The 57,671-nt window shown below is 73.3% G+C and carries 45 protein-coding genes and 1 pseudogene (1 of these 46 cut by a window edge); 28 read left to right on the top strand and 18 right to left on the bottom strand.

Annotated elements, in window-relative coordinates; genetic code table 11:
• A protein-coding gene (locus AC07AB_RS15370) for a magnesium transporter MgtE N-terminal domain-containing protein (RefSeq protein ID WP_478565917.1) crosses the window boundary here: on the bottom strand, positions 1–432 show its 5' portion. It extends 864 nt beyond the left edge of the window; 432 of the gene's 1,296 nt are visible here — the first part of the coding sequence; its start codon is at positions 430–432; the stop codon falls past the left edge of the window.
• A gap of 158 nt (positions 433–590) precedes the next feature.
• Between AC07AB_RS15370 and AC07AB_RS15365 the strand changes: the two genes are divergently transcribed.
• Entirely contained in the window at positions 591–1,325 is a 735-nt protein-coding gene (locus tag AC07AB_RS15365; RefSeq protein WP_478565914.1) for a hypothetical protein, read from the top strand.
• A gap of 201 nt (positions 1,326–1,526) precedes the next feature.
• Here AC07AB_RS15365 and AC07AB_RS15360 read toward each other — a convergent pair whose 3' ends face one another.
• Both AC07AB_RS15360 and corA read right to left on the bottom strand, forming a co-directional pair.
• Positions 1,527–2,054, bottom strand: coding sequence for a hypothetical protein (locus AC07AB_RS15360; protein ID WP_478565911.1), 528 nt, complete (start codon positions 2,052–2,054; stop codon positions 1,527–1,529).
• Between the two features lie 36 nt (positions 2,055–2,090).
• Positions 2,091–3,203, bottom strand: a complete 1,113-nt coding sequence (gene corA, locus AC07AB_RS15355; RefSeq protein ID WP_478565908.1) for a magnesium/cobalt transporter CorA — start codon at positions 3,201–3,203, stop codon at positions 2,091–2,093.
• 453 nt (positions 3,204–3,656) lie between these two features.
• On the opposite strand from corA, the gene AC07AB_RS15350 reads away from it, so the two are divergent.
• Positions 3,657–4,265 (top strand): suppressor of fused domain protein, encoded by a 609-nt coding sequence (locus AC07AB_RS15350; RefSeq protein ID WP_478565905.1) that lies wholly within the window; start codon positions 3,657–3,659, stop codon positions 4,263–4,265.
• A gap of 159 nt (positions 4,266–4,424) precedes the next feature.
• Here AC07AB_RS15350 and AC07AB_RS15345 read toward each other — a convergent pair whose 3' ends face one another.
• Entirely contained in the window at positions 4,425–5,669 is a 1,245-nt protein-coding gene (locus tag AC07AB_RS15345; RefSeq protein ID WP_478565902.1) for an MFS transporter, read from the bottom strand.
• 219 nt (positions 5,670–5,888) lie between these two features.
• On the opposite strand from AC07AB_RS15345, the gene AC07AB_RS15340 reads away from it, so the two are divergent.
• The 3 genes from AC07AB_RS15340 (at position 5,889) to AC07AB_RS15330 (ending at position 8,384) form a co-directional block, all read left to right on the top strand.
• Positions 5,889–6,542 (top strand): DUF6758 family protein, encoded by a 654-nt coding sequence (locus AC07AB_RS15340; protein WP_478565899.1) that lies wholly within the window; start codon positions 5,889–5,891, stop codon positions 6,540–6,542.
• 241 nt (positions 6,543–6,783) lie between these two features.
• Complete coding sequence (locus tag AC07AB_RS15335; protein WP_478565896.1) at positions 6,784–7,659, top strand: PHP domain-containing protein; 876 nt, start codon at positions 6,784–6,786, stop codon at positions 7,657–7,659.
• A 119-nt stretch (positions 7,660–7,778) separates the two neighbouring features.
• A complete protein-coding gene (locus AC07AB_RS15330; RefSeq protein WP_478565894.1) occupies positions 7,779–8,384 on the top strand; it encodes a MarC family protein in 606 nt (201 codons plus the stop codon).
• A 120-nt stretch (positions 8,385–8,504) separates the two neighbouring features.
• On the opposite strand, the gene AC07AB_RS15325 is transcribed toward AC07AB_RS15330, so the two are convergent.
• Entirely contained in the window at positions 8,505–8,657 is a 153-nt protein-coding gene (locus AC07AB_RS15325) for a hypothetical protein (protein WP_169795174.1), read from the bottom strand.
• A gap of 204 nt (positions 8,658–8,861) precedes the next feature.
• Between AC07AB_RS15325 and AC07AB_RS15320 the strand changes: the two genes are divergently transcribed.
• Positions 8,862–9,815, top strand: coding sequence for an NYN domain-containing protein (locus tag AC07AB_RS15320; protein WP_478565891.1), 954 nt, complete (start codon positions 8,862–8,864; stop codon positions 9,813–9,815).
• A 120-nt stretch (positions 9,816–9,935) separates the two neighbouring features.
• Here the strand turns inward: AC07AB_RS15320 and AC07AB_RS15315 are convergent, their stop codons facing one another.
• The gene (locus tag AC07AB_RS15315) at positions 9,936–10,793 is read right to left on the bottom strand and encodes an alpha/beta fold hydrolase (protein WP_478565889.1); all 858 of its coding nucleotides are present in this window, start codon (positions 10,791–10,793) and stop codon (positions 9,936–9,938) included.
• Positions 10,794–10,937: 144 nt separating this feature from the next.
• Positions 10,938–13,604 (bottom strand): DEAD/DEAH box helicase, encoded by a 2,667-nt coding sequence (locus tag AC07AB_RS15310; protein ID WP_478565886.1) that lies wholly within the window; start codon positions 13,602–13,604, stop codon positions 10,938–10,940.
• A 328-nt stretch (positions 13,605–13,932) separates the two neighbouring features.
• Here AC07AB_RS15310 and AC07AB_RS15305 point away from each other — a divergent pair, with 328 nt between their 5' ends.
• On the top strand, positions 13,933–14,670 hold the full coding sequence (locus tag AC07AB_RS15305; RefSeq protein ID WP_478565883.1) for a ferritin-like fold-containing protein: 738 nt from the start codon (positions 13,933–13,935) through the stop codon (positions 14,668–14,670).
• Positions 14,671–14,935: 265 nt separating this feature from the next.
• On the opposite strand, the gene AC07AB_RS15300 is transcribed toward AC07AB_RS15305, so the two are convergent.
• The 4 genes from AC07AB_RS15300 to AC07AB_RS15285 all read right to left on the bottom strand — a co-directional run bounded on the left by AC07AB_RS15300 (position 14,936) and on the right by AC07AB_RS15285 (position 16,903).
• The gene (locus AC07AB_RS15300; RefSeq protein ID WP_478565881.1) at positions 14,936–15,205 is read right to left on the bottom strand and encodes a hypothetical protein; all 270 of its coding nucleotides are present in this window, start codon (positions 15,203–15,205) and stop codon (positions 14,936–14,938) included.
• Positions 15,206–15,412: 207 nt separating this feature from the next.
• Positions 15,413–15,640 carry a DUF3107 domain-containing protein gene (locus tag AC07AB_RS15295; protein ID WP_478565878.1) on the bottom strand — a complete coding sequence of 76 codons (228 nt, stop codon included), beginning with the start codon at positions 15,638–15,640 and terminating at the stop codon, positions 15,413–15,415.
• 223 nt (positions 15,641–15,863) lie between these two features.
• Positions 15,864–16,502 (bottom strand): TetR/AcrR family transcriptional regulator, encoded by a 639-nt coding sequence (locus AC07AB_RS15290; RefSeq protein WP_478565875.1) that lies wholly within the window; start codon positions 16,500–16,502, stop codon positions 15,864–15,866.
• 170 nt (positions 16,503–16,672) lie between these two features.
• The gene (locus tag AC07AB_RS15285; RefSeq protein ID WP_478565872.1) at positions 16,673–16,903 is read right to left on the bottom strand and encodes a hypothetical protein; all 231 of its coding nucleotides are present in this window, start codon (positions 16,901–16,903) and stop codon (positions 16,673–16,675) included.
• 151 nt (positions 16,904–17,054) lie between these two features.
• Here AC07AB_RS15285 and AC07AB_RS15280 point away from each other — a divergent pair, with 151 nt between their 5' ends.
• The 12 genes from AC07AB_RS15280 (at position 17,055) to moeZ (ending at position 32,035) form a co-directional block, all read left to right on the top strand.
• The gene (locus AC07AB_RS15280; RefSeq protein ID WP_478565869.1) at positions 17,055–18,053 is read left to right on the top strand and encodes an alpha/beta fold hydrolase; all 999 of its coding nucleotides are present in this window, start codon (positions 17,055–17,057) and stop codon (positions 18,051–18,053) included.
• Positions 18,046–19,440, top strand: coding sequence for a DUF3152 domain-containing protein (locus AC07AB_RS15275; RefSeq protein WP_478565866.1), 1,395 nt, complete (start codon positions 18,046–18,048; stop codon positions 19,438–19,440). The genes AC07AB_RS15280 and AC07AB_RS15275 overlap by 8 nt, the downstream gene beginning before the upstream one ends.
• Positions 19,441–19,661: 221 nt before the next feature.
• Entirely contained in the window at positions 19,662–19,754 is a 93-nt protein-coding gene (locus AC07AB_RS15270) for an Ms4533A family Cys-rich leader peptide (protein WP_478565863.1), read from the top strand.
• Between the two features lie 161 nt (positions 19,755–19,915).
• Entirely contained in the window at positions 19,916–21,658 is a 1,743-nt protein-coding gene (locus tag AC07AB_RS15265; RefSeq protein WP_478565860.1) for an ABC transporter substrate-binding protein, read from the top strand.
• Positions 21,655–22,692, top strand: a complete 1,038-nt coding sequence (locus AC07AB_RS15260; protein ID WP_478565857.1) for an ABC transporter permease — start codon at positions 21,655–21,657, stop codon at positions 22,690–22,692. The genes AC07AB_RS15265 and AC07AB_RS15260 overlap by 4 nt, the downstream gene beginning before the upstream one ends.
• A complete protein-coding gene (locus AC07AB_RS15255; protein WP_478565855.1) occupies positions 22,689–23,678 on the top strand; it encodes an ABC transporter permease in 990 nt (329 codons plus the stop codon). Before AC07AB_RS15260 ends, AC07AB_RS15255 begins: the two co-directional genes overlap by 4 nt.
• A complete protein-coding gene (locus AC07AB_RS15250; RefSeq protein WP_478565852.1) occupies positions 23,675–25,306 on the top strand; it encodes a dipeptide ABC transporter ATP-binding protein in 1,632 nt (543 codons plus the stop codon). The genes AC07AB_RS15255 and AC07AB_RS15250 overlap by 4 nt, the downstream gene beginning before the upstream one ends.
• 211 nt (positions 25,307–25,517) lie before the next feature.
• Positions 25,518–27,458: a glycosyltransferase gene (locus AC07AB_RS15245; RefSeq protein ID WP_478565849.1), complete on the top strand. Its 1,941-nt coding sequence runs from the start codon at positions 25,518–25,520 to the stop codon at positions 27,456–27,458.
• Positions 27,455–28,750, top strand: a complete 1,296-nt coding sequence (locus AC07AB_RS15240) for a hypothetical protein (protein ID WP_478565846.1) — start codon at positions 27,455–27,457, stop codon at positions 28,748–28,750. Before AC07AB_RS15245 ends, AC07AB_RS15240 begins: the two co-directional genes overlap by 4 nt.
• A gap of 246 nt (positions 28,751–28,996) precedes the next feature.
• A complete protein-coding gene (locus AC07AB_RS15235; RefSeq protein ID WP_478565843.1) occupies positions 28,997–29,935 on the top strand; it encodes an NAD-dependent epimerase/dehydratase family protein in 939 nt (312 codons plus the stop codon).
• Positions 29,923–30,777, top strand: a complete 855-nt coding sequence (locus AC07AB_RS15230) for a spherulation-specific family 4 protein (RefSeq protein ID WP_478565840.1) — start codon at positions 29,923–29,925, stop codon at positions 30,775–30,777. Before AC07AB_RS15235 ends, AC07AB_RS15230 begins: the two co-directional genes overlap by 13 nt.
• A 79-nt stretch (positions 30,778–30,856) precedes the next feature.
• Entirely contained in the window at positions 30,857–32,035 is a 1,179-nt protein-coding gene (moeZ, locus tag AC07AB_RS15225; protein ID WP_478565837.1) for an adenylyltransferase/sulfurtransferase MoeZ, read from the top strand.
• A gap of 163 nt (positions 32,036–32,198) precedes the next feature.
• Here moeZ and AC07AB_RS15220 read toward each other — a convergent pair whose 3' ends face one another.
• The 6 genes from AC07AB_RS15220 to AC07AB_RS15195 form a co-directional block, all read right to left on the bottom strand.
• Positions 32,199–33,833, bottom strand: coding sequence for an alpha/beta hydrolase (locus tag AC07AB_RS15220; RefSeq protein ID WP_478565834.1), 1,635 nt, complete (start codon positions 33,831–33,833; stop codon positions 32,199–32,201).
• A 396-nt stretch (positions 33,834–34,229) separates the two neighbouring features.
• Positions 34,230–35,747: an alpha/beta hydrolase gene (locus AC07AB_RS15215; RefSeq protein WP_478565831.1), complete on the bottom strand. Its 1,518-nt coding sequence runs from the start codon at positions 35,745–35,747 to the stop codon at positions 34,230–34,232.
• Between the two features lie 261 nt (positions 35,748–36,008).
• A complete protein-coding gene (locus tag AC07AB_RS15210) occupies positions 36,009–37,997 on the bottom strand; it encodes an ABC transporter permease (RefSeq protein WP_478565828.1) in 1,989 nt (662 codons plus the stop codon).
• A complete protein-coding gene (modA, locus tag AC07AB_RS15205; RefSeq protein WP_478566306.1) occupies positions 37,994–38,794 on the bottom strand; it encodes a molybdate ABC transporter substrate-binding protein in 801 nt (266 codons plus the stop codon). The genes AC07AB_RS15210 and modA overlap by 4 nt, the downstream gene beginning before the upstream one ends.
• Before the next feature lie 49 nt (positions 38,795–38,843).
• Positions 38,844–39,245 (bottom strand): TOBE domain-containing protein, encoded by a 402-nt coding sequence (locus tag AC07AB_RS15200; RefSeq protein WP_478565825.1) that lies wholly within the window; start codon positions 39,243–39,245, stop codon positions 38,844–38,846.
• A 318-nt stretch (positions 39,246–39,563) separates the two neighbouring features.
• Positions 39,564–42,539 carry a lysylphosphatidylglycerol synthase transmembrane domain-containing protein gene (locus AC07AB_RS15195; RefSeq protein ID WP_478565822.1) on the bottom strand — a complete coding sequence of 992 codons (2,976 nt, stop codon included), beginning with the start codon at positions 42,537–42,539 and terminating at the stop codon, positions 39,564–39,566.
• A 191-nt stretch (positions 42,540–42,730) separates the two neighbouring features.
• Here AC07AB_RS15195 and AC07AB_RS15190 point away from each other — a divergent pair.
• From AC07AB_RS15190 to nudC, 5 genes and pseudogenes are all read left to right on the top strand, one after another.
• A pseudogene (locus tag AC07AB_RS15190) lies at positions 42,731–43,129 on the top strand (MGMT family protein); the annotation flags it as partial.
• A gap of 407 nt (positions 43,130–43,536) precedes the next feature.
• On the top strand, positions 43,537–47,070 hold the full coding sequence (locus tag AC07AB_RS15185) for an ATP-dependent helicase (protein WP_478565819.1): 3,534 nt from the start codon (positions 43,537–43,539) through the stop codon (positions 47,068–47,070).
• Between the two features lie 128 nt (positions 47,071–47,198).
• Positions 47,199–51,062: a UvrD-helicase domain-containing protein gene (locus tag AC07AB_RS15180; protein WP_478565816.1), complete on the top strand. Its 3,864-nt coding sequence runs from the start codon at positions 47,199–47,201 to the stop codon at positions 51,060–51,062.
• Positions 51,063–51,096: 34 nt separating this feature from the next.
• Entirely contained in the window at positions 51,097–52,497 is a 1,401-nt protein-coding gene (locus AC07AB_RS15175) for a dipeptidase (protein ID WP_478565813.1), read from the top strand.
• A 74-nt stretch (positions 52,498–52,571) separates the two neighbouring features.
• Entirely contained in the window at positions 52,572–53,504 is a 933-nt protein-coding gene (gene nudC / locus AC07AB_RS15170) for an NAD(+) diphosphatase (protein WP_478565810.1), read from the top strand.
• A gap of 69 nt (positions 53,505–53,573) precedes the next feature.
• Here nudC and AC07AB_RS15165 read toward each other — a convergent pair whose 3' ends face one another.
• Complete coding sequence (locus AC07AB_RS15165; RefSeq protein WP_478565807.1) at positions 53,574–53,828, bottom strand: glutaredoxin domain-containing protein; 255 nt, start codon at positions 53,826–53,828, stop codon at positions 53,574–53,576.
• A 187-nt stretch (positions 53,829–54,015) separates the two neighbouring features.
• Here AC07AB_RS15165 and AC07AB_RS15160 point away from each other — a divergent pair, with 187 nt between their 5' ends.
• The 4 genes from AC07AB_RS15160 (at position 54,016) to AC07AB_RS15145 (ending at position 57,500) form a co-directional block, all read left to right on the top strand.
• Complete coding sequence (locus tag AC07AB_RS15160; RefSeq protein WP_478565804.1) at positions 54,016–56,262, top strand: ATP-dependent DNA helicase UvrD2; 2,247 nt, start codon at positions 54,016–54,018, stop codon at positions 56,260–56,262.
• Between the two features lie 143 nt (positions 56,263–56,405).
• Positions 56,406–56,702: a hypothetical protein gene (locus tag AC07AB_RS15155; RefSeq protein WP_478565800.1), complete on the top strand. Its 297-nt coding sequence runs from the start codon at positions 56,406–56,408 to the stop codon at positions 56,700–56,702.
• Positions 56,703–56,820: 118 nt separating this feature from the next.
• Entirely contained in the window at positions 56,821–57,192 is a 372-nt protein-coding gene (locus tag AC07AB_RS15150) for a WhiB family transcriptional regulator (protein ID WP_478565797.1), read from the top strand.
• On the top strand, positions 57,189–57,500 hold the full coding sequence (locus AC07AB_RS15145) for a hypothetical protein (protein WP_478565794.1): 312 nt from the start codon (positions 57,189–57,191) through the stop codon (positions 57,498–57,500). The genes AC07AB_RS15150 and AC07AB_RS15145 overlap by 4 nt, the downstream gene beginning before the upstream one ends.
• Positions 57,501–57,671 lie beyond the last annotated feature (171 nt).

Genomic DNA, 57,671 nt, shown 5'->3' with positions numbered 1-57,671 from the left:
GCGGCGCAGCGCCCCGCCCTTGCCCTTGCGCACGAAGACCTTGTCGATCTCCCAGTCGCGGCGGGCCGGCAGCTGGGACATGGCCACGTCCAGGACGGTGGCCTCCTCGCCGCTCTCCACCAGCCGCACCCTGCGGTCGAGCAGCTCGCCGAGTACCAGGGTCTCGGAGGCGCGCTGCTCGAACCGGCGCATGTTGACCACGCCGGTGGTGATGACCTGTCCGGACTCGACGCCCGTCACCCGGCTCATCGGGAGGAAGATCCGGCGGCGGCTGACCACCTCGACCACCAGCCCCAGCACGCGCGGCGGCCGGCCGGCGACCCGCAGCACCACGACGAGGTCGCGGACCCGCCCCACCTGGTCGCCGTTGGGGTCGAAGACGGCCACTCCCGAGAGGTGCGAGATGAACACCCTGGGGGTGCCAGACGCCATGTCGCGTTCCTCCTTGTATCTGGCTCAATGTCAGTTTCAGGCTAGCGTGACCCGGTGCGTACCGCTGTGGGGACAGCGGCCGTACGGTTCCTGACGAGTGCCCCTGGACGGCACGGGTACGCTCCGTACTGCATCGGTATCAGGAGGCAAGAGCAGACGTGCGAACCCGGAACGCGGCTCTCGTGGGGGCGATGTGCGCGAGCCTGGCGGCAGCGCTCGCGGGGTGCGCCGAGGACCCCGACGCCGGTACGAACGGCGTGGGCAAGCTGGAGGCGCCGGCCATCGCGACCAAGGCGCGTACGGCCGCCGAGGGCGCGAGCGCGGTCCACCTCACCGGCAATCTGGTCAGCCGGGGCCATACGTACAAACTCGACATGCGGCTCAAGAAGAACGGCGGCACCGGCAAGGTCGCCAGCGAGGCGAGCACCTTCCAACTGCTGCGCATCGGCGCGGACCTGTATCTGAAGGCGGACGCCTCCTTCTGGTCGCACGAGAAGGACCAGAAGGGCGGGCAGGGCACCGGTGGCTCAGCCGCCGACAAGCTGGACGCCAAGTATGTGAAGGTCCCCTCCGACGACCCCTCGTACAAGGAGCTCAGCGGCTTCACCGACAAGGCCGTGCTGCTGGAGGGAATCCTGGGCCTGCACGGCAAGCTCTCCCGGGGCGAGCACGGCTCCGTCGCGGGCGCCCGCACGATCCGCGTCAGCGGGGGCGGTGGCGACGGCAGCACGCTCGATGTCTCGCTCAAGGGCACGCCGTACCCGCTGCGCCTGCGGCGCGCGGGCGGCGCGGGCGTGGTCCAGCTGGCCGACTGGGACAAGGACTTCGCACTGGCCGCCCCCACCAAGGACCAGCTGGTCGACTACGGCCAGAAGATCCCGCACAGCACCTGAGCGCACCGGGGGAGGCCGTCCGGCGACGGGCACGCCCTGGAGCCCGTCCGGCGCTTCGGGGGCGATGGCGACGGAATCCAGTCCGTCCGGCGCTTCAGAGGTGACGGCGACGGAGCCCAGCCCGTCCGGCATTCGGGGGCGGGAGGCACGGCACGCGGCCCGTCCGGGGCTTGGGGGCCGGGGCCCGTGGCGGCGCCCCGGTTACGGCTTGCGCGCCTTGCGCCCCTTCCGCGCGCCCCGCGCCAACAGCTTCGGCAGCCCCGCGGGGACCGGCCCGCGGGTCGTAGCGGCCGTGGGCACCGGCTTCGCCGCGAGCGACCCGTCCGGCAGCTCCGCGGTCCCACCGCTCGGCTCCAGCCGCAGGACGCGGCACTCACGGGCCCAGCGCTGTTCGATCCGGTCGGAGTCCGGCGCGTTCAGGCGCTTGCCCTTGAGCTCCGCCACGGCCGCGGCCCACGTCTCGCTGTCCGGCGCCAGCTCGCTGACGCGGGCCGACCACTCGACGAGCCGCCCGCCCTTGTCCTTGCTGCGGACCGTCACGCTCGCCGTGGACCCGTCGGCGAGGCCGAGGCCCGTGAGCGGCTGCTCGCCCGGTCCGTCGCCGACGAGGTGCAGCGCGCCGTCGTGCCATACGTGCCACAGCGCCCGGCCGGTGGCCCCGGTGCCCCGCACCCAGACCAGGCCGGACTTCTTGGTGGCCTCTTCGATCAGCGCCCGCGTCTGCGTCATACGCGCCAGCTTATGCGGGGCGGGGGCGGGGGCCGGTCAGAGCCAGCCGTTGCGCTTGAAGCCGCGGTGGATCGTGAAGCAGATCACCACGGTCACGATCATGACGGCCGGGTAGCCGTACTTCCACTTCAACTCCGGCATGTGCTCGAAGTTCATGCCGTAGACCCCGGCGATCATCGTCGGGACCGCGAAGATCGCCGCCCAGGAGGTGATCTTGCGCATGTCCTCGTTCTGCGCCACGGACGCCTGCGCCAGATTGGCCTGGAGGATCGAGTTGAGCAGGTCGTCGAAGGAGATCACCTGCTCGTGCACGCGCGCGAGGTGGTCGGCGACGTCGCGGAAGTACTTCTGGATGTCCGGGTCGACCAGCCGCATCGGCCGCTCGCTGAGCACCTGCATCGGCCGCAGCAGCGGGGTGACCGCCCGCTTGAACTCCAGCACCTCCCGCTTGAGCTGGTAGATCCGGCTCGCGTCGCCGCCTCGCGAACTGCCCTTGGCCGGGGCCGAGAACACATCGATCTCGACCTCGTCGATGTCGTCCTGCACGGCGTCGGCGACCGCGATATAGCCGTCGACGACCTGGTCGGAGATGGCGTGCAGCACGGCCGACGGGCCCTTGGCGAGCAGCTCCGGGTCGTCCTGCATCCGGTGCCGCAGCGCACGCAGCGACCCCTGCCCGCCGTGCCGCACGGTGATGATGAAGTCCCGGCCGGTGAAGCACATCACCTCGCCGGTCTCCACGACCTCGCTGGTGGCGGTGAGTTCGGTGTGCTCGACGTAGTGGATGGTCTTGAAGACGGTGAACAGCGTGTCGTCGTACCGCTCCAGCTTGGGGCGCTGGTGGGCGTGGACGGCGTCCTCGACGGCGAGCGGGTGCAGCCCGAATTCCTGGGCGATGCCGGAGAACTCCCGCTCGGTGGGCTCGTGCAGCCCGATCCAGGCGAAGCCGCCGCCGCTCTCGGTGCGCACCCGCCGCATGGCCTCGGCGGGGCTGACGTGCTCGCTGACGCGGCGGCCGTCGCGGTACACGGCGCAGTCGACGACGGCGCTGTTGGCGGACGGGTCGCGGGTGGTGTCGTAGTCGTACGGGGCGTGGCCGCGCCGCAGGGCGGGACGGACGGCGGCGCGCAGGTCGCGAATCATCGACAAGGCTGACTCCTTCACGGGCCGGCCGGCAGCGAGGGCGCGGAGCGCAACGCTGCCCGGAACGTGGACGTGCGGCCTGGGATCAAAGCCACGTCCGCGAAGCGGGCGGCGTTCCGTGCGATGAGGCTGTCGGCAGTTCGCGGGGAACACGGAACAAGCGAGACGAAGGCGCTCTTCCGTCAAGTGCTGCGGACGCGAAAGGACTTCCGGTGTTTGAGGGATGAGAAGCCGGGTACGGAAGGCTTCAGACCACCGGGGGACGCATACCGAGCGGGAGAACGGGAGAACTGTCGGTACTGCACGGTCGACTTGGATCACCCATCGCAGCCCCACCTCCTCCGGCCGGTCCCCGTTGGGGGACTGACGTAACTCCCTGACACAAGCGGCCAGGCTAGCAGCCGCGGTAAGGGCCCCGGTCCGCCTTTGCCCGTTCGATACGCGTTCTATGCTCGCTCCATGGCAGACGTTCTTCAGCAGGTCGAGGCCCGGCTGCGCACAGCGCTGGGCGAACCGGACGCACGGGCCGCGGTGACCTTCCTGGGGACGGACCGCGTCGAGGTGCTGCGCTTCGTGGCCGGATCCGGGGCGGCGGAGGGCGGCGGTACGGTCCGCTACGCCACCCTCGGCATGTCCGCCCAGCCGATGGCCGACCCGGCCGACATCCTCGCCGACCCGGTCCGCGGGCCCCGCGCGGAACTGGTGCTCTCCGTACGCACGGGCCGCGCCGACACCGACCGGGTGCTCCGCCCGCTGGCGGTCCTCGCGGCCTCGCCGCAGGTCGAGGGCGTCGTCGTGGCCCCCGGCGGCTCACTGGACGTCGGCGAGCCGCTCTGGCCCGGCGCGCCCTTCACGTCCGTACTCGTCGGAGCGGGCGGCGGGCTCGTGGCGGATCTGGAGCTGGACGACCCGATGGCCCCGGTGACCTTCCTGCCGCTCCTGCCGATGACGGCGAACGAGGCGGCCTGGAAGCGCGTGCACGGCGCGGCGGCGCTGGAGGAGCGGTGGCTGCGGCACGGCACGGATCTGCGGGACCCGCTGCGCGGCAGCGTCCCGCTCGGGGGATGACGCAGGCTCTGACGCCGGCTCGCCGGGGCGTGGGCGCGTGGAAGCCCCGCCACGCGGTGGGGGAAACGCGCGTGGCGGGGCGGTAGGGGGGAGCGGGGCCTGGGGCTCGACCCGGGGGAGCGGGCCCGAGGCTCAGCTCGGGGGAGCGGGGCCCGGGGCTCAGCTCGCGAAGACCGAGACGCTGTCCTCCGTGGCGTGGGCCGGCTCCAGCTCCTCGGCCTCCATGGTCAGCGGACGGCGGCGGACCCAGACGATCACGGCGCCGATGACCGCGGTGGCGGCGGCGACCACGAACGGGATGTGGATGTTGGACCAGCCCTCGATCTTCGGCGCGAGGAAGGGGGCCGCGGCCGCCGCGAACCAGCGCACGAAGTTGTAGCCCGCGCTGGCCACCGGCCGCGGCGCGTCCGAGACGCCGAGCGCCAGCTCCGTGTAGACGGTGTTGTTCAGGCCGATGAAGGCGCCCGAGACGATCGTGCAGGCGATGGCCGCGGTGTGGTCGCCGAAGCCGAGGAACAGCAGGTCCACGGCGAGCAGGACCAGCGAGGCGCCCAGCACCTTCAGCGAGCCGAAGCGGGCCTGCGCCCGCGGGGCGACGAGCACGGAGAAGACGGCGAGCAGCACGCCCCAGGCGAAGAAGACGCCGCCGGACTTGTACGGCGACATGTTCAGCACGAACGGCGTGAAGGCCAGCACCGTGAAGAACGAGTAGTTGTAGAAGAAGGCCGAGGCCGCGGCGGAGGCGAGGCCGGGGTGGCCCAGCGCCTTGACCGGGTCCAGCAGCGATGTCTTGTGGGCCGGCTTCGGCTGCTCCTTGAGGAGCGCGGTGATGGCGATGAACCCGATGGCCATCAGCACGGCGGTGCCGAAGAACGGGTAGCGCCACTTCATGTCGCCGAGGATCGCGCCGACCAGCGGGCCGCAGGCCATGCCGAGCCCGAGGGCGGATTCGTACAGCAGGATCGCCGCGGCGCTGCCGCCGGCCGCGGCGCCGACGATGACGGCGAGGGCGGTCGAGACGAAGAGCGCGTTGCCCAGGCCCCAGCCGGCCCGGAAGCCGACCAGTTCGCCGACGGAGCCGGAGGTGCCGGAGAGGGCGGCGAAGACGACGACCAGCGCCAGGCCCGCGAGCAGTGTCTTCTTGCCGCCGATGCGGCTGGAGACGAAACCGGTGACCAGCATCGCGACGGCGGTGATCAGGAAGTACGACGTGAAGAGGAGGGACACCTGGCTGGGGGAGGCGTCCAGGCCCTTGGCGATGGAAGGGAGGATCGGGTCCACGAGCCCGATGCCCATGAAGGCGACGACCGATGCCCCCGCCGTGGCCCAGACGGCCTTCGGCTGGCGCAGCAGGCTGGTCGCACCCTCGTCGAACGGATCCTCTCCGGCACTGTTCTGCTTCATGCGTGCCCCACCCTTCTCCGGGCGCGTCGATGCGTGTCCGGCGTGTGACCGATGTGTGTGACGGTCTCCGCGGAGATCGTTGCTGTTTACACACAATAATTTAGAGACCCTAATAAGTGCAAGTGCCATCTAGTTTTGGCAGGTGGGCGACGCCCGGCCGGGTGATCAGGGGGTGATCGTCCTTGACGCGACGACCACCGGAGAGGACCGTTGGTCCTTATGAGGGGCGAACCCAGTTGCCCGAAGTGCGGTGGCCGGGTGCGAGCGCCCGGTCTCTTTGCCGACACCTGGCAGTGCGGAGTGCACGGCACCGTGCACCCTCTCCAGCCTGTCGTGCCGCCGAGCGTCGAGGCGCTGGCCGTCGTGGTGAACCGCGCCCGGGTCCCCGTATGGATGCCGTGGCCGCTGCCCGTCGGCTGGCTGTTCACCGGGGTGGCCTGCGCGGGCGACGACCGCGACGGCGGCCGCGCCACGGCGGTGGCCTGCTCGGGCCCCGGACCGCTCGGCGGCCCCGGGGAGCTGGTGCTCGTGGCGGAGGAGCTGGGCGTCGGCCTCGGCGCGCGCTACGCCGGCATCGCGGGCCCCGACCCCGGCCCGTACATGTGCGTCAACCGCCCGCCCGACGCCAAGGTGCTGGCGGCAGGCCGGCCCACCCCGCTCTGGCACGTCGAGGGCGCCCCCGAGGACCGCGCGGTCTTCGCGGGCGAGGCGCGCGGGCTGTGGCTGTGGGCCGTGGTCTGGCCGGAGCGGTCCGGGCTGATGATGTACGACGAACTGGTCCTGACCGACCTGCGCGAAGCGGGCGCCGAAGTGGACCTGCTGCCGTGCGGCGCGCTGTCGCCGCGTGTCATCGCACGGCCCGACGCCCGCTGACGGGCGGCCGTACGGGCGGCACGTACGGGCGGATCGGCCGTCGACGCGGCCCGGGCGGAGTGGCCGTCATCGCGGGCCCGGGCGGATCAGCCGTCGGCGCGGGCCTGAGCGGAGTGGTCGTCGACGTGGTCTGAAGGCCGTCGGCGGGGGTCCGCTTCCGGCCGCGGCACGGCCGTGTTCGAACGGCGGTTATCCTGATCCAGTCCCCTTCCGTGTCCCGAGCCGAGTCTGGAGCCGTGCCGTGCGCATCGACCTGCACACCCACTCCACGGCTTCGGATGGCGTCGACACCCCCGCCGAGCTGGTACGCAACGCCGCTGCGGCCGGGCTGGACGTCGTGGCGCTGACCGATCACGACAGCGTCGGCGGCTACGCGGAGGCCGTCGGGGCCCTGCCCGCCGGGCTGACCCTGGTCACCGGGGCCGAGCTCTCCTGCCGCTGGGTCCCTGAGTCGCCGGACGGCGACGGCATCGGCATGCACATGCTCGCCTACCTCTTCGACCCTCGGGAGCCCGAGCTGTGGCGCGAGCGCGAGCTCGTGCGCGACGGCCGGGTGCCCCGCGCCCAGGGCATGGTCGCCAAACTCCAGGACCTCGGCGTCCCCGTCACCTGGGAGCGGGTGGCGGCGATCGCCGGCGACGGAGCCGTCGGGCGGCCCCACGTGGCCGCGGCCCTCGTCGAGCTGGGCGTCGTAGACAGCGTCTCCGACGCCTTCACGCCGCAGTGGCTCGCCAATGACGGGCGTGCCTACGTCGACAAGTACGAGTTCGACCCCTTCGACGCCATCCGCCTGGTCAAGGCCGCCGGTGGCGTCACCGTCTTCGCGCACCCGATGGCGCTCAAGCGCGGCCGGTGCGTACCGGAGAGCGCGATCGCCGAACTGGCCGCGGCCGGTCTCGACGGCATCGAGGTCGACCACATGGACCACGACGAGCCGACCCGCGCCCGGCTGCGCGGGCTCGCCGCCGACCTCGGGCTGCTGGCCACCGGCTCCAGCGATTACCACGGCAGCCGCAAGGCGTGTGAGCTCGGAGAGTTCACGACCGACCCGGAGATCTACGGCGAGATCACCCGCCGCGCGACCGGCGCCTTCCCCGTGCCCGGCGCGGGCGGCTGAGTCCGTACGCACCGCCGGTAGGGCCTGTGCAGCGCTCGTACGGCTCGTAGCGCTGCCTCCTCCCTCTCCTGTCACCCCTCACCCGTACCGCTAGTACCACCTCGTGCAAGGCCATCACTGTGTTCGACTTTGCTGTCTTCGGGTCCCTTTTTGTCACGCTATTTGTGATCATGGACCCGCCCGGTATCACGCCCATCTTCCTCGCCCTCACCTCCGGCCGACCCGCCAAGATCCAGCGCAAGATGGCCTGGCAGGCGGCCACGGTCGCGTTCGGGGTCATAGCCGTCTTCGGCCTCTTCGGCCATCAGATCCTGGGCCGGCTGCACATCACGCCGCCCGCGTTGATGATCGCGGGCGGGCTGCTGCTCCTGCTCGTCGCGCTCAGCCTGCTGACCGGGAAGTCCGAGCAGCCGACGCAGACGAAGGACGTCAACGTCGCGCTCGTACCGCTGGGCATGCCGCTGCTGGCCGGGCCGGGCGCGATCGTCTCGGTGATCCTCGCGGTGCAGCACGCGAACGGCGCCGCCGAGCAGGTCTCGGTGTGGGCCGCCATCGCGGCGATGCACGTGGTGCTGTGGCTGGTGATGCGCTATTCGCTGCTGATCATCCGGGTGATCAAGGACGGTGGCGTGGTGCTGGTGACACGGCTCGCCGGCATGATGCTCTCCGCGCTCGCGGTGCAGCAGATCATCAACGGCGTCACCCAGGTCGTGCACGGCGCGTAGCCGTAGCGCTGCCGGTCGACGCCGGTGCGGCGCCTCATCGTGAGCGCGCCCCCGAACGCCACGAAGCGCCCCGTACCTTCTTGTACGGGGCGCTCGGCGTCAGAGGTGCTGCGTAAGGCGTTACCGGGCCGCTGTGTCGGCCGGACGGATATATATGCGCTGGCCGATCGCTGCGGCCTGCTGCACGATCCGATTGACGGAGGCGGCGTCCACGACGGTGCTGTCCACGGCGTTGCCGTCCACATCGTCCAGTCGCATGATCTCGAAGCGCAAGGCTTCTCCCTTCGTCTGATCCTCCTGAGGAGAACTTCTGAGTAATGGTGCGCGGCGCTACAGTGCGCCCCGTTCCTGATGGGTACAACGAGGTGCACTATGAAAAGATTCCCTACGCTAAAGAAAATTTTCGCGAGCCTAAGTACCTGCTGGTGAAGCGGCCAGTTGTGCCCGCCGCGCGGCCCCCCGGACAATGAGACGCGTATGAACGACGTCCGGCCCTCAGGGCCCATCGACCTCACCACGATCGCCACCGGCATCGAGCGCACCAACGAGCTGCTCACGCGCGTACTGGCCGAAGTGGCGACCACCCCCTCCACGCACGCGATCTTCGTGGACGCCGGCTATGTCTACGCCGCCGCGGGCCGCCTCGTCACCGGGACGGAGGACCGGCGCACCTTCGAGCTCGACGCGGAAGGGCTGATCGAAGCCTTCATCGACAAGGCGCGCATGATCTTCCCCGACAGCAGACTGCTCCGCGTCTACTGGTACGACGGGGCCCGCCGCCGCATCCACACCAATGAACAGCAGCGCATCGCCGAGCTCCCGGACGTCAAGGTGCGGCTCGGCAACCTCAACGCCAACAATCAGCAGAAGGGCGTCGACTCGCTCATCCGCACCGACCTGGAGTCGCTCGCGCGGCACCGCGCCATCAGCGACGCCGCCCTCATCGGCGGCGACGAGGACCTCGTCTCGGCCGTCGAGGCCGCGCAGGGTTACGGCGCGCGCGTGCACCTGTGGGGCATCGAGGCCGTCGGCGGGCGCAACCAGGCCGAGCCCCTGCTGTGGGAGGTCGACAGCCAGCGCACGTTCGACGTCGACTTCTGCAAGCCGTACGTGGCACGGCGTACGGGCCTGTGCGGGCAGGAGTCGTACGCGGCCGATCCGGGCGCGGCGGCCGGGGGCGGCGAGGGGCCGGCGCACAGCCGCGAAGAGGTGCGGTTCGTGGGCGCACAGGTCGCGGCGCGGTGGCTCGGTGAGCGCGGCCGCGAATCGCTCGCCGAGCTGCTGCCCGGCCACCCCTATCTGCCGGGCCCCGCCGACCAGGAGCTTCTGGTGGAGGCGGAGCGGCTCCTCGGGCTCTCGCTACGGGCCCACGCCGATCTGCGGCGGGCGCTGCGGGACGGCTTCTGGGAGCACCTTCAGACTCAGTACTGACCGGGGGTTGCCGCCGCGGGGCGTGCCCCTGTGTTGAGCGGGGTCGGTCCTGTGCGGGCCCCGCCTCCGTATCTCCGTATCGAGGGGGCCGTGGGATCTCCGTATTGAGGGGCCGCGGGCTCAGGGCTGCGACCAGAACGCCGCCAGCGCCGCCGCCGTTTCCTTCGGCCGCTCCGCGTTGGGGGAGTGCTCCGCCCCCTCGATCACCGTGCGGCGGGCCGACAGCCGCTCGGCCATCGCGTCCATCAGCGGCACCGGCCAGGCGTAGTCGACCGCGCCGGAGACCACGTGCTTCGGCAGCGCCACCGCCGCCAGTTCCGCCACCCGGTCCGGTTCGCTCATCAACTGACGCCCCGTACCGATGAGTTGAGACGCCTCGGTGCCGATCCAGCGGCGGTGGAGAAAGTCGTCCAGGGCCAAAGGCGTCTTCTCGTCCGCCGCGTTCTCCGCGTCCATGGCGCGCATCGCCAGCCAGACCGTCTCCTTGTCCCGCGTGGACAGGGCGTCGATGAGCAGCTTCGTACGGGCCTGCTGCTCCGCCGAGATGGCGGCCGGGCCGCTGCTCATGATGGTCAGCGACCGGAAGGGCGACGCGTCGCGCAGCACCGCCGCGCGCGTGATCAGCCCGCCGAGGGAGTGGCCGAGCAGGTGGACCGGTCCGTCACCGAGCGCCGCGGCCTGCGCGTGGACGTCCGCCGCCAGCTCGTCCTGCCCGTACGCGGCCTCGTCGGCCGGGCCCTCGCTCTCGTACTGGCCCCTGCCGTCGACGGCCACGACCCGGAACCCGGCCCGCGCCAGGGGTTCCAGCAGGGCGTTGAAGTCCTCTTTGCTGCCGGTGAACCCCGGGACGAGCAGGGCGGTGGCCCGCGGTTCGGCCGCCGGGGGGCGCGCGTCGCACACGGCGAAGGCGCCGCGCTCGGTCTTCAGTCGGTACGCACGGGCGCACGCGGGCAAGGTGAGTATCGGCGGCCTGCTCATGCCCTGAGGCTATCCGCCGCCCCGCGGCCGCTGTCGGCCAGCCGCCGTCCGGAGGCCGAACAGGGGGCGGCGCGGTCGCGCATACGACGAAGGCCCGCGTCCCCGGCGAACGGGGATACGGGCCTTCGACGTCGTCGTACCGGGTCAGCCTTCGGTCGTCGCCTTGGGCTTGGTGGTGCGGGTGCGCTTGGGCTTGGCGGGGGCTTCGGCGGTCGCGTCCGCGTCCCCGTCCGTCACCGGCTTCGCGGCCCGCGTGGCGCGGCGCTTGGGCTTGGCCTCGGCGCTCTCCACGGCGGCCTCGGCCGCATCGGCCTTGGGCTTGGCGGTCCGCGTGCGCTTGGCCTTGGCGGGGGCCTCGACGCTCGCGTCCATGCCCTCGGCCGCGGTCACCTCGGCCTTGGCCTTGGCGGTGCGGGTGCGCTTCGCCTTGGCCGGGGCCTCGGCGTTCGCGTCCGTGCCCTCGGCCGTGGCGACGGCGGCCTCGGCTGCTTCGGCGGCCTTGGGCTTGGTGGTGCGGGTGCGCTTGGGCTTGGCCGGCGCTTCGGCCGTCGCGTCCGCGTCCACTGCCGCCTCGACGGCCTTGGCCTTGGTGGTGCGGGTGCGCTTCGCCTTGGCCGGGGCCTCGGCGTTCGCGTCCGTGCCCTCGGCCGTGGCGACGGCGGCCTCGGCGGCCTTCGGCTTGCTCGTCCGGGTGCGCTTGGGCTTGGCCGGGGCCTCGGCCGTCGCGTCCGCGTCCACTGCCGCCTCGACGGCCTTGGGCTTCGTGCTGCGGGTGCGCTTCGCCTTGGCCGGGGCCTCGGCGCTCGCGTCCGTACCCTCCGCCGTGGCGACGGCGGCCTCGGCCTCAGCGGCCTTCGGCTTCGCGGCCCGCGCGCGCTTCGGCTTGGCGGAGCCCCCGTCCGCCTGGGCGGCCATGCTCGCGATCGTGCTCTCGACCGTGATGAAGGACGGCTCGTCCACCGCCGGCCTGGCGATGCGCGCACGGCGGCGGCGCGGCTTGACCGCGGCCTCCTCCACGACGGCGGAACCGGCAGCGGAACCGACGGCGGCGGCGGGGCGTGTGGCGGCGGGCCGTGCGGCAGCGGGCTTCGCGGCGGTGGTGTCCGCGGCCTTCACCGCCTTCACGGGCTCCGGGGCCGCCACGGTCGCGGCACCGGCCGCCGCGGTCACCGGGGCCGTGGCCGTGGCCTGCGGCGCTACCGCCGCGGGTGCCGAACCGTTGCGGGTGCGGCGACGGCGGCGCGGCGTCCGGGGGGTCTTGGGCGCGCCCTCCGCGACGGTCTCTCCAGCGGTCTCGGCGGCCACCGGGGTCACGGGCGACGCCGTGGACTCGGAGCCCGCCGTCGAGCCGCCGCGCGTGCGGCGGCGTTGACGCGGGGTGTGGTCCCGTGCCGGGCGCTCCTCCGTCACGACGGGCGCCGCCGTGACGGGCTTGCGGCCGCGGCCCCGGCCGCCCGTCTCGCCGAGGTCCTCGATCTCCTCGGCCGCCAGCCCGGCCCGCGTGCGCTCGCCGCGCGGCAGTATCCCCTTGGTGCCCTTGGGGATGGACAGCAGCTCGTAGAGGTGCTCGGAGGTGGAGTACGTCTCCTCCGGCTCGTCGAACGGCAGGTCCAGCGCCTTGTTGATCAGCTTCCAGCGCGGGATGTCGTCCCAGTCGACCAGCGTGATCGCCGTGCCGGACTTGCCCGCGCGGCCCGTACGGCCGATGCGGTGCAGGTAGGTCTTCTCGTCCTCGGGGGACTGGTAGTTGATGACATGCGTCACGTTGTCGACGTCGATGCCGCGGGCGGCGACGTCGGTGCAGACCAGCACGTCGACCTTGCCGTTGCGGAAGGCGCGCAGCGCCTGCTCACGGGCGCCCTGGCCGAGGTCGCCGTGGACCGCGCCGGACGCGAAGCCGCGCCGCGCGAGCTGGTCGGCGATGTCGGCGGCCGTGCGCTTCGTGCGGCAGAAGACCATCGCGAGCCCCCGGCCGTCGGCCTGGAGGATGCGCGAGACCAGCTCCGGCTTGTCCATGGAGTGGGCGCGGAAGATGTGCTGCGTGGTGTTGCGGACGGTCTGGCCCTCGTCGTCCGGCGACGTGGCGCGGATGTGCGTGGGCTGCGACATATAGCGGCGGGCGAGGCCGATGACGGCGCCCGGCATGGTCGCCGAGAACAGCATCGTCTGGCGCTTCGCCGGAAGCATGGTGATGATCCGCTCGACGTCGGGCAGGAAGCCCAGGTCGAGCATCTCGTCGGCCTCGTCGAGGACGAGGGCCTTGACGTGCGAGAGGTCGAGCTTCTTCTGGCCCGCGAGGTCCAGCAGCCGGCCCGGGGTGCCGACGATCACGTCGACGCCCTTCTTGAGGGCCTCGACCTGCGGCTCGTAGGCGCGGCCGCCGTAGATGGCGAGGACGCGCACATTACGGACCTTGCCGGCGGTCAGCAGGTCGTTGGTGACCTGCTGGCAGAGCTCGCGGGTGGGGACGACCACGAGCGCCTGCGGGGCGTCGGTCAGCCGCTCGGGCTTGGCCCGGCCCGCCTCGACGTCCGCGGGGACGGTGACGCGCTCCAGCAGCGGCAGACCGAAGCCCAGCGTCTTGCCGGTGCCGGTCTTGGCCTGGCCGATGACGTCGGAGCCGCTGAGGGCGACCGGGAGCGTCATCTCCTGGATGGGGAAGGGGGACACGATGCCGACGGCCTCAAGGGCCTCGGCCGTCTCGGAAAGAATCCCGAGGTCTCGGAAAGTGGACAGAATCTTGCCTCTTCTGTGAGACGCGGAGCGAGGCGGCGAAGGGGGTCGTACCGCGCCGGGTACTCGGCCGGCCATGGAGGGGCCGGATGACGCGGGACCACTGCCTTCGCTCGTGCGCACGTGCCGCGAGCGGTTCCCTGCTTGGCGTGCGTACAGCTCGTACGCGCCGCGCTGAGGGCGGTCGGGTGGAAGCCGATCGGGCCACCGACCGGGCATCCGCTGGGGTCCGGGAGGCTTGCTCCCGAAAGACACAGCATAGGGACGGCCCACCGATACTCGGCAGGCGCAATACCACTGTACCCCGGAATCGTGCATATGTGTTGGGGCAAACCTTTGTGCGAGTGGGGCACGCGTGGTTGAGCAGGGGCTTCCTCTTCCTGGCGAGCGGGCTATTGTGCGGACCATGGAGACGCCTGACAACGCCGCTGCCGCCGCTGAAGAACACACCGGAATCGCTGCCCAGGACTGGGCCCAGGCATCCGCCGAACCGCAGTACAAGGCCGCGGTCGTCGATCTGCTGGGCGCGCTCGCCTACGGTGAGCTGGCCGCCTTCGAGCGCCTCGCGGAGGACGCGAAGCTGGCGCCGACCCTCGACGACAAGGCGGAGCTGGCGAAGATGGCCTCCGCCGAGTTCCAGCACTTCCAGCGGTTGCGGGACCGGCTGACGGCCATCGGCGCCGAGCCCACCGGGGCGATGGAGCCGTTCGCCGCCGCGCTGGACGAGTTCCACCGCCAGACCGCGCCGTCCGACTGGCTGGAGGGCCTGGTCAAGGCGTACGTCGGCGACTCGATCGCCAGCGACTTCTACCGGGAGGTGGCGGCCCGGCTCGACTCCGACACGCGCGGCCTGGTGCTGACCGTCCTGGACGACACCGGGCACGCGACCTTCGCGGTCGAAAAGGTACGGGCCGCGATCGAGGCCGAGCCGCGGGTCGGCGGGCGTCTCGCGCTGTGGGCCCGGCGGCTGATGGGCGAGGCGCTCTCGCAGGCGCAGCGGGTCGTCGCGGACCGCGACGCGCTGTCGACCATGCTGGTCGGCGGGGTGGCCGACGGCTTCGACCTCGCGGAGGTCGGCAAGATGTTCTCCCGCATCACCGAGGCCCACACCAAGCGCATGGCCGCGCTCGGCCTCGCCGCTTGACGCGCCCCTGGGCTTGACGCGACTCCCGGCGCGACGGCCCCCGCCATCACGGCGTCGGGGGCCGGTCTGCCCGGCGGTCACGGTCCGTCGGCTCGTACGCGTACGGCCCCGAGCGGAGCTGCCACCACCCACTGACGGCCTGACCGGGGACACCGGCGCGAGGTCGGTGACCTGGGCAAGCGGTCGCCGGAAGTCCGCCGGAAGCCGGCGCTACGGGCGAGCGGACCTCAGAGCCGCCGCCGCGGTCGAGCGGACGTCAGGCCCGTCAGGCGGTGACTGATCGGCGGACGTGGCTCGCGGGGCGCAGCAGCAGCGACAGCAGCGCCACACCGAGCGCCGCGCCCGCGATCAAGGTCGCGACGGCGTGACCGGGGCCGAGGACGGCGTGCGCGAGCAGGGTGCCGAAGAGGGCCGCGCCCGGTCCCGTGGCGAGGGTCAGGGTGCGCGAGGGGAAACGGTCGGGCAGCCGCCGCACGGCGCCCAAGGCCATGGCGAAGCCAATGAGGACTGAGCCGAACGCTTCCAGGAAAATCATGGTGCGATCCCTCCCGCTACGGCCGAAGCGCAAGTGCAAATCGGTCGTAGCCGGTCTTACCCAAGGGCTATGTGCAGCAACCCTCTCCCGCTCTTCCGCCTCCGGAGCTCCGGGAACGGGTCTCCCGGAGGCGCTTGTACCGGTGATGACAACGGCGGGGCCCCGGTGATTCCCACCGGGGCCCCGCCGTCGAACGCCGAACGCTGATCAGAGCGCGCTGAAACCGACCTTGCGGGCGTTCGGCTCGCCGATCTCGACGTATGCGAGTCGTTCGGCCGGCACCAGGACCTTGCGTCCGTGGTCGTCCACGAGGCTCAGCAGCTGCGATTTGCCGCCCAGCGCATCGGCAACCGCGCGCTCGACATCCTCGGCAGACTGCCCGCTCTCCAGAACGATCTCGCGGGGTGCGTGCTGCACGCCGATCTTGACCTCCACGGCTTCTGTCCCTCCGAAAGTCAGAGCCTGGGACATATCCCGGGTCGGATCAGCGCGCGTGCCAGACGACGGGCGCCCGGCCAGGGGTATGACCCAGGCTCTCAGTTGGGTGCGCGGTCAGCCGCGCCGTACGCAGCACACATTAGCCCGGTACGGGCATGTGGCGGGGCGCGGGCCGCACGCCCGCAGCGAACAGAGGATCAGCGGCCCGGTCGCCCGGCGGCTACGCCCCGTCCGTGCCGTGCAGCGGGAAGCCCGCGATGCCGCGCCAGGTGAGCGAGGTGAGCAGTTGGACCGCGGTGTCGCGCGGCACCGTGCTGCCGCTGGAGAGCCAGTAGCGGGCGACCACCTGGGAGACGCCGCCGAGGCCCACGGCCAGCAGCATCGACTCGTCCTTGGAGAGCCCGGTGTCCTCGGCGATGACGGCGCTGATCGCCTCCGCGCACTCCAGCGACACCTTGTCTACGCGCTCGCGCACCGCGGGCTCGTTCGTCAGGTCGGACTCGAAGACGAGCCGGAAGGCGCCGCCCTCCTCCTCGACGTACGCGAAGTAGGCGTCCATCGTCGCGGCCACGCGCAGCTTGTTGTCGTTCGTCGACGCGAGGGCCGTGCGCACGGCGTGCAGCAGGGCCTCGCAGTGCTGGTCCAGCAGGGCCAGATAGAGGTCCAGCTTGCCGGGGAAGTGCTGGTAGAGGACTGGCTTGCTGACGCCGGCGCGCTCGGCGATATCGTCCATCGCCGCCGCGTGGTAGCCCTGCGCGACGAATACCTCCTGGGCCGCGCCCAGGAGCTGATTGCGTCGGGCCCGGCGCGGCAGGCGCGTGCCCCGTGGGCGCGCCTCGGTCTGCTCGATGGCTGTCACGCCGCCTCCCAAGATCAATCCATGCACGGTGTGCACCGCGCTGGCCATCGTACTTTTGGGTAACAGGCCGGCGCGCGGTCCGGGCGGAGAAATTCACGCTCTGAGCACAGTGAGAAGTCGACAAAATCCATATTGCCGACAAAGCACCTGTCTCGTCCGTGGTCACCCCGTCACCGGTAGTCCTCCTCATCGGTATCGACGACGCGGGCCTGTTCGGCCGCGTCCCCGGGATCGGCCGTGCCGGGGTCGAACCCGCTCAGGGGGTCGTCCCGGCGGGGCGTGAGGTCGGTGCGCTGTTCGGCGGCGTCGGCTTCGGGGGCCTCGACGTCGATCTCCGGCGCGCCCGCCGCGTCGCCGTCGCCGTCGTCGAAGGTTTCAGGGTCGGTCGGGTCTACAGGCATGGTGGCCCCTTTCCCGGGCGAGCGCCCTTCACACGGGCTGCCGGGCGCGCGCCCTGCACCCGAGCCTAGGAGAGGCGGGCCCGGGCCGCCACGCGATCTGTGACGGCGAACACACGGGCTCGCGGCGTGATCGTCTCGTAACATTGCCCGCATGTCTTCGACCGAGTCGCCGGATGCCCGCACTGTCCCCACGGTGCCGCCCGGGGGTTCCGTGCGGAGCCGCGCGGGGGAGGCGCTGCGGACCGTGACCCTGCCCGGCCTCACCCTGGCCGTCCGCTCCCGTCCGCCGCTGGCGGAGGGCCTGGCGCCCGCTCTGTACGTGCACGGGTTCGGCGGCTCGTCGCAGAACTGGTCCGACCTGATGGCGCGGCTCGCGCACCGGGTGGACGGCGAGGCGCTCGACCTGCCGGGGTTCGGCCACTCCCCGCCGCCGGACGACGGCGACTACTCCATCACCGGACACGCGCGGGCCGTCATCCGCTACCTCGACGCGAGCGAGCGCGGCCCGGTGCACCTGTTCGGCAACTCGATGGGCGGCGCGGTCGCCACCCGCGTCGCGGCGGTACGGCCGGACCTGGTCCGTACGGCCACGCTCATCTCGCCCGCGCTGCCCGAGCTGCGCCCGCAGCGGAGCGCCGTGCCCACGGCGATGCTGGCGGTGCCGGGGATGGTGCCGCTCTTCATCCGCGCGACCAGGGGCTGGACCCCGGAGCGGCGCACCCGGGAGGTGCTCGCGCTCTGCTACGGCGACCCGCGGCGGGTCTCGCCCGACAGCTTCGCGGAAGCCGTCGCCGAGTATGAGCGGCGGCTCGGACTCCCTTACTTCTGGGACGTGATGATGCGCTCGGCGCGCGGGATCGTCGACGCCTATACCCTCGGCGGGCAGCACTCCCTGTGGCGGCAGGCGGAGCGAGTCCTCGCGCCCACTCTGCTCGTTTACGGCATGCGAGACCAATTGGTCGCATTCCGCATGGCGCGCCGGGCGAGCCGGTCCTTCCGGGACTCGCGGCTGCTGGAGCTCGTCGAAGCGGGACACGTCGCGATGATGGAGGAGCCGGAGACAGTGGCGCGGGCCTTCGAAGAACTGCTGGAAGACGTCGATGCGCGGCACGCCCGCGGCACAGGAGGGGACGAGGCGCCTCGTGGGTAAACACAGCGCGCGCGGCCCCGCCGCCCGGCAGGCGGCGGACACCCCGCGCCCGGCGGCGCCCGCCACCCCTGGAACGGGTCGCCGCCGCGCCCCCCGGGACGACGCCGAGACCGGCGGCGCGCCGGCGGCGCGCGTGCTGGGCGAGGGCCCCGCCGGCCACCCGGAGGACCATGAACCCGGCGGCGGCTGGGGAGTGATCGGCCGACAGGCCGGTGAACCCGGCGCCGAGACGCACCAGCAGGGCGCCGAGCGGGAGTTCGCGCCCTTCGGCAGACCCCGGGCCGTGCGGCCGGATCCGCGACCGCGGTCGCAGGGCCCGATGGCGACCGGCATGGTGCCGCGCCCGCGCCAGGAGTTCATCGACGCGTTCGACTATGAGGACCACCGGCGCGACGGGGACCACCCGCGCGCCGCGAGCCACCGGCGAAACGAGGACGACGTGTTCGCCGCAGGCGCGCCCGACCAGGTGAAGGACGGCACGCGGCCCGACGGGCCGATCGTCGGACCCACCGTCCCGCCCGTGCCCGCCGATCAGGCGGTGCCGGCGAGCCGGGGCCCGGAGCGGCGCACGGGGGCCGCCAAGGGCGGCCTCGCCCGGACGCTCACCGGCGTCGCCGCCGCGGCCGTGACCGCGGTGCTGGCCGTGGTGGTCTCCGGCCAGGTCGCGCAGGACGACAAGGGCGGCGCCGCACCGCCGGCCGGGGGCGCCGAGCGGCACCACACCGACGCCACGACCCGCTCGAAGAGCCGCCCGGCGCCCCCGCCGGGCACGGTCGCGAACCAGGACCCGTACGCGGTCCAGATGGCGCAGACGTTCCCGCTGGACGCGAAGCTCCAGGCGTCCGGGGAGTTCGAGCCGGTGCCGGGGCACGACAAGGCGCCCGGCAAGGGCGAGTTGCTGCGGTACCGGGTGGACGTGGAGAAGGGGCTGGGGCTGAACGGCGCGCTGTTCGCCGAGGCCGTGCAGAAGACCCTGAACGACGACCGGAGCTGGGCCCATGGCGGCCGCCGCACCTTCGAGCGGGTCTCGACCGGCCACGCGGACTTCGTGATCAGCCTGGCCAGCCCCGGCACCACCGCGAAGTGGTGCGCGAAGTCGGGCTTGGACACCACCCAGGACAACGTCTCGTGCGACTCGGCGGCCACCGAGCGCGTGATGATCAACGCCTACCGGTGGGCGCGGGGCGCGGTGACCTACGGCGACGACAAGATGCACGCCTACCGGCAGATGCTGATCAACCACGAGGTCGGGCACCGGCTCGGGCGCAACCACGAGTCCTGCCCGAAGGAGGGCGCGCTCGCGCCGGTGATGATGCAGCAGACGAAGTTCCTGACGCTGGACGGCGCGACCTGCCGGGCCAACCCGTGGCCGCATCCCCAAGGGTGAGCACCCCGGAGCGGGCGTCTCGGAAGGCGAGCGTCCTCAAGAGGGAGCACTGCTGAGAGGGAGCACCGCTGAGAGGGAGCACCGCTGAGAGGGAGCGCCGCCGCCGCTGAGCGGGGCCCCGAGAGCGCCGTCAAGGGCGGGAATCCCAGAAAGTGAGACCTGGAGTCTCTGATCGTGGGACACCTTTGCCAGCGGTCGGATATTCGTCCAGGATTCTCCGCATGTCGCATCGCCATGCCCCCGAACACGCCGCCTTCGAGCTGGCGCTGATCGGCGTGGCCGCGCATGCGATCGCCGACATTCTCTGTCGCTGAGACCGCGCCTCTTCCGCGTTTTCTGCTTTCCCCCGCGTCTCATCGCTGACCTCTGCGTGCCCGCCGGGGGCGGTCCAGCGCCCGGCCACCGCATACGGGCTCCTCCCTGCCGCCTTCCGTGGGTGCTCCATGTCGCCACCCTGTGAAAGGCCACTTCAGCCATGCGTCAACTGCCCCTCATATCGCGCCGCGCGGTCGCCGCCGCCGTCGGAATCGCCCTGGTCGGCGGCGTGGCGGCCTGCGGACCCAAGGAGGCCGGCGACGCCGGGAGCGGCGGCGCGGCCGGAGCCCCGAAGCGGGGCGGCGCGCTCACCGTCCTCAACCGCGACCCGCAGAAGGACTTCGACCCGGCCCGCCTCTACACCTCCGGCGGCGGCAACATCCCCTCCCTCGTCTTCCGCACCCTCACCACCCGCAACCGCGCGGACGGCGCCGCCGGCACCAAGGTCGTCCCCGACCTCGCCACGGACCTGGGCAAGCCCAGCGAAGACGCCAAGGTCTGGACGTACAAGCTCAAGAACGGCCTCGCGTACGAGGACGGCTCGCCGATCACCAGCGCCGACGTCAAATACGGGATCGAGCGCTCCTTCGCCGGTGAACTCTCGGGCGGCGCACCGTACTTGAGGGACTGGCTGATCGGCGGCGAGCACTATCAGGGGCCCTACAAGGACAAGAGCGGGGACGGGCTTAAGTCCATCGGGACGCCCGACGCGAAGACCCTCGTCTTCCACCTCAAGAAGCCCGAGGGCGATTTCCCCTACCTCGCCACGCAGACGCAGTTCACACCGGTGCCCAAGGCGAAGGACACCGGCACCAAGTACGAGGAGCACCCCGTCTCCTCCGGCCCGTACAAGGTCGTCCGCAACACCGGCGACGGCGAGCGGCTGCTGCTGGAGCGCAACCCCCACTGGTCCGCGAAGACCGACAGCCAGCGGCACGCCTACCCCGACACCATCGACGTGAAGTCGGGGCTGGACCCCGCCGTCATCAACCAGCGGCTGTCCACCGGTTCCGGCCCGGACGCCGCCGCCATCACCACCGACACCAACCTGGGACCTGCCGAACTCGCCCAGGTCGGCAGCGACAAGCAGCTCGCGGAGCGGGTCGGCACCGGCCACTTCGGCTATACGAACTACCTGGCCTTCAACCCGGGGATCAAGCCGTTCGACGATCCGAAGGTGCGCCAGGCCATCTCGTACGCGGTCAACCGCACCAGCGTCGTCAACGCCGCGGGCGGCTCCTCGCTCGCCGAGGCCGCCACCACCTTCCTGCCGAACCAGAAGGCCCTCGGCTACACCGCCTACGACCACTTCCCGGCCGGGAAGACCGGCGCCCCCGACAAGGCCCGTGAGCTGCTGAAGCAGGCCGGCTACGGACAGGGCGCGCCCAAGGGCCCGCTGACCGTCACCCTCACCCACTCCACCGCCCAGGACTTCGAGACCAGCCCCGAGATCGCCACCGCGCTCCAGGCCGGGCTCAAGAAGGCCGGGATCGCCGTCAAGCTCCAGGGCCTGGAGGACAACGACTACAAGCAGCAGGTCCAGGCGACCAAGACCCAGCCCGGTCTCTTCCTCGGCCACTGGGGCGCGGACTGGCCCTCCGGCGGTCCGTTCCTCGCGCCGATCTTCGACGGGCGGCAGATCGTCGAGGACGGCGCCAACTTCAACTCGGCACGGCTGAACGATCCCAAGGTCAATGACGAGATCGACGAGATCAACAAGATCACCGACCATGACGCCGCCGCGAAGCGCTGGGGCGCTCTCGACAAGAAGATCGGCGAACAGGCCCTGACCGTCCCGCTGTTCCACCCCGTCTACAAGCGGCTCTACGGCAAGGACGCCAAGAACATCGTGATCAGCGACTGGACCGGCGTCCTCGACATCTCCCAGGTCGCGGTCAAGTGAGCGCCGCGACCCTGGAAGCGCAGCCCGCCGCCCCGACCGCGCCCTCCGGCGCCCGGCAGGTGTGGCGGCGGCTGCGGGCCCGGAAGTCCGCGCTGATCGCCGCCGCCGTCCTCGCCCTGCTGGTCCTCCTCGCGCTCGCCGCCCCGCTGCTCGGCGCCCTGGAGGGCCAGGACGTCAACGCCTACCACGACGGACTCGTCGACTCCGCGCGCGGCGGGGTGCCCGTCGGCGCGTACGGCGGGATCGGTGCCGACCACTGGTTCGGCGTCGAACCGGGCACCGGCCGGGACCTGTTCGTACGGCTCCTCTACGGCGCCCGCGTCTCGCTCGCCGTCGCCGCCGGGGCCACGCTCGTGCAGGTGTTCATCGGCGTCGCGGTCGGACTGGCCGCGGGGCTCGGCAACCGGCTCGTCGACAGCGCCCTCAGCCACATCAGCGATGTCATGGTGGCGCTGCCCATGCTCGTCTTCGCCATCGGCGTGACCGCCGTCGTGCCGTCCTCCTTCCCGCGCCCGGTGCTGCTCGTCATCGTCATCGGCCTGCTGTCCTGGGGCGGCATCGCGCGGATCGTACGGGCGCAGACCCTCTCCCTCAAGAAGCTCGACTACGTGGCCGCGGCCCGGCTCGGCGGCGCCTCGCGGCTGCGCGTCGCCCGGCGCGAGCTGCTGCCCGCGCTGGCCGCGCCCGTCATCACCTACGCCGCGATCCTGCTCCCGACCAACATCGTCACCGAGGCCGGAATGTCCTTCCTGGGCGTCGGCGTCACGCCGCCCACCCCCTCCTGGGGGCAGATGCTGTCCACCGCGACCACCTGGTTCCGCGCCGACCCCGCGTACGTGCTCCTCCCGGCGCTGCTGCTGTTCATCACCGTGCTCGCTTTCACGGTCCTCGGCGACGGGCTGCGCACGGCGCTCGACCCGCGCGCCGCGTCCCGGCTGCGGGTCGGGCGCACAGGACGCGCCGGACGCACCGGACGTACGGGGCGCGCGGGACGTACGGGGCGCGCGGGTCAGAAGAAGGAGAACCCGGCATGAGGGGCTACCTCCTGCGCAGGGCCATCGGCGCGGTCATCGTGCTCTTCGCCCTCTCACTCGTCATCTACGCGCTCTTCTACGTCGCCCCCGGCGACCCCGCCCGGCTCGCCTGCGGCCCCCGCTGCAACCCCGAGCAGATCCGCCAGGTCCGCGAGCAACTGGCCCTCGGCGACCCGGTGTACGTGCAGTACTGGCACTTCCTGCAAGGGCTCGTCGCCGGCCACGACTACTCCACCGGCACGGGCGTACTGCACTGCGACGCCCCCTGCTTCGGCCTCTCGTACCAGAACGACCAGCAGGTCACCGACCTCATCGCCCAGCGGCTGCCCGTCACGGCCTCGCTCGCGCTCGGCGCCATGGTGCTGTGGCTGCTGCTCGGAGTCGGCAGCGGGCTGCTCTCCGCGCTGCGCCGCGGCGGCGTGACCGAGCGGGTGCTGACCTGGCTGACCCTGGCCGGGACCGCCACGCCCGTCTTCATCATCGGGCTGCTGCTGCTCATGCTCTTCTGCGCGTACCTGGGCTGGCTGCCCTTCCCCTCCTACGTGGCGCTGACCGAGGACCCCGAGCAGTGGGCCTGGAACCTGCTGCTGCCGTGGACGGCGCTCGCCCTCATCGAGTCGGCGAAGTACGCGCGGCTGACCCGCAGTTCGATGCTGGAGACGCTCGCCGAGGACCACATCCGCACGTTCCGGGCGTACGGGGTCGCCGAGCGGTCCATCGTCGGCAAGCACGCGCTGCGCGGCGCGCTGCCACCGGTCATCGCGCTCACCGCGCTCGACCTCGGCTCGATGTTCGGCAACGCGGTCCTGACCGAGACGCTCTTCGGGCTGCCGGGGCTCGGGCAGCTGCTCGTGCACGCCACCCGCACCATCGACCTGCCGGTGGTGGTGGGCGTCGTGCTGGTCACGGGCGCGGCCGTCGTCATCGCCAACATCGTGGCGGACCTGCTGTACGCCGTCGCCGACCGAAGGGTGGCCCTCGCATGAGCCCTCGCGAGATCTCCGAACCGCTGGTGGAGGTCGCGGACCTCTCCGTCACGTTCCCGGTGGGCCAGGGTACGGCCGTACGGGCCGTCGACGGGCTCTCCTTCACCATGCCGCCCGGCGGCGCGCTCGGCATCGTCGGCGAATCCGGCTCCGGCAAGAGCACCGTCGCGTACGGGCTGCTCGGCCTGCACCGGGGCACCGGCGCCGAGGTCACGGGCGCGGTGCGGGTCGCGGGCCGGGACGTGCTCGCCGCCGGGGACGCCGAACTGCGCGCCCTGCGCGGCCCGGTGGCGGCCATGGTCTTCCAGGACCCGCTCTCCTCCCTCGACCCCTACGCCGCGATCGGCGACCAGATCGCCGAGGTGTACCGCGTGCACCGGCGGGGCGCGTCGCGGCGGGCGGCGCGGGCGCGCGCCGTCGACGTGCTCGACCGCGTCGGCATCCCGGACGCCGCGCGGCGCTCCCGTGCCCGCCCGCACGAGTTCAGCGGCGGCATGCGCCAGCGTGCGCTGATCGCGATGGCGCTGGCCTGCGAGCCCCGGCTCCTCGTCGCCGACGAGCCGACGACGGCCCTGGACGTGACCGTGCAGGCGCAGATCCTCGCTCTGCTGCGGGAGTTGCGCGCGGAGACCGGCATGGGGCTGCTCCTGGTCACCCACGACCTGGGGGTGGCGGCCGGCAACGTCGACGAACTGCTCGTCATGAAGGAGGGGCGCGGGGTCGAGCGCGGCCCGGCGCGGGCGGTACTGGACGCCCCGCGCGAGGACTACACGCGGGCGCTCCTGGCGGCGGTGCCGCGCGTCGACGTGCGGCGGACGGGGGGCGCGGAGCCCGCGTCCGATTCGGAGCCGCTGCTCGAAGCCAAGGGGCTGCGGCGGGAGTTCGGGCGCGGCAAGCGCGCCGTCACCGCGGTGGACGAGGTCTCGCTGACGATCCGTCCGGGGGAGACCGTGGGCGTCGTCGGGGAGTCCGGCAGCGGCAAGACGACGCTGGGGCGGATGCTCGTACGGCTGCTGGAGCCGTCCGGCGGCGCGCTGCGGTACCGGGGGCAGGACATCGGCGGGCTGCGCGAGCGCGAGCTGCGCGGCTTCCGCGGCGAAGCGCAGATGGTCTTCCAGGACCCCGTCTCCTCGCTCAATCCGAGGCGCAGCATCGGCGAGTCGATCGCGGACCCGCTGCGCACGGCCGGTGAGCTGACGGACAGTGAGATCGTGGAGCGGGTGCGTCGGTTGCTGCGGAGGGTGGGCCTCGACCCGGATGCCTACCATCGCTATCCGCACGAGTTCAGCGGCGGCCAGCGGCAGCGCGTCGGCATCGCGCGGGCGCTCGCGCCCGGGCCGAAGCTGATCGTCTGCGACGAGCCCGTCTCCGCGCTCGACGTCACCACGCAGGCTCAGGTGGTCGAGGTGCTGGAGGACGTGCAGCGGGAGTCGGGGATCGCGCTCGTCTTCATCGCGCACGACCTCGCCGTTGTACGCCAGGTGAGTGACCGCGTGGTCGTCATGCGGGACGGCCGGATCGTCGAGGAGGGGCCGGCGGACAGGGTCTACGACGACCCGCGGCACCCGTACACCCGGGGCCTGCTGGCCGCCGCACCGTCCCTCGCGCCGGTCGAGGCCGCCGCGTAGCGCGCCCCAACGCCCCACCGCCGGGAAAGTTACGCCTGTTCACCCCTTCCGGTGGGGGGGGGGGGGGGGGGGAGAGACCCCCCCCCCCCCCCCCCCCCCCCCCCCCCCCCCCCCCCCCCCCCCCCCCCCCCCCCCCCCACCCGCGGCCCCGCATAGCGTGCACTCGCTGCCGTTCGGCAGCTGCCCACAGGGGAGGACGGGGGGTGCGCTCGTGCGCGTCGGACTGCTTACGGAGGGTGGATACCCGTATCCGGGTGGTGAGGGCCAGGAGTGGTGCGACCGGCTGGTGCGCGGGCTCGCACGGCACGACTTCGAGGTCTTCGCGCTGAGCGGCAGCGCCGAACAGGACGCGGCCGCGCGGGCGGCCGCCACCGCGGCCCGAGGCCGGGCCGTTCACGTGTCGCGGGTCCGTACGGCACCGCTGTGGGGCGGACCGTCGGCTGCGCCCGGGGCCCTCGCCCGCCCGTACGGACGGCGCGAGCGGCGCCGGTTCGCGGAGCACTTCGGCGAAATCGCGGCCGCTGTCGCCGCCGCTTCGGCGTCCGCGGTCTCAGGGACTGGGACGCCACCGACGGAGGGCGAGACGCGGGGGCCGCTCGGCGGCGCCGGTGACTCCAGCGGCTCCGGCGCGCTGCGCGGTTCCCGGGGCCCTGGCGGCTCCGCGTGGCCGGCGGGCCGTTTCGCCAATGGCCTCTACGGCCTCGCCGAACTGGCCCGCGACGCGGGCGGACTGCCCCGCGCCCTCCGCTCGGAACACGCCGTACGCCTCCTCGAAGCCGCCTGCCACGCGCCGGAAGCCACCAGCCGCTCGCGGAGCGCGCACGTCGGCGACCTCCTCACCGCCACGGCGCTGCTGGAACGCGCCCTGCGCCCCCTCTCGCTCGACTGGTACGGGGGGGCCGACCGCGCCGGTGACGCGGGGCTCGCCGGAGTCGACCTGTGCCACGCGACCACCGGGGGCCCCGCCGCCCTCCCCGGGCTGCTGGCCAAACGCTTCTTCGGCACGCCCCTGCTCGTCACCGAGTACGGCGTGCGGCTGCGCGCCCACTACCTCGACCCCGCGTACGCGCCCGGCAGCACGTCACCGGCGCTGCGGTCGCTGCTCGCCGCCTTCCACGGGCTGCTGGCCGCCGAGGTCTACGGCGCCGCCGCGCTCGTCACCTCCGGCGACGCCCACGCCCGGCGCTGGCAGGAGCGCTGCGGCGCCGACCGCGCCCGCGTACGCACCGTCCACCCCGGCCTGGACGCGCGCCCCTTCGCGGACGTGGAGGAGGGCGCCGCCGCCGACGACGGCCGAACCCTCCTGTGGACCGGCCGGATCGCCCCCGCCAAGGACCTCGTCGCCCTCCTGCACGCCTTCGTGCTGATCCGCGCGTCCGAGCCGGACGCCCGGCTGCGCATCGTCGGCGCTCCGGCGCCGGGCCGCGAGGCGGCGGCCTACCTGGAGCGCTGCCGGGTGCTCGCCGCCGAACTCTTCCCCGGCCAGGGCCCGGTCTCCTTCGAGGAGCCGGACGGCTCCGGGCCGGCGCACCAGGCCGGCCCCTACGCCCGCGGCAGCGTCGTCGTCCTCTCCAGCGTCGCGGAAGACTTCCCGTTGCCCCTCGCCGAGGCGATGTTCTGCGCTCGCGCTACGGTCTCCACGGACGTCGGCGCGGTCCGCGAAGTCATCGGCGGCACGGGCCTGGTGGTCCCGCCCCGCAACCCGCACGCCCTCGCCGACGCCTGCGTCGATCTGCTCCGCGACCCCGAGCGCCGCTCCCGGCTGGGTGCGGCGGCCCGCGCCCGCGCCCTGGAACTCTTCACCGCCGAGCGGAACACCGCGGCGTTCCACGGGATCTACCTGGAGATCGTCGCGCACTGCCCGGTGCGCGGCGCGGCCGTGGGCGCCGACGGCCAGCCCCTCCCGTTCGCCCGGCCCGCCGAGTCCCATGTCCCGGGCCGCTGGTCCGCGTCGGCCCCGGCCCCCGGCCGCTCCGCCCGATTCCGGCAGTGGCTGCCCGGCGGCGGCCCGGACGCGCGGGCACGACCGCCGGAGCCCGATGAGCCCGCCGCACATGTGCCCGGCTGGGCCCGGGGCGGCGGGCGCGAGGAAGAGCCGGCGGGGGCGCCGGCCCGACGGTCCGCGGCTCGCCGGCCAGAGGAGGGCGCGTGAACCGGCCCCGTATGACGCCGCCGGACGGCACGGCCGCAGAGCCTGGGCGCGAGGCCGTAGCCGCACCGCTCGGCGCGCTGCCCGAAGACGCCCCGGAGCGACCGGAACCGGGGGCCCGGCCCCAGTCGGCCGACCCGGCCCGTAAGGCCCCGCGAGGGCCCGCCGATCCGGTCAAGGCGCTCATGCACCAGCACCGCGGACTGTGCGCGCGGGCCGTCGACCCGCTGGAGATCGCCGCCGGACTGGAGGCCCGGGGAGTCACGGACCGGACCGCCGCCAACTGCCGCCACCGCGACGTCTTCGCCCTCGCCGAGGAGCTGTACGCGCGCGTGCCGCGCGACGACGCCCCTGAAGAGCGCGATGACGCTCTTCAAGAGCGCGACGACGCCCCTGAAAGGGAACGCGCGGACGGCACCGCCGCCCCGCGCCGCTCCCGTGGCGCGCGCGTGCGGCGCGCCGCGCTGTATCTGCTGCCCGGAGCGGCGTGCGCCGCGACCGTGACGGCGCTGTCGTTCGCCGGGGGCGAGTCCCCCGCGGTCCGCACCTGCGTCGGCGCGTGCGGAGCCGCCGTGGCGGCGGTGGCGCTCCGGGCCTGCCTGGGCAGGGGCGGCGGGCTCTTAGGCGCGTTGTCCGCCGGCTGGCTGATCGGGTACGCGCTCTTCGGCGACTGGCTGCTCGCCGAAGTCCTCGACGGCGGCCCGGACGCCCTCCCCACCGCCGCGCCCCCCGCCCACGACGGCGCCCCCACCGCCCTGGCCCTGGCCTTCGCCGTGCCGCCGGCCGCGTGGTGCGCCCGCTGGTTCGCCGTACGGTCCGGCCGGGCGCTCACGGCCGGCCGGGGGCTCGCGGAGTTCGCCGGGCGCGTCCGGCCGCTCCTGGCGGGGGCCGTCACGCTGTTCCTGTGCGCCGTCCTCGCGCTCCTCCCGGCGGCCCGTCTCGCGCTGGGCGAGCGGCCGTACGCCGCACCGGTCGACATGGCCGCCGCCGTGTCGCTCGCCGTCCTCCTCTTCACCGCCCGGCTGCTCGTGGCGCACGGCTTCGCCGCCGCCGCGGTCACCGGCGCGGCGGCGGCCTGCTGCGCCGAGGCCGGCGCCGTGTGCGCCGTGCTCATCGCCCGCCTGCCGGGCTGCGGGGTGGTGGCCCGCCCGGTCGCCGCGGCGGTCACCGCCCACGGCCCGGCCGCCGTCCCCGCCGCCGCCTGCACCCTGGCCGCCCTCGCCCTCCTGACCCGGGCCTTCCCCGCCCTCACCCGAGCCTCCGCCCACGCCGCGACCGCAGCGGGGCGGATGTGACGGGCGGGGGCGGGGCGGCGCGAGCCCGCCCGCACCACGGGCTCGGGGGCGCGGGGCCGGCGGGGACCTGTACGCCGTACGCGCATGGATCGGGGGCCGTCGCGTCCGACCGCTCGGCCGGGGCGCCCCCGGTCGGTGTCAACCACCTTGAGGAGCAACGCACATGACCGTTCGACCCGCCAGCAGAGTGGCGACGAGGGCGCCGGAACCCTCCGGGCCGGCCGAGTGGGAGCGAGGGCACGACCGATGAGGGCCCTGCTGCTCGGCGCCAACGGCTACCTCGGCCGGTACGTGGCCGACCGGCTGCTCGCCGACCCCGCCGTCCAGCTCACGGCGCTCGGCCGCGGCGACGACGCCGACGTCCGCTTCGACCTGTCCACCGGCAGCCCCGGCGCGCTGACCCGTTTCCTGGACGCCGTGCACCCGGGCGTCGTGATCAACTGCGCCGGTACGACGCGTGGCGGCGCGCGCGAGCTGACCCGTCACAACACCGTCTCCGTCGCCACGGTCTGCGAGTCGCTGCGCCGCAGCGGCTGCGGGGCGCGCCTGGTGCAGCTCGGCTGCTCGGCGGAGTACGGGCCCTCGCAGTCGGGCTCCTCGACGGCCGAGGACGCGGTGCCGCGCCCCGGCGGCCCGTACGGCGTGAGCAAGCTCGCCGGCACGGAGCTGGTGTTGGGCTCGGACCTGGACGCGGTGGTGCTGCGGGTCTTCTCGCCGGTGGGCCCCGGCACCCCCGCCGGATCGCCGCTGGGGCGGCTCGCGGAGGCGATGCGGCGCGCGATGCAGAGCGGTGAGAGCGAGCTGAAACTGAGCGGCCTCGGGGTGCAGCGGGACTTCGTGGACGTACGGGACGTGGCCCGGGCGGTGCACGCCGCGTCCCTGTCGGCGGCGCAGGGTGTCGTCAACATCGGTACGGGCCGCGCGGTGCGGCTGCGCGACGCCGCGGCCGTCCTCGCCCGCGTCGCGGGCTTCGGCGGGGCGCTGCACGAGATGGACGCGCCGTCCCTGCGCGGGGGCCCGGGCGACCACCCGGGCGGCGTGCCCGCCTACCCCTACCCGGACGGCTGCGGCAGCTGGCAGCAGGCGGACGTGCGCACCGCCCGCGACCGGCTCGGCTGGCGGCCGCGGATCGCCCTGGAGGAGTCCCTCGCGGACATCTGGATGGAGGCGGCATGTCGTATCTGACGCCCCGTGGGTTCGCCGCCCGGGTGCAACGGGCCGCCGGGGCGCCACGGGCGGGTGCGGCGCGGTGGGCGGCGGCCGGGCAACGGGCCGCAGCCTCGCGGCGGACCGACGCGCCGCCGCCTGCCGCGAAGGGGCTCGGGGTCGGCGTGCCCGGCTACGCCCACCCGATGGTCGCGCCCGCCGAGTGGGGCGAACTGCTCCGCCCCGGCCTGCCCTTGGACTGGACCGTGCTGAACGTCGCCCAGGGCCCGGGCGCCCGCCCGGACCCGTACTGCCTGGGCGTCGCCGGCCGGCTGCGGAGCGCGGGGGTGCGGGTCCTGGGCCATCTGGACGCGCGGTCGGGGGCGCGCCCCTTCGGCGAACTGGTCTCGGACGCGCACCGCTTCCTGGACTGGTACAGGGTCGACGGCTTCTATCTGGACCGCTGCCCCACGGAGCGCTCCGGACTGCCGGAGATCCGCCGCACGGCGGCGACCCTGCGCACGCTGCTCGACCGCCCGTACGTCGTCCTCGCCCACGGCTCGCAGCCCTTCCCCGGATATGTGGAGAGCGGGGACCAGTTGGTGACCTTCGAGGGGGCGTGGTCGGACTACCGGTGGTCCCAGGCCGCCGAATGGACCGCGGACTACCCGCCCGAGCGGTTCTGCCACCTCGTGCACGGCCTGCCGCGTCCGCATCTGGAGGAGGCCCTGCGCATCGCCCGCTGGCAGGGGGCGGGGACGGTCTGCTTCACGGACCGCTCGCCGCGCCCCGGAGCGGCGGGCGGAGGCGGCGCCTGGGAGTCGATGCCCGGTTATTGGGACGAGATCGTCTCGCTCATCGGACCTGGTGTCTCGGAATGAGGAGGGGCGTGGCAGTGTTACGGAGAGAAGTGCCCCGCGTGAGCGGGGACGGTCCCGTCCACCGACCAACGGAGTCCCCGTGTCGCTGCCACCCCTGGTCGAGCCGGCTGCCGAGCTCACCGTCGATGAGGTCCGCAGGTACTCGCGCCATCTGATCATCCCGGATGTCGGGATGGACGGGCAGAAGCGGCTGAAGAACGCCAAGGTGCTCTGTGTGGGCGCGGGCGGCCTCGGCTCGCCCGCCCTGATGTACCTCGCCGCGGCCGGCGTCGGCACCCTGGGCATCGTGGAGTTCGACGAGGTCGACGAGTCGAACCTGCAGCGCCAGATCATCCACAGCCAGGCCGACATCGGCCGCCCCAAGGCCGAGTCCGCCCGCGACTCGGTCAAGGGCATCAACCCGTATGTGGACGTCGTTCTCCATCAGGAGCGCCTTGAGGCGGAGAACGTCATGGAGATCTTCTCCCAGTACGACCTGATCGTGGACGGCACCGACAACTTCGCCACCCGCTATCTCGTCAACGACGCCTGCGTGCTGCTGAACAAGCCGTACGTATGGGGCTCGATCTACCGCTTCGACGGCCAGGCGTCGGTCTTCTGGTCCGAGCACGGCCCCTGCTACCGCTGCCTCTACCCGGAGCCCCCGCCCCCCGGCATGGTCCCCTCCTGCGCCGAGGGCGGCGTGCTGGGCGTGCTCTGCGCCTCCATCGGCTCGATCCAGGTCAACGAGGCCATCAAGCTGCTCGCCGGCATCGGCGAGCCGCTGGTCGGCCGCCTGATGATCTATGACGCCCTGGAGATGACCTACCGCCAGGTCAAGGTCCGCAAGGACCCCGACTGCGCGGTCTGCGGCGAGCACGCCACCGTCACCGAGCTGATCGACTACGAAGCCTTCTGCGGCGTCGTGAGCGAGGAGGCCCAGGAGGCCGCGGCCGGCTCGACGATCACGCCCAAGCAGCTCAAGGAGTGGCTGGACGAGGGCGAGAACATCGAGATCATCGACGTCCGCGAGCCGAACGAGTACGAGATCGTCTCGATCCCCGGCGCCAAGCTGATCCCCAAGGACGGGTTCCTGATGGGCACCGCCCTCCAGGACCTTCCGCAGGACAAGAAGATCGTCTTGCACTGCAAGACGGGTGTCCGCTCCGCGGAAGTCCTCGCGGTCCTCAAGTCCGCGGGCTTCGCCGACGCGGTCCACGTGGGCGGCGGAGTGATCGGCTGGGTCAACCAGATCGAGCCGGAGAAGCCGGTCTACTGACCCGCCCGCCGATCCGGCCAGGGACACGGCGCGTGCTCTGAACCCGCGGGACGGCCTACGGGGCCCGCTCACCCGAAGAGGGCGAGCGGGCCCCGCCGTTGTGCGCCGTCCGCGCGGACCGGCCCCTTACGGGCAGCTCGCGCCGTCCGCGCGGACCGGCCCCTTACGAGCAGGTCGCGCCGTCCGCGGGGACCTTGGAGTCGAGCAGGTAGCCGTTCACCGTCCGCGTCATGCAGCCGTTGCCGCTGTTGTACGCGCCGTGCCCCTCGCCCTTGTACGTGACCTCGACGCCCACGCCCTTGCCCAGCTCCCGGGCCATCCGCCGGGCGCCCTCATACGGGGTGGCCGGGTCGCCCGTGTTGCCGATGACGAGGATCGCGCCCGCGCCCGCGGCCCGTACGTCCGGGGTCTTCCAGCGCCCCTCGACGGGCCAGCCGGCGCAGCTCAGCAGCGACCACGCGGAGGACTCGCCGAAGACCGGCGACGCCGCGCGGAACTTCGCCAGCCACGCCTGCACGTCGTTGCCGTCGTAGCGCTGCTGGGCGTCGGCGCAGGTGATCGCCCGGTTCGCGGCCTGGAGGTTGCTGTAGTGGCCGTCGCGGTCGCGCCCGGACAGCGAGTCGGCGAGCAGTTGCAGGTAGTTGCCGCTGCCCAGCGTCGTGGCCTCCTGGAGCCCGCGGGTGAGGTACTGCCAGGTTTCCTTGGAGTACAGCGCGGACGCGATCCCGTTGACGGCCTGGTCCTGGGTCAGCTTGCGGCCGTCGCGGGTCGGCAGCGGATCGGAGTCGAGCTTCTTCAGCAGCGCGGTGATCCGCTTGGTGCCCTCCTCGGGGCCGCTGCCGAGCGGGCAGCCGGTGACGTTCTCCGCGCAGTCCCGCATGTAGTCGTCGAGCGCGCGCTGGAAGCCCTTGGTCTGGTCGAGGCCGCCCTGGAGGGGTTCCTGGGTGGGGTCGACGACGGCGTCGAGCACCATGGGGCCGACGCGCCGGGGGAACAAGTGGGCGTAGACGGCGCCCAGTTCGGTGCCGTAGGAGATGCCGAAATAGTGCAGCTTGGCATCGCCCAGAACCTGGCGCATGACGTCCAGGTCGCGGGCCGCGCTCGTGGTGTCCACGTGCCCGAGCAGCTTCCCGGAGTTCTTCCGGCACGCGTCGACGTACGCCTTGTTGGCGGCCAGCGCCGCCTTAAGCTCGGCATCGTCGTCCGGAGTCGCGTCGACCGCGTTCGCGTCGTCGGTCTCCTTGTCGCTCTGGCACTTGACGCCCGCGCTCCCGCCGACCCCGCGCGGGTCGAAGCTGACGAGGTCGTAGCGGGCGCGCAGGGCCTCGTAGTCGGCTGCGAAGCCGGGCAGCGTCGCCACGCCCGAGCCGCCGGGCCCGCCGAAGTTGAAGACGAGCGAACCGAGGCGGGAGGCGCCGCTGCGGGCCTTCGCGCGGATCAGGGCGAGATCGATGGTGGGCCCGGCCGGCTCCGCGTAGTCCAGCGGCACCTTGAGCGTGGAGCACTCCCACCGGGTGCCGTCCGCCAGGGGCTCGGGGGCCTTGCCGGTGCCGCCCTGCGCCGTGGTGGGAGCCGCGCACCGCTGCCAGTTCAGCCGCTGCGCGCCGAGCCCCGAGGCGCCGGTCGGGGAAGCCGGGGACGCGGTGCCGTGCTTCTTGTCTCCGGCGGCCTTGCCCGCGCCGCCGCCTCCGCACGCCGTGGCCGCGAGGGCCACCACGAGAGCCGCGACCGCCGGCATCCGGGCCCGGCGCCGGCGCCGGTACTGGGTCCGGGACCGGGTCCGTATGGGGCTCCGCATCGTCTGCCACCCTCCTGCCTGTCTGTCCGACAGGCTCGAAGTCTTCGGATTTGTGAGCCTGTGACCGGAGGATGCCATATGGTCGGGCGCGCGAGCCCGCCCTGTGCGAGAAGCGTGCAGCCGCCATCTGCCGGGCGCGGCGCCCACATCTGCCGGCGGGCAGCCGTCCGGTACGCGCCCGCGCACCCTGGCCCGTACCGCCGCGCCCCCTCCAGACACCTCCGCCACCCCGTCCCCCTCCGGGCCCCCTGCTGAGCCCCTCAGCGCTGGACCGCTGTGCGGGCGATCGTAGTGGGGGGCACTGACAACCTGGGGCACTGACAACCGGGGGCGCGCAGGGCCGGGGCGGGGGACCGGCGGGGCGGCGGTCCGGACGGGAGGCGGTCCGGACGGGCGTCAGGAGCAGACCTTGCCGTCCTTCGGGACCGTGCCGTCCAGCAGATAGGCGTCCACCGTGCGCTTCACACACGCGTTGCCGCTGTTGTACGCGCCGTGGCCCTCCCCCTTGTAGGTGAGTTCGACGCCGACGCCCGGGCCCAGCCGCCGCGCCATCTTCCGCGCGCCCTCGTACGGCGTCGCGGGGTCCCCGGTGTTGCCCACCACCAGCATCGGGGCCGCTCCCTCGGCGCTCACCTCGGGGGTCTTCCACTCGCCGGGCACCGGCCAGCCGGTGCACTGGGTGAGGCTCCACGCCATGAAGTCCCCGAAGACGGGGGACGCCCGGCGGAACTCGGCGACCTTGCCCGCGATGTCGTCGGCCGTGTAGCGCTGCTTGAAGTCGGCGCAGGTGATGGCGTTGAGGGAGGACTGCAAGGAGCTGTAGGCGCCGTCCTTGTCGCGGCCGTTCATGGAGTCGCCGAGGGCGAGGAGGATCTTGCCGTCGCCGTTCTCGGCGTCCTCCACGCCTTCGGTGAGGTAGTCCCAGAAGTCCTTCGAGTACAGCGACTGGGCGATGCCGCCGCTGGCGAGCGACTGGGTGAGCTCACGGCCGTCCGCCGCGGGCGCCGGCCGTCTGTCCAGGCGGGCCAGCAACCGCTGGATCTGCCGCTCGGTGGGGCAGTTGTCATGGCTTCCGGCGCACGCCCGCAGGTAGTTGCCGAGCGCGAGCTGGAAGCCCTTCGCCTGGCCCAGGGCGCTCTGCACCGGGTCGTGCGTCGGGTCGACGACGCCGTCGAGGAGGGCGCGCCCCACCTTTTTCGGGAACAAGTGGGCGTAGACGCCGCCGAGTTCCGTCCCGTAGGAGATGCCGAAGTAGTGGAGTTCGGCGTCGCCCAGCGCCTGGCGCATCAGGTCCATGTCGCGCGCCGCGTTCGAGGTCCCCGCGTGCGCGAGGACCTTGCCGGAGTTCTTCTCGCAGGCGGCGGCGTACTTTTTGACGCGGCCCATGAGGGCGCGCTGTTCGCCCGCGTCGTCCGGGGCCGAGTCGGCCGCGTAGTAGGAGTCGAGATCCTTGTCGCCGAGGCACTTGACGCCGTCGCTGCGGCCGACGCCGCGCGGGTCGAAGCTGACGAGGTCGTAGCGGGTGCGGAGGTTCTTGTAGTCCTCGGCGAAGGCGGGGAGGGTGGTGATGCCGGAGCCGCCGGGGCCGCCGAAGTTGAAGAAGAGCGAGCCGATCCGGTGGTCCGGGTCGGTGGCCTTCGCGCGGATCAGGGCGATGCCGATGCTGTCGCCCTTGGGGGCTTTGTAGTCGAGCGGGGCGTGCAGCGTGGCGCACTCCCAGGGGCCGCCGGGCGCCTGGCCCGTGGAGGCGTCCTCGCTGTCGCTGGGGGCGGGGCAGGACTTCCAGTCCAGCTGCTGCCCGGCACCGGTGTCGGCCCGCGAGCTGTCCGCGCCGCCGTTGGAGCAGCCCCCGGCAGCGGCGCCGGCCAGCAGCGCGGCGAGGAACAGGGCCCCGGTCCGTACGGATCTCGACACGGCGGCTCTCCCGGAGGTCGGCGGTACGTACGCGGGACGGGAACGTACGCGGACTGCCATCCTCCGGGCGGGCCCGCACCGGGCGCGCGCCTCGCGGTCCGTACGGGTGAGACCGGCACATGCCGAAGCGGCTCCACGGCGGTACGGACGTCGGCCCGGCCCCCGGGCTCGGTCGGCTCTACGGACGTCACCTGGGCCACCCGGCCCCGGCCGGCTCCACGGCGGTACGGACGTCGCCGGGGCTCCCGGCCCCGACCCGTCCTACAGCGGTACGAACGTCACCTCCGTCGCCTTCACGCTCACCCACACCTCCGCGCCCTCCGCGAGGGCCAGCTCCGCCGCCGCCGACGGGGTGATCTCGGCGACCACCTCGGGCTCGCCGTCGACGAGCACCCGCAGCCGGCCGCCCTGGGCGGCGATCTCCCGGACCGTACCGGCCCAGACGTTGCGCGGGCTGCCCTCGGGGCGGGTGGTGTGCAGGGAGACGGCCTCGGGGCCGACGACGGCGAGCCCCGGCGTGTGCTCGGCGGGGAGCGGGTCGGCGGCGACGAGATCCGCGCCGCCGGCCAGCCGCAGCGAATTCCCCTTCGCCGTGCCGGGCCAGGCGTTGCGGCCGAGCATCCGGGCCACCCAGGGGGAGCGGGGGTGCCGGGTCAGCTCGGTCGGCGTCGCGTACTGGAGGGTCGAACCGTCCTCCAGCACCAGGATCCGGTCGGCGAGGGAGACCGCCTCCACGGGGTCGTGGGTGACGATCAGGCAGACGCCGGGGAAGTCCGCGAGGTGGGTGCGCAGGGTGTGCCGGACCCGGGCGCGCGTGGACTGGTCGAGCGCCGCGAGGGGCTCGTCGAGGAGGAGCAGCCGGGGGCGCGCGGCGAGGGCGCGCGCGAGCGCGACGCGCTGGGCCTGACCGCCGCTGATGCCGCCGGGCTTGCGGAGGGCGAGGTGGCCGACGCCGAGGGCGTCCAGCCAGTGCTGGGCCTCCGCGTGCGCCTCGGCCTTCGCGGTGCCCTGGGCGCGCAGCCCGTACGCGGTGTTGGCCAGGGCGGTCAGGTGCGGGAAGAGCGCTCCGTCCTGCGGGACCCAGGCGATACGGCGCTTGTGGGGAGGCTCGCCGGAGACCTCCGTGTCACCGAGGGCGAGGGGGTGCGCGGCGGCGCGGTGGGTGAGGCCGAGCAGCGCCCGTAGCAGCGTCGTCTTCCCGGCGCCGTTGGGCCCGACGACGGCGATGGTCGTGCCGGCGGGGGCGTCGAGCGCGGCGTTGGTGGCGCCGGTGACGGTGGTGCGCAGGGGCGCGAGGGCCGCCTTGGGCCGGTCGCTGTTTTTGGAGACCCGAGCGGCGGCGGCGTCGTCGCGGCGGCGGCTGCTGCTGCCGCCGTCGCCGCTGTCGTCGGGCGCGCCCTTCGCGGCGGCGGCCTTCGGCTCGGCCGGGCTGCCGCCCAGCCAGCGGCCGCGCAGCGCGAGGAGCACCACCGTGGCGATGACCAGCAGCAGGAGGGAGACCGCGGTCGCGCCCTCGGGGTCGTCCTGGAGCAGCAGATAGACCTGAAGGGGGAGCGTCTGCGTCGTACCGGGCAGGTTCCCGGCGAAGGTGATCGTCGCGCCGAACTCGCCGAGCGCGCGCGCCCAGCACAGCGCGGCCCCCGCGATGAGCCCCGGAGCGATCATCGGCAGCGTGATGGTGCGGAAGACCCGCAAGGGCGCGGCGCCCAGGGACGTCGCGGTCTCCTCGTACCGGGGGTGCAGCCCGGCGAGGGCCCCTTCGAGGCTGATGACCAGGAACGGCATGGAGACGAACGCCGAGGCGATCACCGCGCCCGTGGTGGAGAACGGCAGGGAGACGCCGAACCACGACTCCAGCGCCGGGCCCAGCAGCCCGCGCCGCCCGTACCCCTGGAGGAGCGCGACGCCGGCGACCGTCGGCGGCAGCACCATCGGCAGCATCACCAGACAGCGCACCAGCGCCTTGCCGGGGAACTCCACGCGGGCGAGCAGCCAGGCCAGCGGGATGCCGAGGACGAGCGCGAGCAGCAGTGCCCAGGCGGAGACGAACAGGGAGAGGCCGAGCGCCTGGCTGACCTCGTGCGAGGAGAGCCGGGTGGTCAGCGACGACCAGGGCGTACGGGCCAGCACGCCCGCGAGGGGGAGCAGCAGGAAGACCACCGCGAGGACGGCGGGGATGGAGAGGGTGAAGGGCGTACGCCCCCGGACCGCGCGGTTGCGGCCGGGGGCGCGGCGGGCTTTCGCGGTCACGGCTTCTGGAACCCCGCGGCGCGCAGCAGCCGCTGCGACTCGTCGGTGCCCAGCCACTTGACGAAGGAGGCGGCGTCGGAGCTGTGCTTGGAGTCCTTGAGGACCGCCGCGGGGTAGGAGGCGATGGCGTTCTGTGCGTCGGGCACGTCGACGGTGGCGACCTTCTTGCCCGCCACGGCGGCGTCCGTGGCGTACACGATCCCGGCGTCGGCCTCGCCCAGCTCGACCTTGGTGAGGACGGCGCGGACGTTGGGCTCCTGGGAGGCCGGCTTCACGGCGATGTGCTGCTTGTCGAGGACCTTCTTGCTGTAGCGCCCGACGGGCACCTGGGGCGCGGCGAGCACGACCTTGAGGTCGCTCTTGGAGAGGTCGGAGAGGCTCTTCACGTGCTTCGGGTTGCCCTTGGCGGTGACGATGGTCAGCCGGTTCTTGGCGATGACGGAGGGGGTTTCCGTGTCGGACTTGAGCCCGTCCATGGTCTTGGTGTCGGCGGTGACGAGCGCGTCGGCGGGCACGCCCTGCCGCACCTGCGAGGCCAGTTCCTGCGATCCCGCGTAGGAGAACTTCACCTTGACGCCCGGGTGCTCCTTCTCGTACGCGGCGCCCGACAGCTTGAAGACGTCGGTGAGGGAGGCCGCGGCGAGGACGGTGAGCGTGGTGTTCTTCTTGCCGTCGCCCGAGGCCCCGGAGTCCTTCCTGTCGTCGCTGCCGCAGGCCGCGACGAGCGGTACGAGCAGGGTGGCGGCCAGGGCGGGGAGCGCGGCGCGGCGTACCAAGGTGCGGGGGGCGCGGGGCATACGGGACGTGGGGGACGTGCGGGACATCGGAACTCCAGAAGCCGGGTGATCAGGCGCGGTCGATATGGACATTGGTGGACTTCACGCGGGCCACGGCCTCCATGCCGACGGTTAGTTCCAGCTCCTCGACGGCCTCGCGGGTGAGGAGGGAGACGAGCCGGTGCGGCCCGGCCTGGATCTCCACCTGGGCGGCGACGTCGCCGAGCTTGACCGCGGTGATGATGCCGGGAAAGGCGTTTCGGACGCTGGTGTACCCGGGCTCGTCGTTGTCGGAACCGTTCGCGTCCGAGGCGAGCGCGACCGAGAAGGCCGCCAGGTCGGTGCCCTCGATGAGCCGCTTGCCGAACTCGTCGCGGCGCGTGGGAATCCGCTCGGCGTCGGCCCAGCGCCGGACGGTGTCAGGGCTGACGCCGAGGAGGCGTGCCGCCTGGCCAATTGTGTAGGACCGCATATGCGGCACGGTATGGCTCTTCGTCCCGCAGATGCAAGGTAAATCGGATAAAGACACTGGCAAATGCGGTGTGCGGGGCCGTCCTGGACGCGGCCCGGTTCGCTCAGCCCGTCCGGGGGTCGAGGGCACGCGAACGCGAGCAGGCGCTCCCGCTCCAGCCCGTCCGCGCTTCGAGGGCGCCGGTACATACGGGCGCGCATCCACCTCGGTCCCTCCGGGGCGAGGTCACGGGAATGCGAGCAGGCGGCACCCTCGCCCAAGCCCGTACGGCGCTTGAGGACGCCCCGGCACTGCTCCCCGGAGGGGCTCCCCTGGGGGCTAAATGGCTCCCTTGCGGGTGAGATACGTGAACGAGATCCACCCCGGGATCACCGGCAGCCAGAACACCATCAGCCGGAACACGAGCACCGCGGAGAGCGCGGCATCCGCCGGCATCCCCGCCAGCGTGAGCGCCGACGTCAGCGCGATCTCGACCGCGCCCACACCCCCCGGCGTCGGCGCGGCGGAGCCGATGGCGTTGGCGGTCAGGAAGACCACCGCCGTGCTGGCGTAGCTCAGGTCCCCGCCGAAGGCGCGCGTCGCGGCGTCCAGGCACATCACGTTCGCCGCCGTCAGCAGCAGCATCCCGCCGATGCCCGACGCCAGCTTCTGGGGCCGCTGGAGCACGTCCAGCATCCGCGGGACCACGCCCGCGAACAGCGACCGCACCCGCGTCACGACGAACTTCCGCAGGAAGGGCACAGCGGTGACGACGAGCACCAGGACCGCCGCCGTGAGCAGGCCGCCGATCACCGTCCGGGACGGCGACAGCGACGAGGCGCGCTCCGTGCCGGTCACGTACCCGAAGGAGAGCAGCAGCAGGATGTGGCAGACCATGCCGAACAGCTGCGACGCCCCGACGCTCGCCACCGCCAGCCCCGGCCGCACCCCGGCGCGCTGGAGGAAGCGCGTATTGAGGGCCACGCCGCCGACCGCGGCGGGGGCGACCAGCTTCACGAAGGAGCTCGCGACCTGGGCGACGACCGTACGGCGGAAGGAGACCTTCTCCGGTACGAACCCCAGCAGGCTCATCGCGGCGGCGACCTGCGTCAGCGCGGAGAAGACCACGGCGACCGCCACCCACACCCAGTTGGCGTTGCTGACGATGTCGCCGATCGGGGTGTTGGTGAGCTGCGAGAGCAGGAAGTACGCGGCCAGCGTGCCCGCCATGAAGGTGAACAGCGTGCGCGGCTTGATCCGCTCCAGCCGTACGGGCTCTATCGCCGCCTGCGGCCGGATCAGCAGCACCTGCTGACGGATCTGGGAGAGCAGGTCCTCTTCGCGGGCGTCCTCGGCGGCTTCGTCGAGCGCCCTCTTCTCCGCCTGTCGCTCGGCCCTGGCCGCCTTGCGGTCGCTGCCGGCGGCCTCGACCTCACCGTCGGCTCCACCGCCGGCCTTGGTCCCACTGCTGACCTTGGTCCCACTGTCGGCCTTGGCCATGCTTATGGCCTTGGCCGACCCGGCGGTCGCTCCGGCAGCCGCCTCGGCCTCGGCGCCGCTCCCGGCCCCCGGCCCGTCGGTGGCCTCAGCGGACCCAGCGACCTCAGCGGCCCCGGTAGCCCCAGCCGCCTCGACCGCCTTCGCGGCCTCTTCTGCCTTGGCGGCTTCCGCCGCCTTCGCTTCCTCCGCCGCTTGCGCGGTCTTGGCCTCCTTGGCCGCCTTACGGGCCTGCGCCGTCTCCAGCACCGCTTCCCGCTCGCGCTGCGAGCGCTCGCGCGCCAACTGGCGCAGCGTGGCGCGGCTGATGCGGGTCAGCGCCAGCGGCTGGAGCAGCGGCAGGCTGTCGGCGATGGCGTCCGGGCCGAGTACGCCGACCGCGGCGGCCACCGACCGCTCGGCCCCGACCCGCAGGCCCAGCGTGGTCAGCAGCTGCGCGATGTCCATGCGCAGCACCAGATCGCCCGCGGCGATCTCACCGCCGCTCAGATCGGTGAGCACCAGATTGCCGGAACGATCCACCAGGAGGGCGTCGCCGTCCAGCCGGCGGTGCGCGATGCGCCGGGACTGGAGGAACTTGAGCTGCTTCCAGGCGCCCGCCAGCAGCTCGTCGGTGATCTCCTCGTCCGGCAGCGAGTCGAGGGTGTGGCCGCCGACGTGCTCGTACACGAGCATGACCGCGTCCGGGCCGAGCTCGGAGGTCGCGATCAGCTTCGGCGCGTTGGCGCCGGCGGCGATGGCCGCGTACGCGAGCAGGGCCTCCTGCTCCAGGGCCTGGCGCAGGGACTGGAGGCTGCGGCGCTGGGTGAAGCCGCGCAGCGCGAGGCGCTGCCAGACGCGGTAGAAGAAGCCCTGGGCCTGCTGCTCGCGGTCGACGACGGTCACATCGAGCGGCGGGCCGTCCTCCAGGGTGACGATGTAGCGGCGGCCTCGGTCGTGGTGGCTCGCGTGATCGCCGTCCGGTACGTCCTCCGAGCGCAGCGCGGTCACCGGCTTGAAGCCCACGCGGCGCAGCCCGGCGAGGAGGTTCTGGCCGGTGGGCCGTACGTTCGGGGAGCCGACGGCGTACAGCGTGCCGTACGCGACGGTCCAGCCGATCAGCACGGTGACGGCGATCGAGAACGGTGTGGTGTAGCCGCCGACCAGCACCGCGAAGGCGTCCAGCAGCAGCACGGCCCACATCGCGACGCGCCAGCGCGGCCGGCGGGACATGCCGACGGCCGTCATATAAGCGATCACGGGGGCGAGATAGCCGTGCACCGGGTCGGTGACGCCGCCGCTCGGCGCGGCCCGGGTGAGCGCGTCGCTGATCGTCTCGGGGGCGGTGCGGGCCACCCAGAGATCGGTGGCCAGCGAGACGCCGTGCGCGAGTACCGCGGCGAGCACGCCGTCGGCGATCCGCAATCCGTCGCGTTTGATGAGCCGTTCCATGGCGAACGCCACCGGGACGATGAAGATGGCGATATTGGCCGTCAGCCCCGCGAAGTCGGCCAGCAGCTGCGGCGCCTTGCCGGTGGAGTCGCCGATGTCCTTCTCCAGGCCGGCGGTGGTGCTGTGGGCGAACGCGGCGAGCGCGAGCACCAGCGCCAGACCGAGGATGCCGAGGAAGAGCCGGACCAGGTCGGAGGGGCGGTGCACCCGGGCGGGCAGCAGCGGCTCGTCACCGGACACCCGGTCGATATGGGCCTCGTCGCTCTCGCAGTCGTGGTCGTCGGAGGCGTGGGACCCGTCGGAGCAGGGCAGCACTCCGCGGGCGCGCTCTCCCTCGGGAGGCTGCGCGCCCTGCTGCTCGTCTGTCTCTTCTTGATCTCGTATCACCAGTCACCGCCCGGAAGATGGTGGCATGGCCACGCCGTACAGGGGGGCATCAGGGTGCATTTCGGGGGCGCGGAACCGAGATCGTACGCTCCGTCGCGCTTCCGTACACCTACGGTGACCGGATCCGGGGCTGAGCTGGGCCGCTGTCGGTGGGGTGCGGCAAGATGGGGCGGATGAGCGAGCACGTACGGGCGGCCGACGAACTCCCCGAGTACGCGGAGCGGGTGCTGGCGGTCGCCGAAGAGATCCCGCCCGGTCGCGTGATGACCTACGGGGACATCGCCGAATGGCTCGGCGAGGGCGGCCCCCGCCAGGTGGGACGCGTGATGGCGCTCTATGGGGGCGCCGTGCCGTGGTGGCGCGTGGTCCGCGCGGACGGCGCCCCGCTGCCCGGCAGCGAGCTGCGGGCGCTGGAGCACTACCGCGACGAGGCCACCCCGCTGCGCGTCGCGGGGCGCTCGGCCGAGGGGCATGTGCCGCGGATCGACATGAGGCGCGCGCGCTGGGACGGCGGCGGCACTGACGGCGGCGGTGCTGACGGCGACGGCCCGGACGACGGCCCGGACGGCGGCCGGGGCGACGGCCGCGGCGGTGGTCCGTACGGTAGCCGGGTCGACGCTCCGGGCGGTGGCCGAGCCGACGCTCCGAGTCCGTACGACGGCAGGGCCGACGGTCCGGGCGATGGGCGGCCTCCCAAGGCGGGCGGCGGCCGGACCGGCAGGCGGGGCGACGGCGAAGGTACTCCTCACGTATGACAGCTTCCGCCACCCGGAGGGCTCGGACGCGCATCGGAGCCCGTACGGAGTACGGGCACGATCCCGTTGCCGCCCGCTGAGCCGAACAGGTGAGGCGGCCGCACCGAACCGGCGGCTCCCGGGACGCGCTGCGCCCCACTCGCCCTCTGGCGTAGCGTCGGGAACTGCCCTCACCCCTCGGCCACCACCCGGCACGTACGGCCGCAAGGCACCCAGCACACCCACCAGGACCGGCGATCCACGTGAGTTCCTCCTTCTCGTCCCGCTCGTCGCACCCGCAGGTGCGACCGCCATCGGGCGCGTACCGCCTGGTGCGCGCCCGACCGGGACCCGTGGCCCCTCCTGAGCTGGACGCACGGCAGCGCGCGGTGGTTGACCACCCCGGCGGCCCGCTGCTCGTCCTCGCCGGGCCCGGCACCGGGAAGACGACCACCCTCGTCGAGGCCGTCGCCGAGCGCGTACGGCGGGGCGGCGACCCGGAGCGCATACTCGTCCTCACCTTCAGCCGGAAGGCCGCCGTCGAACTCCGCGACCGGATGGCGGCTCGGCTCGGCGGCGGCGCGACGGGACCGCAGGCCACGACCTTCCATTCGTACTGCTACGCCCTGGTCCGTGCCCACCAGGACGCCGACCTGTTCGCCGACCCGCTGCGGCTGCTCTCCGGCCCCGAACAGGACGTCGCCGTGCGGGAGCTGCTCGCCGGGCAGGTGGAACTGGAGCGCTCGGGGCGCGCGAGCGTGCGCTGGCCCGACGAGCTGCGCGCCTGCCTGACCACGCGCGGGTTCGCCGACGAGGTGCGCGCCGTCCTCGCGCGCAGCCGCGAGCTGGGGCTGGGCCCCGACGCGCTCGGCGACTTCGCGCGCCGCACGGGGCGCCCGGACTGGGGCGCGGCGGCGGCCTTCCTCGCGGAGTACCTGGACGTGCTGGACGCGCGCGGGGTGCTGGACTACGCGGAGCTCGTCCACCGGGCGGTGCTGCTGGCCGAACGGTTGGAGGCGGCCGTCGAACTGGCCGCCCGGTACGACGCGGTCTATGTCGACGAGTACCAGGACACGGACGCGGCCCAGCTGCGGCTGCTGCGCGCGCTGGCGGGCGGCGGCCGGACCCTCGTCGCCTTCGGCGACCCGGACCAGTCGATCTACGCCTTCCGCGGCGGCGACGTCAACGGCATCCTCGACTTCCCGGACGCCTTTCCGCGTACGGACGGCTCCCCGGCGCCCGTCGAGGTCCTCACCACCTCCCGCCGCTCCGGCGAGGAACTGCTGGCCGCCACCCGCCTCATCGCCCGCCGCATGCCCCTCACCCGCCTCCCGTCCGCCGCCGTACGCGCCCACCGCGACCTGTCGGCCGTCCGCCCCGGAGGCCGGGTCGACGCCCTCACCTTCCCGACCCCCGGCGCCGAACTCGACAACATCGCCGACATCCTCCGCCGGGCGCATCTGGAGGACGGAGTCCCCTGGCCCGACATGGCCGTCCTCGTGCGCGCCGGCGCCCGCTCCATACCCGGCGTGCGCCGGGCCCTCACCTCGGCGGGCGTCCCGGTCGAGGTCGACGGCGACGACATCCCCCTGCGCCACGAGCCCGCGGTCGGCCCGCTGCTCATGGCCCTGCGGGTGGCGGCGGAGTCCGCGCTGGAGGGACTGAGGGGAGGGGAGGACGACAGCGCGGACGAGCCGGGGGCCGGGGGCGGCGCGTACGAGCCGGGGGGCGTGCCTCCCGCGGATGACGGCGCGTCCTCCGGGCCTCCGGACGCTGACGCGGACTCCGCCTCCCCGGATGCCGACGACATGGACGCTGCGGTCACGGACGCCGCGGCCACGGATGCTGTGGTCACGGGCACCGCCTCCCCGAACTCCGCGTCCCCGTCCGCGGCCTCCCCGTCCGCGGCCTCCCCGTCCGCGGCCTCCCCGGACGTCGAGACAGCGCTCACCCTCCTCGGCTCGCCCCTCGGCGGCATGGACGCCGCCGATCTGCGGCGGCTGGGGCGTGCGCTGCGCGAGGAGGAGCGGGCGGTGGGGAAGGGCGTACCGCGGCCGTCGGACGTACTGATAGCCGAGGCGCTCGGGGAACCGGAGCGCCTTGTGGCGCACGACCCGGCGTACGCGCGGGGCGCGCGGGTACTCGGCGAGCTGCTGCGCAAGACCCGCGAGCTGCTCGCCGGCGGCGGCACCGCGGAACAGGCGCTCTGGGAGCTGTGGTCCGGCACGTCCTGGCCGGACCGCCTGGAGCGTACGGCCCGCAGAGGCGGCCCCGGCGGGCGCAACGCCGACCGCGACCTGGACGCGGTGTGCGCGCTCTTCGAGACCGCCTCCCGCGCCGAGGAGCGCACCGGCGGCCGGGGCGCGCTCAACTTCCTCGACGAGCTGGACGCGCAGGACATCGCCGCGGACACCCTCTCCGGCCGGTCCGTGCGGCCGGAGGCCGTGCGGCTGATGACCGCGCACCGCTCCAAGGGCCTGCAATGGCGGCTGGTGGTCGTCGCGGGCGTACAGGAGGGGCTCTGGCCCGACCCGCGGCGGCGCGGCTCCCTGCTGGAGGCCGACCGGATCGGCCGCGACGGGCTCGCCGAACCCCTGCCGCCGGGCGCGCTCCTCGCCGAGGAACGGCGGCTCTTCTACGTCGCCGCGACCCGCGCGCGCGAGCGCCTCGTCGTCACCGCCGTCAAGGCCGCGGCGGACGACGGCGACCAGCCCTCCCGCTTCCTCGGCGAGCTCGGCACCGAGCCCGTCGACGTCACGCAGCGCCCGCGCCGCCCCCTCGCCGTCGCCGCGCTCGTGGCCGAACTGCGGGCCACCACCGTCGACCCCGGAGCCTCGGACGGGCTGCGGGCCGCCGCCGCCCAGCGGCTCGCCCGGCTCGCGGCGCTGCACGACGAGGAGGGCCAGCCGCTCGTACCGTCGGCCCACCCGTACCGCTGGTGGGGCCTGAACGAACCGACGCACAGCGCGGTGCCGCTGCGCGACCGCGACCGCCCCGTCGCGCTCTCCGGGTCGGCCCTGGACCAGCTCGCCAACACCTGTTCCCTCCAGTGGTTCCTCGGCCGCGAGGTGAAGGCCGACGCACCGGCCACCGCCGCCCAGGGGTTCGGCAACGTCGTGCACGTACTGGCCGACGAGGTGGCCTCCGGGCGCACGCCCGCCGATCTCGCGGTCCTCATGGAGCGCCTCGACTCCGTCTGGGACGCGCTCGCCTTCGAGGCCCCCTGGAAATCGCGGCAGGAGAAGGAGAACGCGCGCGCCGCCCTCGACCGCTTCCTCCGCTGGCACGTCATGGAGCGCGGCGGCCGCTCGACCGTCGCCACGGAGCACGATTTCGACGTCACCCTCAAAACCGACGTCTATATGGTGCGCATCCGCGGCTCCATGGACCGGGTGGAGACGGACGCCCAGGGGCGCGCCTACGTGGTCGACTTCAAGACCGGCAAGTCCACCGTGACCGCGCACGATGTCGCCCGCCATCCGCAGCTTGCCGCCTATCAGCTGGCGGTGCGCGAAGGCGCGGTCGACGAGCTGTTCGGCGGCCGGCGTCCCGAGGACGGCGGCGCGGAACTGGTGCAGCTGCGTCAGGGAGCGGCGAAGAAGGACGGCGGGGACGGCCTGCCCAAGGTGCAGGCCCAGGAGCCCCCCGAAGGGGAGTGGGTGAGCGACCTGCTCGCCACCGCCGCGGGCCGCGTACTCGACGAACGCTTCGCCCCCCACCCGGGACAGCACTGCGCCCACTGCTCCTTCCGCAGCTCCTGCACCGCCCGCCCGGAGGGGCAGCACATCGTCGAGTGACGCGTCACACCGCGGGGCGGCGGCTCCCCTGCGGGGCGAGGGCGTCGCCCCGAGGCGCGGGGGTCGCCGGGGGCCCGCTGACAGCGGACGGTCGCCGGTTGTCAGTGGGCGCCGTTAGCCTCACTGGAGTGGCAGCACGCATCACCGATCCCGAGCAGCTCAAGGAGCTCCTCGGCATCCCGTTCACCCCGGAGCAGACGGCCTGCATCACCGCGCCGCCCGCCCCGCAGGTCATCGTGGCCGGAGCCGGGTCCGGCAAGACCACGGTGATGGCCGCGCGCGTCGTCTGGCTGGTCGGCACCGGCCAGGTCGCCCCCGAGCAGGTGCTGGGCCTCACCTTCACCAACAAGGCGGCCGGCGAGCTGTCCGAGCGGGTCCGCAAGGCCCTCGTCGAAGCCGGGGTCACGGACCCGGAACCCGTCGATCCCGACGAGGCGCCCGGCGAGCCGCAGATCTCCACGTACCACGCGTTCGCCGGCCGGCTCCTCAAGGAACACGGCCTGCGCATCGGGTTGGAACCCACCTCCCGGCTGCTCGCCGACGCCACCCGCTTCCAGCTCGCCGCCCGCGTCCTGCGCACCTCGCCCGGCCCCTATCCGGCGCTCACCCGCTCCTTCAGCGACCTCGTCGCCGACCTCCTCGCCCTCGACGGTGAACTCTCCGAGCACCTGGTGGCCCCCGAGCGGCTGCGCGCGCACGACACCGAGCTGCTGCGCACCCTGGAAGGCGCCAAGCTCAGCAACCCCGACCTGCGCAAGGCGCCCGAGGCCGCCCGCGCCCGCCTCGAACTCCTCGACCTGATCGGCGGGTACCGCAAGGAGAAGCGCGACCGCGACCTCGTCGACTTCGGCGACCAGATCGCCCTGTCCGCGCGGCTGGCCCAGGACCGGCCGGAGGTCGGCCGCATCCTCCGCGAGGAGTTCGCGGTCGTCCTCCTCGACGAGTACCAGGACACCTCCGTGGCCCAGCGGCTGCTGCTCTCCGGCCTGTTCGGCGGCGGCACCGGCCACGCGGTCACCGCCGTCGGCGACCCCTGCCAGGCCATCTACGGGTGGCGCGGCGCCTCCGTGGCCAACCTCGACGACTTCCCGGCCCACTTCCCGCACGAGGACGGCAGCCCCGCGCGGCGCTTCGCGCTCAGTGAGAACCGCCGTAGCGGCGGCCGCCTCCTCGACCTCGCCAACCGCCTCGCCGCCCCGCTGCGCGTCCGCCACGCGGGCGTGGAGGCGCTGCGCCCCGCCCCCGGCGCCGAGCGCGACGGCCTCGTACGGTGCGCGCTGCTGCCCACCCACGCCGAGGAGCTGGCCTGGCTCGCCGACTCCCTCGCCCATCTGGTGCGCACCGGCACCCGCCCGGGCGGCATCGCTGTGCTCTGCCGCACGGCCGGGGACTTCGCGCGGATCCAGGGCGAGCTGGTCGAGCGGGACATCCCGGTCGAGGTCGTCGGCCTCTCCGGGCTGCTGCACCTGCCGGAGATCGCCGACCTCGTCGCCGTCTGCGAGGTCCTCCAGGACCCGACGGCCAACGCCGCGCTCGTCCGGCTGCTGACCGGCCCGCGCTGGCGCATCGGCCCCCGCGACCTGGCGCTGCTGGGCCGCCGCGCCCGTACGCTCGTGCCCTACGGCGCCGGGGAGAGCGACCCGGACCGCCGGCTGGCCGAGGCGGTCGAAGGCGTCGACCCGGCCGAGACGGTCTCCTTGGCCGACGCCCTCGACACCTTCCTGGCGGCCGACGCGTCCGGCCCGGCCGACGGGCTGCCGTTCTCCGCCGAGGCCCGGGTGCGCTTCGCCCGGCTCGCCGCCGAACTGCGCGACCTGCGCCGCTCGCTGGCCGACCCGCTCATGGACGTCCTGCACCGGGTGCTGGCCACCACCGGCCTGGAGGTCGAGCTCTCCGCCTCCCCGCACGCGCTGGCCGCCCGCCGCCGCGAGACCCTGTCGAGCTTCCTCGACATAGCGGCGGGCTTCGCCTCCTTGGGCGGCGAGACCACGCTGCTGGCCTTCCTGGGCTTCCTGCGCACCGCCGCGCAGTACGAGAAGGGCCTCGACAGCTCCCTCCCCGGAGGGGAGGACACCGTCAAAGTGCTCACCGCCCACAAGTCCAAAGGACTTGAGTGGGACGTCGTCGCCGTGCCCGGGCTGGTCGGCAAGCAGTTCCCCAGCGAACAGTCCCGTGAGTCCTGGACGGCCCAGGCCAAGGTGCTGCCGCACGCGCTGCGCGGCGACGCCGGCACGCTGCCGGACATCGGGGCGTGGGACGCCAAGGGGATGGCCGCCTTCAAGACGGCCATGAAGGCCCACCAGGAGACCGAGGAACTCCGCCTCGGCTACGTCACCTTCACCCGCCCCCGCTCCCTGCTGCTCGGCTCCGGCCACTGGTGGGGCCCCTCGCAGAAGAAGCCGCGGGGCCCCTCCGCCTTCCTGGAGGCCCTGCGCGAGCACTGCGAGGCGGGCCACGGCGAGATCGAGGCGTGGGCCGACGCCCCGGAGGACGGCGCGGAGAACCCCGTACTCGCGGCGTCCGAGGCGGACCGCGCGTGGCCGCTGCCCCTGGACCCGACGGCCCTCGCCCGCCGCCGCGCCGCGGCCGACGCCGTAATGGCCCACCTGGACCGCATGGCGGGGCCCCCCGGCGGCCGGACCGCGCGGGTCGCATCTGAGCGCGGGGACGGCCCGTATCCGCACACGGCGTATGCGCATGCCGAGGGGGAGCCCGCCGCCCCGCCGTTCTCCGACGCAGAGCCGTTCCCCGGCGACGAGCCGCTGTACGAGCCGTTCCCTGACGATGAGCCGTTCCCCGACGACGCGCCGCTGTACGAGCCGCCGCCGGACGATGACCCGCGCGGCCAGCCGGAGCCGTACGGCCAGCCGGAGCCGTACGGTGAGCCGGACCCGCACGACGGCCCACCGGACGAGGAGCCGTACGCTCCGCGGCCCGCCGACGAGGGCACCGGCCTCTGGGACGGCCGGCCGACGGCCGAGCGGCCCGGCGGGCATCCGCCCGAGGCGCTGGAGGCGGGGCCCTCCGCGGCGCCCTCCCTGCCGGGGCCGCGCCGCGACCCGGAAACCGGTACGGGCACCGCGCGTACCCGCCCCATGGAGAGCGCCGGAGCGGGGCACGGACACCGCGCCGACCCCGCCACCATGCCCGTCGGACCGGTCCACTCCGCGACCGGCCGGGACGCGGCGCCCGCGCGCGAGCACCCCGCCCCGGCAGGCGAGGCGGCCGGGGGAGCGGGCGCCCGGCCCGCACCCCCGCCGGCCCCTGAGACCGCCCTGCCGCCCGAGGAACAGCGCCTCGCGGACTCCTGGGACCGGGACCTCGACGCACTCGCCGGGGAGCTGCGGCGCACGCGCGCGGCCGTGCGGGACGTCCCCCTGCCGTCCGCGCTGAGCGCCTCGCAGCTGCTGCGGCTCGCCGCCGACCCCGAGGGCTTCGCGCGGGAGCTGGCCCGCCCCATGCCGCGCCCGCCGCAGCCGGCGGCCCGGCGCGGTACGCGGTTCCACGCCTGGGTGGAGTCGCGGTTCGAGGCGCTGCCGCTCCCGCTGCTGGGCCCCGACGAACTGCCCGGCGGCGCGGACGACGAACCCGAGATCGCCGACGAACGCGACCTGGCCGCCCTCAAGGAAGCCTTCGAGCGCACCCCGTACGCGCGCCTCACCCCTTGCCAGGTCGAGGTGCCGGTCCAGCTGACCCTCGCGGGCCGGGTGATCCGCGGCCGGATCGACGCCGTGTACCGGGAGAGCGGCCATGGGGGCGACACCTATGAGATCGTCGACTGGAAGACCGGCCACGGCCGCGACGCCGACCCCCTCCAGCTCGCGATCTACCGCCTCGCCTGGGCCGAGCGGCACGGGCTGCCGCTGTCGTCCGTCTCGGCGGCCTTCCTGTACGTACGCAGCGGCGAAGTGGTCCGGCCCACCGGGCTGCCCGACCGCCCGGCCCTGGAAAGGCTCCTGCTCGGCCCGCCCGGGAGCGAGGAAACCCGGTAATGGTCACGCACCGCAGGCGGATAGGGTCGATGTCATGAGCAACACCCCGGACAGTGCCGTCCGCATGTACCTCGACGGCCACCGCACCGCCTTCCTCGACGATCTCACCGAGTGGCTGCGCATCCCCTCCGTCTCGGCCGACCCCGGCCACGCCGGGGACGTGCGCCGCAGCGCCGAATGGCTGGCCGCGAAGCTGACCGCGACGGGCTTCACGACCACCGAGGTCTGGGAGACGGCCGGGGCGCCCGCGGTCTTCGCCGAGTGGCCCTCCGGCGACCCGGCGGCCCCCACGGTCCTCGTCTACGGACACCACGACGTGCAGCCCGCCGCCCGCGAGGACGGCTGGCACACCGACCCCTTCGAACCCGTCGTCAAGGACGGCCGGCTGTACGCGCGCGGCGCCGCCGACGACAAGGGGCAAGTGTTCTTCCACACCCTGGGCGTACGGGCCCACCTGGCGGCCACCGGCCGCACCACGCCCGCCGTCAACCTCAAGCTGCTCATCGAGGGCGAGGAGGAGTCCGGCTCCCCGCACTTCCCCGGCCTGATCCGCGACCGCGCCGACCGCCTCGCCTGCGACACCGTGATCGTCTCCGACACCGGCATGTGGTCGAAGGACACCCCGACGGTCTGCACCGGCATGCGCGGCCTCACCGACTGCCAGGTCGACCTCTACGGACCGGACCAGGACATCCACTCCGGCTCCTTCGGCGGCGCGGTGCCCAACCCCGCCACCGAGGCCGCCCGACTGGCCGCCGCGCTCCACGACGACGAGCGCAAGGTCACCGTGCCCGGCTTCTACGACGGTGTCGTGGAGCTGACCGACCGGGAGCGCGAACTCTTCGCCGAGCTGCCCTTCGACGAGCCGCAGTGGCTGCGCACCGCGCACTCCCACGCCACCGTCGGCGAGGCCGGGCACACCACCCTGGAGCGGATCTGGGCACGGCCCACCGCCGAGGTCAACGGCATCAGCGGCGGCTACCAGGGGCCCGGCGGCAAGACCATCGTGCCGGCCGGCGCCCAGCTGAAGCTGTCGTTCCGGCTGGTCGCGGGCCAGGACGACGAGAAGATCCAGCAGAGCGTGCGCGAGTGGATCGCCGCGCGCCTGCCGGCCGGCATCCGCCACGAGATCACCTTCTGGGGCGCGACCCGGCCCTGTCTGACACCGCTCGACCACCCCGCGCTCCAGTCCGTCGTACGGGCCATGGGGCGGGCCTTCGGGCAGCAGATCCTTTTCACCCGCGAGGGCGGCTCGGGCCCGGCCGCCGACCTCCAGGACGTACTCGGCGTCCCGGTGCTCTTCCTCGGCATCTCCGTGCCTTCGGACGGCTGGCACGCGCCGAACGAGAAGGTCGAACTGGACCTCCTCATGAAGGGCGTCGAGACGACCGCGTACCTCTGGGGCGACCTCGCCGAGCACTGGCCCACCGCATAGCTGACGCGCAAGCACGCGCTTCAGTGCACGCCCAGTCGTAAACCACCCGTTCGCAGGGGAAGTTGGAAGCAGCCGTGACCACCACCGATCGCACCGCCAGCCGGCCCATCACGCTCAGCGTCGCGAGCGGTATCGACCGTGCCGCGCACCACCGGCTCGACGAGGCATGGCTGGCCGCGGCCTGGAGCCACCCCACCACGCGGGTCTTCGTGGTCTCCGGCGGCCAGGTTCTGGTCGACGACACCCCCGACGGCCGCACCGAACTCGTCATGACCCCGGCCTTCGAGGCCCCCGTCACCGAGACGCACCGCTACTTCCTCGGCGAGGACGAGGACGGCGTGCGCTACTTCGCGCTCCAGAAGGACGCGCTGCCCGGCCGGATGGACCAGTCCGCGCGCCCGGCGGGCCTGCGCGAGGCGGGGCTGCTGCTGTCGCCGCGCGACGCGGGGCTCCTGGTGCACGCGGTAGCGCTGGAGAACTGGCAGCGGCTGCACCGCTTCTGCTCGCGCTGCGGCGAGCGCACCGTCGTGGCGGCCGCCGGGCACATCCGCCGCTGCCAGGCGTGCGGTGCCGAGCACTACCCGCGCACCGACCCCGCCGTGATCATGCTGGTGACGGACGAGAAGGACCGGGCGCTGCTCGGCCGCCAGATGCACTGGCCGGAGGGCCGTTTCTCGACGCTCGCCGGGTTCGTCGAACCGGGGGAGTCGATCGAGCAGGCTGTGCGGCGCGAGGTCGCCGAGGAGGCGGGCGTGGTGGTGGGTGACGTCCAGTACGTCGCCAGCCAGCCCTGGCCCTTCCCGTCCAGCCTGATGCTCGGCTTCATGGCGCAGGCCACGTCCTCGGACATCCAGGTGGACGGCGAGGAGATCCACGAGGCCCGCTGGTTCTCGCGGGACGACCTGCGGGCCGCGTTCGAGTCCGGGGAGGTCCTGCCGCCCACGGGCATCTCGATCGCGGCCCGGCTCATCGAGCTCTGGTACGGCAAGCCGCTGCCGCAGTTCTGACCCGATGCACGCCCATACCGACGCGAAGTGCCCGAATTCGATCGGATCCGGGCACTTCGCGTCGGGTGCTCAGGCGGCGAGGGCCTGCTTGACCTGGGCCAGGCTGGGGTTGGACATGACCGACTCGGTGCCGGAGGGGGCCACCACCAGCAGCGTCGGCACGGTCTGGTTGCCGCCGTTCGCCTTCTCCACGAAGGCCGCGGAGTCGGCGTCGTGCTCGATGTTGACCTCGGTGTACGCGATTCCCTCGCGGTCCATCTGCCCCTTCAGCCGGCGGCAGTAGCCGCACCAGGTGGTGCTGTACATCGTCACAGTGCCCGACATCGGTCCTCGCGCTCCTTCGTGCTGGCGTGATTGCGGTGATAGAACGCGCGGCCGGCACCGCCCATTCCCGGCACCGGCCAGGCCGGGTACCGGCCGTTCCCGGCCCGGTCCGGCATTAGTACGACTGGAGCCGGGTGCCTGTGGACAACCGTCACGGTCGTCCCAGCGGACCTGACAGCATGGCGGGGTGACAGCAGCAACGCGTTCCACCCTCTTCCCTCAGGTCCCCGACTCCGCCGACGCGGTGCTCGACGGGCTCGACCCCGAGCAGCGCGAGGTGGCCACGGCCCTGCGCGGCCCGGTGTGCGTGCTGGCCGGGGCCGGCACGGGCAAGACGCGCGCGATCACCCACCGCATCGCGTACGGCGTCCGGTCCGGGATACTCCAGCCCGCGAACGTACTCGCCGTCACCTTCACCAACCGCGCCGCCGGCGAGATGCGCGGGCGGCTGCGCCAGCTCGGCGCGGGCGGCGTCCAGGCCCGTACGTTCCACTCGGCCGCCCTGCGCCAGCTCCAGTACTTCTGGCCCAAGGCCGTGGGCGGCGACGTGCCGCGGCTGATCGAGCGGAAGGCCCAGCTGGTCGCGGAGGCCGCCGCGCGCTGCCGCGTCCGCCTCGACCGCAATGAACTGCGCGATGTCACGGGCGAGATCGAGTGGTCCAAGGTCACCCAGACCGTGCCCGAGGACTATCCGGCCGCCGCCGCCAAGGCCGGGCGCGAGGCCCCCCGCGACCCGGCCGAGATCAGCCGGATCTACGCCACGTACGAGCAGCTCAAGCGCGACCGCGGCGTGATCGACTTCGAGGATGTGCTGCTGCTCACCGTCGGTGTCATCCAGGACCGGCGGGACATCGCGGAGACCGTGCGCGGCCAGTACCAGCACTTCGTGGTCGACGAGTACCAGGACGTCAGCCCCCTCCAGCAGCGCCTCCTCGACCTGTGGGTCGGCGACCGGAACAGCCTGTGCGTCGTCGGCGACGCCAGCCAGACCATCTACTCCTTCACCGGCGCCACCCCCGACCACCTGCTGAACTTCCGCAACCGGCACCCGGACGCGACGGTGGTGAAGCTCATCCGGGACTACCGCTCCACCCCCCAGGTCGTGAACCTCGCCAACGGCGTCCTCGCCCACGCCCGCGGCCGGGCCTCCGAACACCGCCTCGAACTGATCTCACAGCGCGAGGCCGGCCCCGAGCCCGCCTACACGGAGTACGCGGACGAGCCCGGCGAGGCCGAGGGCACCGCCCGCCGCGTCCGCGACCTCATCGCCGCGGGCGTGCCCGCGAGCGAGATCGCGATCCTCCTCCGCGCCAACTCCCAGTCGGGGGTCTACGAGGGAGCCCTCGCCGACGCCGGGGTGCCCTATCAGCTGCGCGGGGCGGAGCGGTTCTTCGAGCGGACGGAGGTGCGCGAGGCGGGGGCGGCGCTGCGCGGCGCGGCCCGCTTCGGGGGCAACGACGCGCTGCTCGACGACATCGTGGACCTGCCCTCCCAGGTGCGGGCGGTCCTCAGCACCAAGGGCTGGACGCCTGAGCCGCCCGCGGGGTCGGGTTCGGTCCGCGACCGCTGGGAGTCCCTCGCGGCCCTTGTGCGGCTCGCTGAGGACTTCGCGCGGGCCAAGGCGGACGCGACCCTCTCCGACCTCGTCGCCGAGCTCGACGAGCGCGCGAGTGCCCAGCACGCGCCGACCGTCGACGGTGTGACGATCGCCTCACTGCACGCGGCGAAGGGCCTGGAGTGGGACGCCGTGTTCCTGGTCGGCCTCACCGAGGGCATGATGCCGATCTCCTATGCCAAGACCGACGAGCAGGTCGAGGAGGAGCGGCGGCTCCTCTACGTGGGCATCACCCGGGCCCGGTTCCACCTCAGCCTGTCCTGGGCCCTCTCCCGCACGCCGGGCGGCCGCGCCACGCGCCGCGCCAGCCGCTTCCTGAACGGCCTGCGGCCCGGCTCGGCGGCCCGGCGGCCGGAGGCCGCGAGCGCGGGCGGCGTACGGGGGACGGAGCGCGCTGGCACGCCCGTCCGCAAGCGGCGGGTGCCCGCCCGGTGCCGGGTCTGCGGCCGGACGCTGACGGACGCGGGGGAGATGAAGCTCATGCGCTGCGAGGACTGCCCGTCCGAGCTGGACGAGGCGCTGTACGCGCGGCTGCACGACTGGCGCGCCGAGCGGGCCGAGGAGCTCGGGCAGCCCGCGTACTGCATCTTCACGGACAAGACGCTGCTGGCCATCGCCGAGGCGGTACCGGGGACCGAGGGGCAGCTCTCGGGCATCTCCGGGGTGGGCGTGCGCAAGCTCGGCCGGTTCGGTGCGGACGTCCTGGCGCTGTGCGCGGGCGAGGACCTGGCGGATGAGGCGGGTGCCGCGGTGGCCGCGGGTTCCGGGGATGCGGCGGACGGCTCGGAAAGATCTTCCGAAGACTCTTCGAAAAAATAGTTTGCGCGCGCGGACGGCATACCCATAGCCTTCCGAGCACGAGGTCAACGGCTCTTCCTGGATCCGATGATTTCGTGCTGTACTTAACAACCGCGGACCGGTTCACCCGGTTCCATGAGACGCCGAGAGGAGGCGAAGACCAAATGACCAACTTCACGATGATCACCAAACTGACCGATCACCCGGTCGTCGCCTTCTGCCCGCGCAGCTCTTCCCTGGTTTCGCTTCCCGCCACCGGTCTGTCCGGCGTCGTGGAGTCGCGCTTCACCGAGCGGCCGATTCAGGCACAAGCAGTAGTGGCAGCGGCAGCGCAGGCAGGTGCCTTCGCCTCCGCCGAGTCGCTCAATGGCGCCGGTTACGTGAACAACCTGAAGACGCAGGACCAGCACCACACGATGTGGGCCTTCCGTGGCCTCGAACCCTGGAGAGATCCAGCCTGATCGGCGAGATCAGGTCGGCACCTTCCAGGGCCGCGGAACCCACACCGGGTTTCGCGGCCTTTTTGTTTTGCCATACGCCCGGCCACAAGCCGGACCGACAGACGAGGAACACAAGACCGTGCAACTCAAGGCACACACCCCGTCAGTAGCAACCGACCTGATCCCCCCGCCCGGTCTTACGGAGGACTCCTTGACCCCGCCCGCCCCGTTCACCGCCCTCACCGACCTCGACGACGCGATCGAGAACCTCGGCGTACCCGTCCCCTGCCGCTCCTACGACCCGGAGGTCTTCTTCGCCGAGACCCCGGCCGACGTGGAGTACGCCAAGTCCCTCTGCCAGACCTGCCCGCTCCGCGAGGCGTGCCTGGCCGGTGCCAAGGACCGCCGCGAGCCGTGGGGTGTCTGGGGCGGCGAGCTCTTCGTCCAGGGCGTGGTGGTGGCCCGCAAGCGTCCGCGCGGTCGTCCGCGCAAGAACCCGGTCACAGCATGAACACTCCCGGAACCATCGATCGCCCGGCGACGCACGACCCGAAGAAGCAGGACCAGATCATGACCCCACCCATCTCCGAGACCCCCGCCCGTGACACCTCCGGTGCGACGGAGTCGAGCCAGAACAGGACCCTCGAAATGCAACTCATCCCAGAAGCCCTGGCCCGCGCGCATATGAACGATCGGCTGCGTGAAGCCGACACGGAGCGCAAGGCCCTTCGGCTGGTATCCGCCCGCCGGATGCAGCGTCGAGCGGAGCGCGCCTCGCTCCGCGCCCGTCGCGCCCTGGCCATGGCCGTCATGAGCTGACGCCTGAACGGCCGAACGCCCCGACGCTCACGGCCCGAAGCGGCAGACCGCTCGGTGCCCCGTTGGAAGGGGGGGGGGGGGGGGGGGGGGGTGGGGGGGGGGGAGGGGGGGGGAAAAGGGGAGGGAGAGGAAACAGGAGAGCGGATCGCTGTACCCGCCATCATTACGACA

It is taken from the genome of Streptomyces sp. NPDC044033 (assembly GCF_056434425.1).
The sequence above is the reverse complement of the archived record's forward strand: the minus strand, read 5'-3'. Positions and strand labels throughout refer to the sequence as shown.

Coding starts and splice junctions, on each gene's coding strand:
- AC07AB_RS15360 (WP_478565911.1), bottom strand. CDS start 2,054: ATGACGCAGACGCGGGCGCTGATCGAAGAGGCCACCAAGAAGTCCGGC.
- AC07AB_RS15350 (WP_478565905.1), top strand. CDS start 3,657: ATGGCAGACGTTCTTCAGCAGGTCGAGGCCCGGCTGCGCACAGCGCTG.
- AC07AB_RS15345 (WP_478565902.1), bottom strand. CDS start 5,669: ATGAAGCAGAACAGTGCCGGAGAGGATCCGTTCGACGAGGGTGCGACC.
- AC07AB_RS15340 (WP_478565899.1), top strand. CDS start 5,889: ATGAGGGGCGAACCCAGTTGCCCGAAGTGCGGTGGCCGGGTGCGAGCG.
- AC07AB_RS15320 (WP_478565891.1), top strand. CDS start 8,862: ATGAACGACGTCCGGCCCTCAGGGCCCATCGACCTCACCACGATCGCC.
- AC07AB_RS15315 (WP_478565889.1), bottom strand. CDS start 10,793: ATGAGCAGGCCGCCGATACTCACCTTGCCCGCGTGCGCCCGTGCGTAC.
- AC07AB_RS15310 (WP_478565886.1), bottom strand. CDS start 13,604: ATGGCCGGCCGAGTACCCGGCGCGGTACGACCCCCTTCGCCGCCTCGC.
- AC07AB_RS15305 (WP_478565883.1), top strand. CDS start 13,933: ATGGAGACGCCTGACAACGCCGCTGCCGCCGCTGAAGAACACACCGGA.
- AC07AB_RS15300 (WP_478565881.1), bottom strand. CDS start 15,205: ATGATTTTCCTGGAAGCGTTCGGCTCAGTCCTCATTGGCTTCGCCATG.
- AC07AB_RS15285 (WP_478565872.1), bottom strand. CDS start 16,903: ATGCCTGTAGACCCGACCGACCCTGAAACCTTCGACGACGGCGACGGC.
- AC07AB_RS15280 (WP_478565869.1), top strand. CDS start 17,055: ATGTCTTCGACCGAGTCGCCGGATGCCCGCACTGTCCCCACGGTGCCG.
- AC07AB_RS15270 (WP_478565863.1), top strand. CDS start 19,662: ATGTCGCATCGCCATGCCCCCGAACACGCCGCCTTCGAGCTGGCGCTG.
- AC07AB_RS15265 (WP_478565860.1), top strand. CDS start 19,916: ATGCGTCAACTGCCCCTCATATCGCGCCGCGCGGTCGCCGCCGCCGTC.
- AC07AB_RS15255 (WP_478565855.1), top strand. CDS start 22,689: ATGAGGGGCTACCTCCTGCGCAGGGCCATCGGCGCGGTCATCGTGCTC.
- AC07AB_RS15250 (WP_478565852.1), top strand. CDS start 23,675: ATGAGCCCTCGCGAGATCTCCGAACCGCTGGTGGAGGTCGCGGACCTC.
- AC07AB_RS15235 (WP_478565843.1), top strand. CDS start 28,997: ATGAGGGCCCTGCTGCTCGGCGCCAACGGCTACCTCGGCCGGTACGTG.
- AC07AB_RS15230 (WP_478565840.1), top strand. CDS start 29,923: ATGTCGTATCTGACGCCCCGTGGGTTCGCCGCCCGGGTGCAACGGGCC.
- AC07AB_RS15220 (WP_478565834.1), bottom strand. CDS start 33,833: ATGCGGAGCCCCATACGGACCCGGTCCCGGACCCAGTACCGGCGCCGG.
- modA (WP_478566306.1), bottom strand. CDS start 38,794: ATGCCCCGCGCCCCCCGCACCTTGGTACGCCGCGCCGCGCTCCCCGCC.
- AC07AB_RS15200 (WP_478565825.1), bottom strand. CDS start 39,245: ATGCGGTCCTACACAATTGGCCAGGCGGCACGCCTCCTCGGCGTCAGC.
- AC07AB_RS15175 (WP_478565813.1), top strand. CDS start 51,097: ATGAGCAACACCCCGGACAGTGCCGTCCGCATGTACCTCGACGGCCAC.
- AC07AB_RS15165 (WP_478565807.1), bottom strand. CDS start 53,828: ATGTCGGGCACTGTGACGATGTACAGCACCACCTGGTGCGGCTACTGC.
- AC07AB_RS15155 (WP_478565800.1), top strand. CDS start 56,406: ATGACCAACTTCACGATGATCACCAAACTGACCGATCACCCGGTCGTC.
- AC07AB_RS15145 (WP_478565794.1), top strand. CDS start 57,189: ATGAACACTCCCGGAACCATCGATCGCCCGGCGACGCACGACCCGAAG.